Genomic DNA, 57403 nt, shown 5'->3' on the forward strand with positions numbered 1-57403 from the left:
CTACATTCACAATAGGAGATTTTTTAATGATCCACCAGATAAAAGTATCAATAAAATACAATTTTAGGAACATTTTGAAACAAAATTTTTCATGTCAGGTTTGATGCAAAGCTAGTGGGAAATACCTGCACTTTTGCAGGTTTTCTCCCTGCCAAGCCGCTTCCTGCCCAGTTATGCAGTTCCACGACCTCCATCGGGAGAGGTGCGCGTTGGGGCCGCAACTGGTTCCCCTAACACTAACAAAGTGCCGCGACTTTCGCAGTTTTCACCCCGGACCAGCCCGCCAAGCCGCCGCATGACCACCCGCCGTGCAGCACTGCAACCCGCGCCGGGCCACGGTGTTCATCGAATCTATACTTGAGCGTTACTTGGAAGACTCCTTCCGCCAGCAGTGAGAATTACCGAGTAAAATCGCTCCAGTAATCAACGGGCCGCTTCATGGCTGATCGAATTGGAATTGAGCAGTCCAAAAGGTTTTGAGCGTGTTGGCCCCATAGAGCCCGCCTTCTACTCCTTTGAACAGATTGGCGTTTTGCTACGTTAAATCGTTACTCGTAGTTGGATACTTCGATCAGATTAAGGTCTGGGTCGCGGAAATATATCGATCGGATGGTTCCCACGGCTCCTGTTCGAGTTACCGGACCTTCTTCGATCTTTACGTTGCACTGTCTCAGATGGGTTATGACATCTTGCAGCTGCGTTTCCGCTATAAAACATAAGTCGGCCGTTCCCGGCAGCGGCGTATTCGCCTTCGGCTCGAATTCTTTTCCCCGCTCATGCAGGTTGATCTTTTGCCTTCCAAAACGCAAAGCGTAGCGCAGGTCGCCAAATTGCACGACTTCCATTCCGAGCACCGTTTCATAGAACGCTGCCGTCTTTTGGATATCGCTTACTGTCAGCACCAAATGATCCAGCCGATCAATTTTCATAAAATATCCCCTTCCTTTTTCATTATCCGTGTTGGGACTGATACAGGCCGGCCGTAGACGTTTTTGAGAGCCTGGCCGCAAATATAAGTGCGATCAACAGAAATCCTATGATCATCCCCACGACCCCGCTCCACCCGAACAAGGTCCAAAATTGCCCGCCTGCTGTTCCTCCGATACTTGACCCCGCATAGTAAAAAAACAGGTAGAGCGACGAAGCCTGCGCTTTATTGCGGAAAGCAATGCGCCCCACCCAGCCGCTGGCGACGGAGTGGCTTCCGAAGAAGCCGAACGTCAAAATCGGCAGCCCTGCAATTTTAACCCACAGGTCGGCATCTAACGTTAGACAGGCTCCCGCCATCGTAATGAGCAAAGAGAGCATCAGCACTTTGGGGAGGCCGTACTTTTGCGCCAGCTTCGCCATCCATATTGAGCTTACCATACCTACGAGAAATACGATAAAAACCCACCCGACTAACGTCTGACTTAAGGAGTACGGCGGGGCTGCCAACACGTAGCCGATGTAGTTGTACAAGGCGACGTTGCTTCCGAGGATAAGAAAACCGATGCCGAACAAGCAAAGCATACCCGGATTTTTCAAATGATGGAGCAAAGAGGCGAACAGCTTGCCGATTTCCGGCGAGCGGGAATGAAAATTGCGAGAGTTCGGCAAACTCGCCCAAAAAATCAAACTGGCCGCAAGACTGATGAAGCTTATCGCGCCCATTGCAGCATGCCAGTTGAACAAGTCCGACAACGTGGCGGCAATGATTCTGCCGCAAACGGCTCCGAGGGAATTGCCGCTAATATAAAGCCCTATCGCCCCGCCGAGGCTTTTGGGCTCAATTTCTTCCCCCAGGTAAGCCATGGCGATGGATGGAAGCCCGCCCAAGGCGATTCCCTGAACGACTCGCACCACCAGCAAAACTTCAAAAGTAGTGCTGAAAGCGGTCAAAATGGACAAAGCGGAAGCGGCCATCATCGAGATCAGCATGATAGGCTTTCGGCCCCACACTTCCGACAAGGAACCGAAAAACAGCATGCTTACCGCCAGCGATATCGTCGTCACGGAAAGAGACAGACTGGCCATTGCAGGCGTAATGTGAAACTCCTTCGTAAATTCGGGCATCAACGGCTGCGTGCTGTAAAGAATAGCAAACGTATTGAACCCGGCTGCGAAAAATGCAAAATTGGATTTTCGAAAGGCGGACGTGCCTTTTTGAATGTAACTCATCTTGGATGAAGCCTCCCCGAACTCTTTCTATTCTTGGATTGCTGCCTCCCGAAATCCTTCGCTCCATGGATGAACTTATCGGTTCTGCTCTTGACTCCATACTATCATTGACTTTTTATGATGTATAATATATTATTTTCATTATTTTAATGCGTTTGGGTAATGAATTGGACAAATGATGATCCAGAGGTGAGCATGAATGGAGTGGCAGCAGCTCGAATATTTTCAAACCCTGGCACGTTTGCAGCATATGACGCGAGCGGCGGAAACGATGTCGATCTCCCAACCGGCCCTGAGCCGTTCCATTGCCCGACTGGAAAATGAACTCGGCGTCCCTCTTTTTGAACGTCAAGGGCGCTCCATTCGCTTAAACCGGTATGGTAGCCTGTTTCTAGCGCGTGTGAATCGTATTATGAAAGAATTTCAGGAAGGTAAGCAAGAGATCCAGGAACTCGTCGATCCACAACGTGGGGAGATCTCACTCGGCTTCCTCCATACACTCGGTACGAATCTTGTTCCGGATTTAATCGGCTCTTTCCGCACGCATCATCCTAATATCAACTTTCAACTGCGGCAAAACCACTCCTACTGGCTTCTTGAGCAGCTGAAACAAGGAGAATTGGATCTCTGCCTGCTTGCTTCTTTTGAGCCTAAATCGCCGATTCAGTGGATGCCTCTATGGAGCGAGGAACTTTTTGCCATCGTTCCCAAAGGGCACCCCTTATCGAATCGAGAGAGTATTGCATTAGGCGAAATCGCAGATGAGTCGTTCATCTCTTTGAAAAAGGGCTATGCGCTCCGAATCACCACCGATCAGTTGTTTATTCAAGCGGGAATAAGCCCCAAAATAACGTTCGAGGGAGAAGAAGTAGCCACTGTCGCAGGGCTTGTCGCTGCCGGACTGGGCGTCTCGCTCCTACCCGATCTCAAAGGCTTGGATCAAAGTAAAATAGCAAAAATTCGCGTAAACTGGCCCGAATGCAGGCGCATTATCGGAATGGCCTGGGTAGAGGGCATGTACGTATCCCCCGCAGTTCTGCGCTTCAAGCAGTTTGTGACGGACCATTTTATCGGAGCGAATGAATAGGAAAAAGAGGCCGTTGCAGCGTGCCTCTTTTTTATGTTTATCTCTAGTTCCCAAAGCTAGCTTTGCCGGATGAAGTCCGCGATGAGGCGCCCGACTTCGTTCGGCGCGTCTTCCAGGCAGTAATGGCCTACGCCCGCGAGCCGATGGACGGGAGCGTTCGGGAACAGCGCGGTGAAGAGCGGCAGGAAATGCTCGGCATGGAGCGTGCGGTCGGCCTCGCCCCAGATCGCGAGCGCCGGCTTCGCGCAGATGACGCGCACCGCTGCAGCGTCGGGCGTCTCAAATCGGTGCGCGCCGGTGGCGAAGCCCTTCGCCCAGCCGATCGCACCGAGACAGTCGGCAGGGCTGGCGAAACGCGAGCCGTAAGCCGCGAGCCAGGTGCCGGTGATCAGCGCGTTGTTTTCGAAGCCGTTCAGCTTGAGCGTGCTTAAAATGTTGAAGCCGAGCTGGCCCAGAACAGTCTCGAGGGTCCCTTCCTTTTCAGCCCTCATGATCCATTGAAACCAAGGCGAGATGCCGCCATTTGCGGTCATCCTGTCGACGAGGTCAGGCTGGCCGAACGGCGTTGGCCCGTTGGTCGAGATCAGACGGCGGATGCGGTTCGGATGACGCGACGCGAGACCCATGCCTACCGGCCCGCCAAAATCGTGCATGACGAGGGTGATGTCTCGCAAGTCGAGCGCCAGGACAAACCACTCGAGATTGTCGATATGATCCTGCAGCCAGTAGCTGCGGTCCTGCGGCGTCTCGCTTTTGCCGAAGCCCATATGGTCAGGGACGATGACGCGGTAATCCTTGCTCAGCACCGGGATAAGATGCCGAAAAAGATAGCCCCACGTCGGCTCGCCGTGAAGGCAGAGAATCGTCTCGCCTTCGCGCGGCCCTTCGTCGACATAGTGCATGGCGAAGCCGGGAGCGTCAGTGAAGTGCGGAGCGAACGGAAAGCTGCCGTCGAAATCGTTCAGCTTGTCATTGTCAATAGCCGGATTTTGAGTCATTGGGCATCTCCTTTAAATGTCGTTTTTTACCAAGCCGGGAACCCGTGGGCTCCCTTATGTCAACGCTTCAGGCGTCAGATGCCGGGTGAACGCCCAGAACAATAGGGCGAGAGCGCTGATTGCCGCACCCAGCAGACACACTCCGGTCCATCCGGCCCATGCATACACGACCGTCGAGACAATCGAACCGATGGCGCTGCCGATGGAATAGAAAATCATATAACCGGCGGTAAGCCGGCTATGGGCTTCCGGGCGCACGCTGTAGATCAAGCTCTGATTTGCGACGTGTACGGCCTGCAGCCCGAGGTCGAAGGCGATAACACCGACGGTCAACGCCCATAACGAATGCATCGTCAAACCGACCGGCAGCCAGGACGCCAGCATGATGAGCAGCCCGACGCCTGTGACCCATTGACTCAAACCGCGATCCGCCAGCTGCCCCGCCCGAGCCGCCCCTAATGCACCTGCTGCCCCCGCCAGGCCAAACAACCCGATCTCCGTATGCGAAAGCGAAAGCGGCGGTTCGCTGAGAGGAAATACCATCGGAGTCCATAATATCGAGGTCGAGGTAAAAATCAGCAGAGCGATCAAAGCGCGTATGCCCAGTATCGGCTCCTCAACGAACAACGTGAAAACCGAGCGCAATAACTGCGGATAAGAGGTTGAAACCTTCACCTTGTCGCGCGCCGGCAGCACTTGGAACAAAAGACCCGTTATGAGCAGCGTCAGCGCCGCAGAAATAAAATAAATCATACGCCAGCCGGCAAGGTCGGCCATTAAACCTGCCACGGTCCGCGCGAGCAAAATACCGATTACAATGCCGCTAGTCACAGTCCCGACTACACGGCCGCGTTCGGCTGGTAGAGCCAGCACTGCCGAGTACGCTACAAGCACCTGCGTCACGACTGCAAGCAAACCGACTGCGGCACTGCCCGCCAACAGCAGCGTGTTGTTGGGGGCGATGCCAACTACGGTCAGTGCCAGCACGGATAGCAGCGACTGAATGACGATCAACCTGCGACGATTCAACAAATCGCCAAGCGGAACAAGCAGCAGCAGACCTAGCGCATAACCGATCTGAGTTATGGTAACAACAATGCCAACGGTCGACTGGTTGATGCCGAATTCGCTCGCCATGGCGTCGAGCAGCGGCTGGGCGTAGTAGACGTTGGCAACGGCGAGCCCGCAGGCGACCGCAAACAGCAGCGCCACCGAGCGCGGCAACGATACGGCGGAGCCTGATTCGAACGCGGCGGTCTCTTCCCGTTTCGCTTCAAGCCCGATGCCGCTGGAATTTCCGTTCGCGCTCTCCACGCTATTTTCAAGCCTCTCCATATTTTCACACTCCTCAAGTCTCGGGTTGTTCGAGCGAACCCTGCATTTATTGTGACGAGTACCTTGTTTGCCCGTAATTTCTCGCTCATTATCGCATTTGCAGCATCTCCTTTGACGATTACGTACCGAACAATATAATATACCAATCAGTACAAAATTGTCATAACCAAATATAGCTCGCTCAAACGCATGATGTCAAGCATAAAGCACTGAAATTTGACATTATATCCTGTAAATAATAAGATCATAATATACTAAACGATACGAAAAGGGGATTTCATATGGTACGGCCCCGGGCATTTGACGAAGAAAAAGCTTTGCATGCAGCTATGGAAATATTTTGGGAAAAAGGGTACGAAGCTACCTCATTAAGCGATTTGACGTCCGGAATGGGCATTCAACGACCTAGCATTTACGCGGCATTCGGAGATAAAAAAGAACTTTTTGAAGCCGCGCTCCGCAAATACAATCAATCCCATGCTTCCTCCGTCCGCGCCCGATTTCAAAACAGTTCATCCGTAAAAGAAGCGTTTCGCTCCTTTTTTGAAGGCATTGTGGCGGAAGTATACGAGGAAGGCCCTAACCGGGGGTGTTTTTGCCTCAATGTCATGGTTGAACTTGCGCCGCATGACGCAAAATTTGAAGTGCTTACCCGGGAACATCAGATGTATCTTTCCGCAATTTTTCAAGAAGCCATTGAACAGGGCATACGAACCGGGGAGCTTGAGAAAGCTGCGAATGCAAAAACTTTGGCGCAAACAATGGTCATTTCAATGATCGGACTTACCGTATTGATGAAATCCCGACCCGAACGGTCATTTGCGGAAAATAGCGTAGCGACGATACTTACATTGCTCAAGTAAATCGGCAATGGAGAAACCCATATGCCAGAGCCGGTCGAACATCTGACTGGCTGCGCGAAAAAAACCTGCAAAAATACAGTTTTTGCTCAATGGATACGCTAGCCCACGGCATATTCCCGCACAATCGTGCAGGCTTTTCGCCGAAACGAACCATTTTTACAGAAAAACCTGCACTTTCCAGCTGCCCGGGCAAGTCACGAAACCCCGTGAGGGCTAGGGGAACGAGTGTGGCTAATTTGAGGGACAGCCGCTTTTTCCCGGTGCAGCCGTGGAACTGGACGAATGGGCAGAAAGCAGATTGCGAGGGAGAAAACCTGCGAAAGTGCAGGTTTTTCTTCTGCAATTGGCTTGTTTTGGCGAAAAGCCTGCAAAAGTGCAGGAATTTTCGCTGAAAGTGAACCTGAGCCCATGTCCCCGCTGAAAAGCCTGCACTTTTGCAGGAATTGTTCGTGGACAGCGATCAAGGACGCAAATTCATGTATTTTTGCAGGTTTTCTCCCTGCCAAGTCGCCTCGTTCCTCCCCACTCAACCCCGTACCCCATGCAGGAGAGACGCGGGTCAGGGAAGACAGCTTTGCCCCTCTGGTACCTCTAACCGGTCACTTCATCAACAGTCCCTAATCTCGCCTTAACCGTCACGGTTTCGGACAAGGGTTACCGCTTCTCGGCGGAGACGATAAGATCTCCTTGGGTCACGTCAACCGACTTTCCCCCGAATCCAGTCCTCCTAACTTCCGAAGCCATCGGTGGTATTGGACGTCCCCATCTCTTGCAGGGTCATCCGGCTTCGTCAGCCAACTTGGCGTGCCGCCTGTTCCGGGGTTTGCCTTCGCATCCTCTGCACCTCTCCTCACGGACAAAGCACTATGCGTCAGCTATGCACTTCCGCCACCTCGCGGTGTGCTGGAGACTTTCACTCTTTAGCCGGATGCGCTGCCAAGCGCACAAAAGGCTTTCCTCAAGGGTTTTCTCCCTTTTGGAAAGCCTCGTCCGAAACGATGAACGCTGCAACTGTTACACGCGCGAAGCGATGTCAGTTGTCAGCTTGATTACTTTCGCGTACTTGCCAGTCCTCCATTAACTTTGAAAATTCCGCGAACTCGTTAGTCCTCCATTAGCTTTAAAAATCGGCCGTCTTCCCGGTCTCAACCTTGCTCCTCAAAATGAGCAGTCCTTGACCGAGCAGCGCCGCAGTTGCAAGACAGCCTGCCAAATACGGAAGCTGGGAAGGCGTTAAGCCGATGAGCAGGATGCCCCCGCCAAGCGAAGCGCCGACAGAGCTGCCCAAATAATTGGCCGAGCTGTTCAGCGCAACGGCCGACGGCCCGTGCCGGGGCTGCAGCCGCAGCAGAACATGCTGTTGCGGAGCCTGCGATGCCCACCCGGTCATGCCCCACAGGAAGAAGGGGATGAAACCCAGCAGCAAGTGACCGATGCCGAACGGCAGACTGAACATGGCCAGAGCCATGATCGCCAAAATGCCGGCCATCAGCGCTCCCGGCTTTCGGGTACGGTCAATCAACGGGCCGATGAACAAGCTGCCGACGACGCCCCCGATTCCCCATGCCCAGAGATAAGCCGTAATGTTGCGAATGCCCGCCAGCTCCTGCAGAATAGCGGCTGCATAGGTGTATAATCCCAGGCTGGCCACGCTGGTCAAAAATGTAACGCCCACCGTGGCCGCCACCCGCCCGTCCGCCATCATTCCCAGCCGCTGGCGCAGGCTTGGAGGTGCGGCTGCAGGAAAATCCGGGAAGCGGAGCATGATTCCGGCGATAGCTGCGGCGCCGAACGCCGTAACGGCCCACAGCGTCCCCCGCCAGCCTGCCTGTTCGGCAATCATCAGCCCGATGGGCACGCCGATGACGGTGCCCATGCTCATGCCGCCCAGCGTCGCTCCGAGCGCCCTCCCCCGCTTCTCCGGCGCAACCAGGGAGGCCGCGGCTGCGGCGGCTAATGGAGAATACAGGCCTGCGCCGATGCCTGCTGCCGCCCGCGAGAGAAGCAGCAGCGCAAAGCTGGGAGCTAAAGCTGTCGCAGCATTGGACAGCGTGAACACGGCAAGCGCGATCAAAAGAATCCGCCGCACCGGTTTGCCCGCCAGCAAAGCCGCGAAAATGGGGGCGGCAAGCGCATAGCAGAGTGTGAAAATGCTGACAGCCTGCCCGAGCTGTGAGGCGCTGAGCCGGAAATCGGCTTCCATCAGCGGAAGCAGCCCGGCAAGCACATAGGCGTCAAGCCCGAGTGCGAACATGCCGAATGAAAGAAGCAGCACTTTTTGCATGTCTATTTTCCTCGCTGTTTTCAAGATAGGTGGACCGCCCGGCCTTCGCTTCAGCTTCAACTTCAGCTTCAGCTTTAGCCAAGGCGCTCCCAGTTGCTTTCGTCATAGTAAGATTCTCTTTCCGCTCCTACCACATACTGTACCGGCCCAAGCGTTCTTGAGCCGCGCTCGATCGTGTTCAGCAGCTTTTGCAAATTGAGCGCCGTCCGCAGATCGGCAAACGGTTGGGAAGGATTTGTACCGCTCTGTACAAAATGCGCGGCGTCCGCCGCCAACCGGCTGAGCTTGCGGATGGTATGGAGCTCCGGCTTGGTCTTTTCGCCCTCCGTCCGGATATCCAGGATGACCCTGTCCCCTGCCGGCGTCTTCTCCCATACCCGCAGCTGATCGAAATCCCATGCAGGCGTATCGTAGATCAGCGCCGCATACACGAGCCGGTTGTCGGGCGAGGCAAAAACAAAATCGATCTCCCGCTTGCGGATAACGTTCACGAAGCTGCTGTACCCCGTGACGACGGCCCCTTGAAGCTCGGCGGCAATCGAGGCGCTATCCAGCACTTCGTCGCCCGAGACGGAGAAATCCGAGCGAATCCCTTGGCTTTCTTTCAATTGAAGCTCCGCCTCCGGCGCGCATATCCATTGAACAAGATCAAGCGGGTGAATAATCTCGCTGATCACGCCGCTGGTCGGCCTGAGGTCATGAATCCGGTCTTTGCCCCAGTAAAAATTAGCCCGTATAAGCCGCAGCCGGCCCCTGCTCACATACTGCTTCAAGGCGATGGTGGCGTCGGAATAACGCTCTACCAGGTCCAGGCAGAAGCCCGACGCGCTTTTCAAACTCGATGCCAGCAAATCCAGATTGTCCTGCACGCCGGCAAACGGCTTCTCGCTGATGACAAAACCCGAATAACCGTTCAGCTGGCGGATCACCTCCCCGTGATTGCCGTCATTGACGCTGACCACGACAATCTGCGGTTGGAAGTCCTCAAGCGCCTTGGCAATGTGATGGTAATAGCGAACATCTTGACGGCGGTGCCTTCTGCTCACGTAGGCGACCTCTATTTTTTCTTTACCCGGCAGTTCCAGATGTTTGAAGGCATTGTAAAACCGCGTCCCCGCATACCCCAAGCCGATAATCAGCACTTTCATCATTCATCCCTCTTTCTTCACAGTTGTTTGTACAAAAGATCTTCGCCCGTTACCTCAAATCCCAGCCTTTCGTATAAATGTTTGGCAGCGTCCGTCGTTTGCAGGACGATTTTCCCGACTTCCCGCTCCCGGAACCACGCCAATACGTACTCCATCACCTGCTCCGCCACTCCCTGTCTGCGCCACTGAAGATCCACAACGACAGATTGAATCCAGCCGGAACGTCCGTTCAAAATGCCTTTCATAGGCGCTCTTTCGTCAATAATGCCGATGGCGCAAGCGACGATTTCGTCCTTCTCCCCCAGAGCCGCTGCGGCAACAAGCACATGGGGGTTATCCCGGATGTTTTTGCGCAGCCACTGGCGGTAACTGTTCTGCCATGCGGCCTCCTCTTCCGGAGATTGGGCCGCGTAATGCCCCTCTCCTCCGCTAAGAAGATGCTTTCTCAGCTCGATCAGCCGCTCGATATCCGATTCATCGGCTTTTCTGGGCACTGCCGGACTTTTCGTTTGCATGTTTCCCCGCCCCCTTAAAGCAGCTGCAAAGCCGGAGTCAGGATTTCAAAATGCTCGAAAACCTCGACGAGTCCGTCAGCAAGATTGCGAATTTGTTCATCCGTATGGTTAGGCGTAACGTTCACCCGAAACCGTTCTGTACCTGCGGGCACCGTCGGGGAATTGATAGGTTGGAGGTAAATTCCATGTTTGTCCAGCAAACGCTTCGCGGCAGCTTTGCATTTCTCCGCATCTCCGATCCGTACGGGCAAAATGTGCGTTTCGCTCGATTCCATAACCGGAATGCCCCGCAACGCGAGAGCTCTCCGCAGCTTCTGCGTTTTCTCGTGCAGGCTGCTTCTCTCCCGCTCCGACCGCTTCAGATGCTCCACGCTTGTCAGGCAGGCGGCGACGATGGCCGGCGGCAGTGAAGTCGTGAAAATAAAGCCGGAAGCGAAAGAGCGGACCGTATCGATCAAAATCGCCGAAGACGCGATAAAACCGCCGATAACGCCGATCGCTTTAGCCATGGTGCCCTGAATAAAATCGATCTGATCCGCCGCGCCAAGCTGGGCGGCGATACCGGCTCCCCGCGGACCGTACATGCCTATGGCATGCACCTCGTCGAGGAAAGTCAGCGCGTTGTATTGTTTGGCCAGAGCGGCGATTTCCCGTATAGGAGCCACATCGCCATCCATGGAGTATACCGATTCGAACACAATGATCTTCGCCCTCTCCCTCGGTACGGATGCCAGCAGTTCCTCAAGGTGCCGAACATCGTTGTGCCGGAAAACGAGCTTATCCGCCTTGGAAGCGCTGATTCCGTTAATGATGGAGGCGTGATTCAGCTGATCCGACAATATGAGGCAATCGGGAAAAATATGCGTCAGGCATTGAATGGTCGCATCGTTGGAGCCGTAGCCGGTCGGAAATACCAATGCGGCTTCTTTGCCGTGCCACTCGGCTAATGACGCCTCCAGCTCCGCATAGTAGTGGTGGGTTCCCCCGATATTTCTGGAGCCTCCCGAGCCCGCCCCATACAGTTCGATCGCCTCGTGCATAGCCTTCAGAACCTCCGGGTGCTGCGACATGCCCAAATAATCATTGCTGCACCATACAACTACGGAGCGGTCCTCCTGCCGGTTGACGTTGGCCAGCGGATACCGCGAACATAGACGGTTGATCGTCACAAACTCCCGGTAGTGACCTTTGCTTTTAAGTTGGTTAACCTTTTGTTCAGCGAGCTCAGCGTACATGTTCATCCCTCCACGGATTTTTCTTTTTTAGAGCAATTCTTAGTTGGATTAACCTGAATTTACCATCTTATATCCTATTTATCAAATAGGAATTATCTATTTTGGATCTTGCAAAATCTATCGTCTCTTCGGCAAAATCCGGCTTCTCGCCGCCAAACAGCCCCATACTTAAATAGCGTTCGCCCGCATCCGGCGCCAATGCCAAGACGCGCTTGCCTTGGCCAAGCTTCCGGGCGACCCGGAGCGCCGCCCATACGGCGGCCCCGGTGGAAGGGCCGGCAAGAATGCCTTCCTGCCGGGCAAGCTCCCGGGCCGTCTGCCAGGCATGATCGTCGGAGATGTGAATGATGCCGTCCACGATGTCCGTATTGAGCACCTCGGGGCGGTGCGGCGGGCTGATGCCGTAGATTTTGTGCTCGCCCGGTTTTTCGCCTTCAATGACTTTCGAGTTCTCCGATTCGACCAAATAGATTTGCACTCCGGGCAAAGCTTCCTTGAGCCTCCCGCCGACGCCCGTGATCGTCCCGCCGGTTCCCGAGGCAGCGACAAAGCTGTCCAGGATGCCGTCCGTTTGGTCCAAAATTTCTTCCGCCGTCGTCAGCCGGTGAATCGCCGGATTGGCCGGATTTTCGGCTTGATGGGCGACAAAGCTGTTCGGCGTTGCCCGGTGATGCTGTTCCACACGCTCTTTGACCGCATCGATGTCTTCGTCCGCCGGAAACGTAACGATTTCGGCGCCGAAAGCGCGGAGCAGGTCGAACCGTTCCCGATTGTATTTCTCCCCGATATAGATGATCGTCTTATAGCCGAGCACCGCTCCAATGGCGGCCAGGCCGATCCCCGTATTGCCGCTCGTCAGCTCGATAATCGTGCCGCCGGGCTGCAGGAGGCCGTCCTTCTCCGCCTGCCGGATGATCCCGTACGCCGTACGGTCCTTCACGCTGCCGCCGGGATTGAACCACTCCAGCTTCAAATAGAGCTCGGCATCGTCCGCGCCGGTCAGCTTGTTAATACGGACGATCGGCGTGCGGCCGATCAGGTCGAGAATACTGCCGCACAGCTTCTCCCTGTTTCCCATGCTTCATCCCTCATTTCTTTTGCTCCGGAACGACAATCGGACTGCCGTCGTCCGGCAGATGGCAGGATGGAAGCCCGTCCGCCGTTCCCGCTGCCTGGACAGCACCCGCCGCCGGCACTTTGGCGAATATCGCATGCGGGAGAACCCGATACGCGGCTCCCAACGCCGTTAAAGCAGCGGCGGCGATCAACATTTTACGGACTGTTCTCATATCCGCACCCCCTTCGCATTATTTCCCGTTAAAATCGGGAATCGCTTTGAAAATCAGACGATCCGCCAGCGCCTTCTCGTCCGTGGAAGCATCGAGCACGCCTTGTTCCTTCTGGGCATTGATAAAAAATTTGGCATTGTCGACAGCCGTATTCACGCTCGGTTTCCAGTAATAGTCTTTCAGCAGCTTTTCGTTCGTAGCCAGGTCGGCGCCGACCAGCTTGTTGTCGACTTCCAGCTGCGCGGCTTCCGTCTGATGCGTGCCCACCCATTCTGCGGCTTTCAGTATAGCGCGCGTATAGGCGGCGGCTTTCTCCGGGTCCTTCTTCGCCAGCTCGCCGCTGACGAAAGAATAGCAGCAATAGCCCGACTTGTACGGCTCATCGTGCGCATTGCTGAGGATGCGGACGTATTTGTTCTCGTCGATCGACTTCTGGGCGGCGGGGTCCCATACGATGAATGCGTCGATCTCTTTTTTCTCTGCGGCGGTCACGAGCTGATCGGACGGATAGACGCGCCACTCCACGTCTTTCTTCGGATCGATGCCCAGCTTTTTCAGCTCGATGGACAGCGTAATCATCGGACCGCCGCCGATCGCGTCGACGCCAATCTTTTTGCCCTTGAGGTCCTTCACCGCGGCGATGCCGGAATTCGCCGGCGCGACGGCCTGGATGCAGCCGGCGTGCAGTCCGCCAGTCAGCTTCACGTCCAGCCCTTGCTCGGCAGGCTTGAACCAGGAGAAATTCCCCTGCGTCGCATCCACTTTTCCTGTGGCGATGCCGTTTTTCAGCGTGTTGAAATCCATCTTCTGCATGACGGGCTCCAAGCCTTCCGCCTCGAAAAACCCTTTCTTCCAGGCGGCAAAGGTCGGCGCTTCGCAGGTGCTGCTGGAGTAAGCGACCGTAATTTTGCTGCCTGTCTTGAATCCGGCCTTCTTGACGCCGGAATCGGCCGCCGCTGCGCTCGCTTGCGGGGAATCCGCCGCCGGAGCCTGAGTCGGGCCCGAAGTTGGGCCTGCGCCGCAGGCCGTCAGCAGTTGGATCGCGATTGCGGCGGATGCCCCGCCGAAGATCGTTTTTTTGGCCGTCGTCAATTGTTTCATGCCCTGCCATCCCAACCTTTCCACGTTAAATTTGAACCTCGGATAAACGGCTTACTCCGCCCTGTTTGGGCCGAGAGCGCGTCTATCAACGCAAAAAAACCAAATCCTTATCCCCCTGAAGGAGAAAAGAATTCGGTTTCCAGCGAACCGGTCAACCAATTCCGAGTAAGCCAATCGCAATTAATACCAACATCTGGGATTTATTCTAGGCATTGTTCCGGCACCTGTCAATCATGAAATTTTCAAAAATGGAATTGACATATGGAGAACGCGGTGCTAAATTCATATTAATTTGGTGGGAATTATTGTCATTTGTGTTCACTGGTTGACTGGAGACACAGACCGTTTGCAGCGGTTTGTGTCTTTTATTTTACCCAAGGAGGTTACCAATCCCATGAAAACAGCAGGTAAACTGTATCTTGGCGGCGGCACTGCAGCCGTGCGCGCGTCCGCCCGAATTCCGACCTCATTGTCGCGGCAGGCGCTGCCGCTGCTCGTCATCACGGCTTCACTTCTTCTCCATACGCTCGTGCCGAACCGGCAGGTCGTCGCTTCCAACGCGGCCTATGCGGCGCTGCTCGGCCTGGCCGCCCTGTTCTACGCCGGGTGGCTGCTCCTTTCGACGCGCAGTCCCAAGGCGCGCGCGAAACTGCGTGAACACGCCCCCCTAGCTTCGCTCAGCTTCGCGCTCATCGCAGTGTGGGAGCTGCTGACGCAAAAATGGGCTCTGCTGCCCATGCCCTATTTCCCCTCGCAGGTCAAAGTACTAGACGCGCTGATCCATGAATTCGGCAGCTTGGCCGTCAGCACCGCTTACTCGGTTCGGCTGCTTGCGATCGGCTATGCGATCGGCACGCTGCTCGGCTTGACGACCGGCATCCTGATGGGCTGGTACCGGCAGTTCCGCTACTGGGCGAACCCTTTCATCCGCATTCTGGGCCCGATTCCGTCGACCGCCTGGATTCCGATCGTGCTGGTCGTGTTCCCGACGAGCTTCTCCGCCAGCGTCTTCCTGCTCGTGCTCGCTTCCTGGTTTCCCGTCACGGTTATGACCTGGACCGGCATTTCCGGCGTAAGCAAATCTTACTTCGAAGTCGCCAAAACGCTGGGCGCAAGCGAGCAGTACCTGATTCGCAAGGTGGCAATCCCCGCCGCATTGCCGCAAATTTTCATCGGCCTGTTTATGGGCACGGGCACCTCCTTCGTCACGCTCATCGTCGCGGAAATGCTCGGCGTGAAGGCCGGGCTCGGCTTCTACATCACGTGGGCGCAGGGATGGGGCGAATATTACAAAGTATATGCGGCGTTGTTCATTATGGCGCTGCTTTTTTCCGGCATCATTACTTTGCTGTTCAATGTGAAGGATAAAGTATTGATTTGGCAAAAGGGGCTGATCAAATGGTAGCGCGCGCCGAGCGAGGGAGCATCGCCGCCAGCAATGTGACCCGCGTTTTTGAAAATACGGACGGCTCCGGCCTGATCGCGCTAAGCGATGTGAATCTGGAGATTCGAGCGGGGGAATTCGTATCGCTGATCGGTCCGAGCGGCTGCGGCAAATCGACGCTCCTGCGGCTGATCGCCGGCCTCGACCGGCCGACGTCCGGACGGCTCGCGCTGGACGGCCAGGATATCGACGGACCGCATTACACGCGGGGCCTCGTGTTCCAGGAACCGACGCTTTTTCCGTGGAAAAACGTCCGGGACAATGTAGCAAGCGGCTTGGAAGCCCGCGGCGTGCTGAAGCAGTCGAGCCGTGAAGTCGACACATTCATCGAGCTTGTCGGGCTTAAGGGCTTCGAGAGCGTATACCCGCACATGCTCTCGGGCGGGATGGCGCAGCGGGCCGCGCTGGCCCGCGCGCTGGTCAACAATCCCAAGGTGCTGCTCCTGGACGAACCGCTCGGCGCTTTGGATGCGTTCACCCGCATGAATTTGCAGGATGAGCTTCTGCGCATTTGGCGCGAGCGGGGAACGACGATGGTGCTCGTCACCCATGACATCGACGAAGCCGTCTATTTGAGCGACCGCGTCATCGTCATGACACCGCGGCCGGCGGAAATCAAGGATATCATCGATATCCGCCTGCTGAAGCCCAGGGTGCGAAGCAGCCGGGAATTTTTCGAATACCGCTCGCGGATTCTCGAAATTTTGCATCTCGTTCCCGAGAAGGTCGGATGCGAACAAACCGAATAAGAAATGAGGATTTGTTATGAATGCTATCAAACTGCGTTCGCTGCTTTCGCTGCTTTTGCTGCCTGCCGGCTTCATCGTCCTGACGGCCTGCGGGTCGGCTTCTGCCGCCAATTCCGCCGCATCCGGGGCGGGCTCGCCCGGCCAGGAGCTCAAGCTCCAATTCGCGACGAGCCCGGCCGCGATCAAAACCGGAGCGCCCGTCAGTTTAAGCGCGACGCTGACCCGAGGCAACCGGGCGGTTCAGGACGCCGATGTCGTCCTGGAAATATGGAAAGCTGACCAGCCTGACGGCGACCATATTCAGCAGCAAACCAAGCACGATCCGGCCGGCGGGTATGTGCTGAAAGGTTCGTTCGTCGAAGCGGGCGTCTACTACGTGCTCGTGCATGCGACAACGGCCGAGGCCCACCAAATGATCTCGGCCAAGTTCGAAGTCCGGGACGGCAGCTAAACCGGCGGACGGAAACGGAGAGGATATGTGCCATGAAGAGATCGTCCCAATGGGCCATCGTTGCGGCTATGCTCATGTGCATGGCCTTCGTCTTTTACCGGCCCCCCGCCAAGCCGGCGGTCCTGCCGGGCGAGGGCGTCGAGGTCGGGCTGAAGGCGCCCGACTTTAATTTGGAGGATCTGGACTCCCGATCCTACAGTCTCGCTTCCTTTCGCGGGAAGCCGACGATCATCAACTTCTGGGCCTCCTGGTGCGGCCCCTGCGCCGACGAAGCGCCAAGCTTCGCGAAGCTGGATCAGGCGCATGGCTCGGAGATCCAAATCGTAGCGATCAATTTGACGACGCTCGATGCGCCGGATAAAGTGCGGCAATTCGTCCAAAAGTACGATTACCGCTTCCCCGTCCTGCTCGACACAACCGGCCAAACAGCGGCTGCTTACAAGATCCGGCCGATTCCGTCGACTTTCTTTCTCGACAAAAGCGGCGTCATTGCAGACAGCGCTCTGGGCACCATCGATCCGCAGACTTTGGAGCGGAAAGCGTTGGCTTTGCTAGCGGGGCCGTGAGCAGGCTTCGCCGAAAAAGACAATGGACAGGGCGGCCGCTCCCTGTCCATGATCTCTTTTAAGCGCGAGGCTCCTCGCCCTTTTCGATCCAATCGTCGCGCGTGGGGCCCAAAAGGTCCGGTACGCGCAGCCCCGCTTGACGCATCAGCACCGTCATTTGACCGCGATGATGGATTTCGTGGCGCAGCGTAAATCGCAAGGAAGCACCGTTCTGCCAGTCCTCCCCGAACATATTCACGGCCTGCACAAGCGTCTCGTCCGTCCATTGACTCCGTACGGCGCGCAGGAAAGCTCGGCTCATACGGCGATATTCGCCGACGATGGCGGCCGCCGATGTAGGTACTGCCTCATCGGCCAAGGGCTCGTCATAAGATAGCCCCAAGTAGGTCATGTAATTGTACGACAGCACGAGGTGCCAGGCGATGGAGCCAAGCGTCCGGTGCTTGTCCGTAACGGCCTGCGAGAGCGATTCATCCGTAAGCGCATCGAGCGCTTTTTCCGTTATTTGGGATTCCATTTCGAATTCCTTTACGAACTCGTCGATACTGGTAAACATTCGTGAACACTCCTCTATTCATTTTTCCACTCACATCGCCTAGTATATCAAATAAATACTGACAAATACGGTCAGCAATTCTGACCGCGCCAAAAAAAACCGCTCCTCGCGGGAGCGGCAGCTTATCATTCGTTCGTTCGAACCGATTGCGGTTGCGTGAAAACCCGCGACTTTGCGGCATGCTGAAGTACATTTGGCGATTTCTCCGCCATTGCCGCTTCATGGATCGTTTACTTTTTACATACAGGTATCCATATTTCGCTTTTAAAAGTCGGGGACGCGACATCTTTGTTTTCGTTCCACAAAATCTCCGGCCCGTTTGTTTGTTCATAGCCCGAGGACGGAAACCATTCGGAATAAATGCGGCCCCACACCTCCTGCAGCGTACCGGGAAACGGCCCCACCGCCGTGAATACAGCCCATGACGAGGCGGGAACTTCAAGGCATGACCAATGATCCGGACACTCCTTCGTTGACGCCACGCCGATGTAATGGTCCAGCTCTCCTTGTTCATCCATCCGCCCTTCGGAAAAGTTCACGGATGCGTTTAGCAGCCCGAATGGCGATACGTCAGACAGCTTCTTAAGATCGCTGATCGCCTCATCGTTTAAGCTTTTCCACATGGAAGCAATCTCCGGATTGACCCCCTGGAATATAATGGGGACCCTTTTCTTGATGCCGATGAGGCGAAAAGCCGCTTTTTCTTCCATCCGATAATTCATTTCTTCCCCTCCTTTGACAGATAGTTGAAAAGTCATCCGAGGATAAGCTTTCAAAGATTGGCCGGTCATTCTGGCCTCAGTCGGCGTAATGCCATGTACGCTTTGGAACGCTCTTGTAAAAGAGTCCGGCGAATTGTATCCGTATTTGACCGCAACGTCAATGATTCTCATGCGGCTATTGTTGAGCTCAAACGCTGCAAGCGTAAGGCGCCTGCGGCGAACGTACTCGGACAGCGTTACGCCTGCAAGCAGCGAAAACATTCTTTTAAAATGAAATTCCGAACAAAAAGCCAGCTTTGCCACTTCTTTGAAGTCAATCTCATGCGTAACATTTTCTTCGATATAGTTTAACGCCCGATTCATGTGCTCAAGCAAATTCATGCGCACCTCCTCCCTGTATATATAACATAGCAGAAGCGACACGGCACTATCCGACTTTTCGTGCACAATTGAGCAGGATTACATCACATTATTTCCTTGCATGCACCATGAACAGCGGTGAGGTCACGCTTTTGGAGACGGAAGTATAGCTGCCATAGCGGTTTTTGTCGTCATGGAGCCGTTTTTGGATATCCATATCCACTTCGATATATGTCATACCGAGTGAGAGCAAAACTTCCACATCCCACTGAGGACGATTTTTTTCGCAAATGTATAACGATTTGGCAATAACATTGCGTTCCTTCAGTTGTTCCTGGGTTTGCGTCGGATGGCATAAACGCTCCCCTTTTTCATCGGCTTGCTTGAAGGCTTGGCCATAGTTGGCGTCAAAATTCAAAATACTGCCGCCGGGCGCGAGTACGCGGTACATTTCGCGATATGCTTGATGAGGGTCATGCAGCGTCCACGTCACATTGCGGGTAATAATGAAATCGAAACTTGCGTCGGGAAAATCAAGATGATGGGCATCCATCTGCCGGAAGGTGATCCCGTTATAGCCCAGATTTATTGCATTTGTCTCGGCATTTCTCAGCATCGCGGTTGAGTAATCGATGCCGGTAACGTCGCAGCCCAGGTCAGTCATAATAAAAGCAAAAAATCCGGCGCCTGTGCCCAGGTCAAGAACTCTTACCGGACCGGAATGGGGGATGCGTTCCTGAATAACTTCCGTGTATTTATGGCGCAAATCGCTTTTAAAATCGTCAAGCCGCAGCCCGCTGAATTCGTCGGCACGCCCTGTCCAATAGCTGTCAATCCGTTCTTGCATCATTCGATGCCTCCTTTCAGGCTCCGGCTATACAGTTCCTTTTCTCTTTGCCTTCTATAGCAATCATTCGAACAGGGATATCGTATAGTTCCTCCATGTTTTTCTGTGTGATCACTGCGTCAGGCTCTCCATAATGAACAAAACTGCCATGCTTCATCACAGCCACATAATCGGCAGCTTCCAAAGCATGATCCGGGCAATGGGACGTCATCATGATTCCGACTCCCTTGTTTTTCAATGTTTTTATGACCTGCAGAAAACGAAACTGGTTGCCAAAATCCAGATGTGCGGTCGGTTCATCCAGCAGCAGTATTTGCGGTTGCTGGGTTAAAGCGGCGGCCATCATCACGAGTTGACGCTCGCCGCCTGAAATGTGGGTATACGGCTGCCCGGCCAAATGCTCGATCCCCAAAAAACTCAGATTGTCCATAGCAATCGTCATATCTCTTTTCCCCGGAGACGCCAAATAGCCAAAATGGGCCGTTCGTCCCATCATCACTACATCCAGTACGGAAAAGGGGAACGTCGGGGCATGCATCTGCGGAATGTAAGCCATACAAGAGGCCAATTGTTTGTTCGTGTAGCTTTGAACGGGCTTGTCATCGTAATACACTTGTCCTTTTATCGGTTTGTGCTGATTGACCAAGCATTTGAGCAGCGTGCTTTTGCCTGCGCCATTGGATCCAAGAATGCACAGCACGTTTGGCGAAGTGACTTCGAATGAAATGTCATGAAATATTTGCCGGCCGTCTTTGTATTGAAAGGCGATGTTGTCCGCCCTTATTTTCATTACCAGTTCACCTTCTCCCTGAGCATGAAGTAAGCGAACAAAGGCGTGCCTACCATTGCGGTTATAGCGCCCAAAGGCACTTCTACCGTTGTCAAGGCTCTGCACAAATCATCGATAAGCAGCAAATAAGAAGAGCCGAGGCAAATGCAGACGGGCAGCAGCTTTCTGAAATCAGGTCCGACCAGCATTCTTCCCAAGTGGGGAATGATCAGCCCGACCCAGCCTATTACACCTGCAATGCTGACAGCGGCGGCGGTTAACATACTGCAGCAGACAATGATCATGATTCGGTCTCGTCTGACGTCTACGCCGTAAGATTTCGCCTCTTCGTCGCCCAAACTTAATACATTCAGCCGCCAACGAAACAGCCAAATAACAACAATGCAAATAACAAACAAAGGCAGCGCTGCCAAAAGCATCGACGTGCTGACGGACGACAAGCTCCCCATCAGCCAAAATACAATCGCAGGAAGTTTGTCAAGGGGATCCGCTACAAATTTGATAAGCGAGACAAGCGCCGAAAATAAAGACCCGACAATAACCCCGCCTAAAACCAATGTAATGGCGGAGTTTCTGGCTCTAGAGCTCAGCAAAAATGTCAAGCCTACGGAAACGAGACTAAAGATCAACGCGAAAGCTTGCACGGCCCATGAACGATTCATCAAAAGGATGGCCAAAGCAGCGCCAAATCCGGCACCGTTGGAAACGCCAAGCGTGTATGGCGACGCTAACGGATTCCGGAAAATACCCTGGAAAACAGCGCCCGACACCGCTAGCCCGGCGCCGACGAGCATGGCGGCAATGACACGCGGAAGCCGTACTTCCAGAATGATATTTTCCGTTAAAGATGCCCAGGTTTTTTCCAGAGGGAACATTTTGCTCAAAAGAATTTGGCATACTTCCCCTGCCCCGACATCATATTTTCCCATCATCAGAGATAGAACGAAAATGACTGCCGGTAGAGCGACCAAGATCACCCCCATCAGCTTGGGCATCTTGTTTTTTTCAAACTTATAACGTTTTACCGCGTTGGACATGGCGCATGGTTCTTTCCTTTCTGCAACAAATTTCGCTATTCTTTATAATCGATGCCGTAAAAATGTTTGTAAAAATATTGCACCATCGCGCCCAGGTCCACGTCTTTAAAAGCTTCCGGATACAATGTTTTCGCCAGCCAGATTTCTCCCAAGGCCATCGATTCCGGTGCCGGATTCCCCCAAGGTTTCGTATAGCCCGGCGCAATGATCAGCTTGTTGTTCTTGACCGCACTGATTTCAGCCCATGCGCTGTTTTTTCTTATTTCGTCCAATACGAACAAATAGCGGCTTTGCACAAAGATGACATCGGGATTCCACTGCGCAATCTGCTCGACGCTCACCTGCTTATATCCTTTAATCGTTTCCGCAACGTTGCGGGCGCCGGCTTTGGCCATAGCAACGCCGACATATTTGCCCGTTCCGTACGTGTACATATTCTCGTTAGCCATGTACACTTTGATTCTGTCCTTCTCCGGGATTTCGCGGAGGTGTTTGGATACGATAGCCCGATTGCTTACGATATAATCCCACAATTCGGAAGCTTTCTCTTTCTTGTCCGTAATTTGGCCAATAAGGGTCATCGCTTGTTTGAGTCCTTCGGTATACGCCTCGTCCGGATTGACAAGATCGGGATGTATCGTCGAAGCCTGCTCTTTATCCGCCACATATAAGGTAATGCCTACGACAGGTATGCCGAGTTGTTCAAGCTGCGCGATCGTCTTTTTCGGCACCTGGTTGGAAATAAATACGACATCAGGCTTCAAATCAGCGACAGCTTCCACATTCAAATCCGAAATGGTTCCCGGCGTTTTCAAGTTCTTGATTCCCGGAAAAACATCCCCGACATAACTGCCGAGCAAGCTTTCCCAATCGCTCATCACCCCTACGAGCTTATCTTGAGCTTGCAGTTCAAGCATAATATCCAAAGTGTGATGCTGCAGAGCAACGATTCTTTTGACATGTTGAGGAATTTCTACAGTGCGGCCCAGTTGATCGACAATGGTATAAGTTTGACGGGCGGACTCGCCGGCTTGCGCCTCGGTCTGAGGTTCTTTGGCTGTATTCGCAGCGCTGCCGCAACCGCTCAGCGAGAGCATTAGCAGCAAAGCACATACGAATAAGGTTAAAAGGGATCTGTTGGTTTTCATCTATTTTCTCCTATCTTGTAGAATCGTGCTGATATGTATTTTATAATTAAATATATTTAGTTATAAATGATATAAATCATAGATCATTATATAAAACGAGATTTATTTAGTAAACAAAAAAAGAAAAAGGCCGCCATAAGCAGTCTTTTGATAAATTTCTGTATCCATTTTTTAATAAGCCTGATTCTCCCACGCTTTCGGCACATAAGCGCAATAAGGATCGCTTTCCAAATAATCACCCGTTGCCGCATAGGCTCTGGCTCTGGAGCCGCCGCAAAGCTCCTTGAATTCGCAAACTCCGCATTTGCCCTTTAACAACGACTTGTCGCGCAGCTGCTTCAAAACGGGAGAATTGCGATAAATGTCCGTCAGTGCCCGCTCACGGACATTCCCGCAGCTTACAGGCAGGAAACCGCTAGGATAAACATCGCCGATATGGCTGATGAAGACGAAGCCATCCCCGTCATTGACCCCTTTATGCGCACGACCGAGCACATCCGCACGTTTTACGCCTGCTTGGGCTTGATTTGCTCCCAAACGCCGCTGCTCTTGCAGGAATACTCTGCGGTAATGCGGCGCTTCCGTTGCTTTGACGCCGTATGGCATGCTTTGCTGAACCCGGCATAACCATTTCATGACGTCTTCGTGCTGCGCCGGGGAAATCATATCTTTTTCCATCCCGCGACCGGTCGGCACCAGAAAAAAAACGCTCCAAAGCACCGCTCCCATCTCTTTAACCTTCTCCGCAATCGCCTCAAGATCGTGGAGATTGTACTTCGAGACCGTCGTGTTCACCTGGATAGGAATTTGCAATTGCTGCAAATAATCGATGCCTCTCATCGTTAGATCGTAAGAACCTTTCGTTCCTCGAAAATGATCATGTATGTCTGCGCGCGACCCATCCAGACTGAAGGCCCAACGAGACAATCCAACCTCCTTGGCTGTTCGAATCGCTTCGCGCGTTACTTTTGGCGTTGCGCTAGGCGTCATGGAGACGGACAGCTTCTTCCGATCGATCGCATATCGGGCAAGTTCGAACAAATCGGGCCGCATTAGCGGATCTCCCCCGGTGAACACGAAAAGCGGATGGTCCATCTCCGCAATGCTGTCGATCAACCGTTTCCCTTCCTCAAACGTAAGCTGCCGGGCATCCGCCTTATACTGCGCTTCCGCCCGGCAATGCAAACATTTCAAGGCGCACGCCCGGGTTACCTCCCAAATGACGATAAACGGATTGTCGTTATAATCTCGTTCCTTGACTAAGAACGACATGTGGTCCCTCCTTTCGCGCTTTTCAAACATCACGGGTTTTATTTTAAATTTCCGGGCACCGATTTCAAAATTTTCCCGGACTTCAATGCTTGGGCCGATGTTATGGCAGGTCTAATAAGCTTCATCTCCTGATTCGCCTCCCTTGTATCGATCTGCCTGTTTCCACAGCAGGCTCAACACTCGCTTCATTTTCCTTTTCTCATGCGGACAAGGACGTTTTCCCGTGCGCATCCGATATAACGGGCAATGGTTGCCCTGGCAGGCAGGGCGAAAAAAACAAGAGCGGCATACCGCATCCTTGTCTTCGCCCGAGCTTGTCCATAGCGATAATTTGTCCATATCGAGCTCCATACGCCCATCCTTGGACAGCCTTCCGACTTGATTTATCTCGTCATCGAATGCGACGGAGCATTTATACAGCTGTCCGTCCGTCCCAATGACAAGCGAATTAGGCTTGGCGGCATAACATACGGACCCTGAAGGCATAAGTGCGTCTGCAATTGTCTCGCTAACGGTCAGCCCTTGTTCCAAGCCGTAATCCATCATTTCCCAGAGGTGCTTATCGGACGCCGTCCTGTCACAAACGGGAATCCGATCGTCCTGTGGTCCGCCCCAACGGCCAATCGGTCTGACCAGGAGCTGAAACCGGCTGTCGCCTCCAAACCATTCGGACAACCGCTTGAGAAATCCGGGTACTTCTTCCACGTTATCTGCGTCAAAGTTGACGCGAAGATCCATCGTAAACGAAGCGTCGAGGCTGCGCAGTTCCAGCAAATTTCCGATAATCGTTTCATACGTTTTCCCGCCGCCAAGCAGCCTTCTTCGCTGATCGTGAACCGCAGCAGTTCCATCCAATGTAACCATGTATCGGGTAATGTTCCGGTCCAGCAGCTGCCTCATTCGCTCCTTGGTCAAATAATACCCGTTGGTTGACATGTCCGCCGAGTAGCCGGCGCCGTTCCGCGAACAACTTTCCATGAAGCAATCGGATAGTTCATCGATCGTGCCGGGCACAAGCAGCGGTTCGCCTCCGAACCAGCTGACCGACAGATGATCAATCCGGGCCGCTGCCTCCCGGACGTAAGCCTTGAGACCATCAATCGTCTCCCGGCTCATCGCTCCCCGCGGGAAAGATTGATAGCAATACGTACAGCGAAAATTGCACGCCTCGGTCGGCATGATCACAAGGTGCATGGATGCCGCTTCCTTCTGGGCATCGTGAAGCTGCTGCGCTTGCCGCAGCTCATCCGTCATTGCCGGCACAAGAAAGCCGGCTTCGCGCAATTCGGCCGCTAATCCCGCCGATGCCGCTGTCGCTTCCCTTCCCTCAAGCAAGCGGCATGCTTCCGCTTCTTCCTCGGGCGGGACGGCCGCCATCGCTCCGGTATAGGTGTTGTAAAGCATCCTGCCTTTGCCATCGATTCGAACACTGCGAGTAAAACGGGAAGGAACCCAGTGATCCGACATTCCAGTTCACAACCTATCTGAATCTCTCATTTTAGCAATCAGGCTCATGCTCATTTTTACAAATACGGGTTGTCGTGCTTGGCCTTCAATTTCTGCCACCGCCGCTCCACTTCGCGCTCAAATTGGTCAAGCAGACCGCTGTTCTCCTCCTTGAGCAAATGCTTCGTTTTGCCCATATAACGCAGCCATTCCGAGATCGCCGCTTTTTTGCCTTTGGCCTCCGGATCGTAGGTGATCGTTGTAACGCCGCGCTCTACTTCGTACAGCGGGAAGAAGCAAGAGTCGACTGCCGCTTTGATAATGTTCTCACCGTAACGGTCGTCCGATTTCCAGTTCAGCGGGCAAGCGATCAGCAGCTTTCCGTAAACCATGCCTTCGTTTTGCGCATACCATTGCGCTTTGGCGGCCTTCATCACGAGATCCTGCGGATAAGCCTCAGTTCCCGTGAAAATATAAGGAATGTTCGTGGCCGCCATAATTTGCGGCGTATCCTTGTGATGGAACGGCTTGCCCTGCTGATTCTTGCCTACGCCTGACGTGCTCGTCATGTGCCCGATCGGCGTCGAATAAGACAGCTGCGCCCCCGTATTCATGTAACCCCCGTTGTCGTATTCCAAGACGATCATCTTATGATTGCGAAGCGCCGTACCGATCGCCGAGCCCATCCCGATATCCATGCCGCCGTCTCCGGTCACCATAACGAACGTAAAGTCATCGGGCAGCTCGATCTCCCCGCGCTGCTTCCGTTCCAAGAACGCTTCAACCGTTCCGGACAACGTCGCCGGTCCGTTCTGGAACAAATTGTGGATGAAGCTTTGCTTGTGGGAATTGTATGGATACCCGGTCGTCGTTATATAGGCGCAGCCGGTTTGGAACAGCGTGACGACATCTCCTTCGATGCCTTTAAAAAACAGCTCCAGCCCCGGGAAAATGCCGCAGCCTGGACAAGCGCCGTGCCCGGAGGCAATCCGCTTCGGCTTCCCGGTCAGTGCGCGCAATGGCGGAATACGCACTTTCAGCTTGCCGGTCTCTTCGTTTTCCGTTACTTGAATGAGGCCGGACTTGAACATGGAACCGTGCATCGGCTCAAGCACCGGCTCAAGCTTTTGCCCGGACCCCAATGCCGAATGGCCGTAATAGTCAAAAGGAACTTCCGCCGCTCCGCGTTCCATGGCTTCAATCGTCAACCGGAACAAATTTTCGGCATCGTCAGCGTAGAAATCTTTGCCCCCGACGCCGAAGATGCGGGAAAGAACGATCGTACGGTTGTCTTTATCGTCCTGCAGCGCCGATTTGACCTCATGGGTCAAATTCGCCCCATTCGCGCCGTACGAATCCGCCCGTTCGCCGATGAGCATCGCCTTCACCCCGCGAACAGCGTCCCGGATGTCTTCGGCCGGGAACGGCCGCAGCATATTCGGGCTGACGACCCCCGCTTTGATGCCTTGCGCGCGCAGCCGGTCGACGACATCCTTCGCCGATTCGGCAGCCGAATTGAGCAGGAACAATGCCACCTCGGCATCCTCCATCTTGTACAAATCCAATGTACCGTAGGATCGGCCGGACAGCTCCTCGTATTCATCCGCCACTTCCCGGAATACTTCTCCTGCTCGATGCATCGCTTCCGACTGCTGAAAGTGGTTATTGATCAAATCGTCCCCATTCATGTATGCACCGATGACGACCGGCTTGGCGGGATCGAGCACATGAGGAGATGCGGGCGCTGTCTCGCCGACGAACTGCTGTACCGTTCTGCGGTTGGCGAAAACCTGCACTTTGCGCTTTTGGTGCGAGGTGAAAAATCCGTCGTATGCCACGATGACGGGAAGTCTTACATCCGCATGCTCCGCAATGCGCAGCGCCATGATGTTCATGTCATAGACGGCCTGCGGCGTGCGCGCTGTCAGGATGACCCAGCCGGTATTGAGGCCGTAATACAAGTCGGAGTGATCTCCGCGAATGTCAAGCGGCCCGCTCACCGCGCGGGTTACCAGATTCATGACCATCGGGAACCGCGTCCCGGCCTGCACGGGCAGCTGCTCGATCATATACAAAAAGCCGTTCGCGCTCGTCGCGTTAAATACCCTCGCCCCCGCTGCGGCGGCGCCGTAGCAAATTCCTGCGGATCCATGCTCCCCGTCCGCCGGAATGAGCTTGATGTCGTGTTCACCACGCGCCTTCATCATATCCAAATATTGAGCGATCTCAGTCGACGGTGTAATCGGAAAGTAGCCCATGACATGATAGTTGATTTGGGCGGCGGCCATCGCCGCCATCTCATTGCCGGATTCGAATACCGTCCGTTGTTCGGCCGCAGTTGTTTGCAGTTGTACGTGCTGCTCATTTTCTTTGACTGACATTAAACTCGCCCTCCCGTCGCATAAGGAAAACGCTGAACTGCACGGTGAAGCTCCGCATAACCTGGTTCTTCCCGCAAATCGCCAAGCGCATCCGTCGGGCAAGCTTCAACGCATTTCAAACAGCCTTTGCAATATTGGTAGTCGATGCCCGTTAAGTACATCTGCGGGTTGCCTCTCTTATCCGGCCGTTTTTCCCATACAAAGCAAAAATCCGGACATACCGTGTCGCAAGCTGCGCAATGAATACAAACATCCTCGCGATACTCCGGCAAATAGCCTTGACGCGAGCCGCTTAAATTTTTGAGCACGCTGTTGGCGGCAACCGTTAAAATGCCTCCCGGCTCCTGTGTCAAATAGCCAAGGGCCGGTTCGGGGCGGCGGTAGACCGCTTCCCCTGAGCCTTCGGCATGCAGGCTTTCGAAGCGAACCTCGGCAAATCCGCGGTCAAACGTACGCAAATTCGGCTCTACCAGATGAGGCACCTTTTTCTCGAACGTTTTGCGGATAACGGTCCTCATCGACTCCGGATCGAGAAAATCGCAGATACGGAACAAGGCCCCAAGCATCGCCGTATTTACCTTCGTCTTCTCCTCCACAGCGATGCCAAGCGCATCCACGATCGCCAATGTTCCCGTTCGCAGCCCCAAATCCTTGGCAACCTGCGCGAAATCGCGCGCGGAATTGACGAGAACGACGCCATTCGGACGCAGCCCGCTTACGACGTCTATCATTTTATACAGCGTCTCGTGAAAAACGCCGATGACATGCGGACGCTCGATCGGGCTATGATCGCGAATTTCGACGTCCGGGTCGCAATAGCGGACAAAGCTTTTGACCGGCGAGCCTTTCTTTTCGGAACCGTATGATGAAAAGTTCGAGCCGTTCAAGCCATGGCCAATCACGCCGACTTCCGCCAGCATTTTACCCGCAAGGTTTGCGCCAAGCCCGCCAATCGACTCCAATCGAATCTCGTAAAAGCCAAGTTCGTTTTTTTGCGGCAATATCGACAATAACCTCTCCCTCATTTCTTCCATGATCTTAGCCGATGCTAACTTTATCATAGATGGATTGAAATTGTTGTGATGTTCGTCACGTCACCGATCCGATAAACACCGTTAAACCTGAGGAAGACAGGGGATGTTCTTGCACGCAGATCCGATTCAGATGTGAGAAACTCACTTAAAACAAGTATGCGGACAGCAGCAAAAATTGCAGGGCAGCCACGATTTCGATGATCCCCACCGACCATGGACGCAGCGATTTACCCGCAAAAGCGAAAGTTCGCGCTGCTGAAAACAAATAAGAAGCGGTCAGCAAAGGATATCCGACCGCCCACGGAACGATGAGCAATAACCCGTGGTATACGCGCGCATAGGCGAGCCAACGTTTATTCGTTCTTTCGCGAAATACTGACTTTACGAAAAAAACGCTGCCCGTAAAATGCAAAAAGCTGAACAAAACGACCGCCGCCATCGTTTGATCCCATCCTCCCCCGCCGAGCAGGTAAGCAGCTGCGCCTCCGATGGAAAAAATGAGGACGGCGCACAGGTCATTCACCATCGCTCTTTCCGATTTGCGCTTTGCATGCCATATATTAATCAGCAGCAGCACAGCAAGAGGAAAGCCAACATACAAAAGCGACGGCTCGCTAATTAACGGAGGAATCAAGCACACGAGTGCAGCCAATCCGTAGAAGACGCCCCATCTGACCCAGTAACCTCTGTCAGCGGTTCTTTTTACAGATTGAAGGAACGCATACGATGACAAATAAAGAAAAAGCCATGCCATAAATAACGGTACATGCATCCATTGCAGCATTCCTGCCATCATTCCGAACAAAAACGGTACGCTGACCATGGCCCAACCGCCATGCTCATGCGGAATCACGACACTCCGTTTCTTCATGGGAACACCGCTCCCCCACAGAAAAATTTTGTTTCTGCCTATTGTTCTTCGATTCGCGGGAACAAGATGTTGTTTTCCAAATGGATATGTTGAAAAAGATCCGATTCCAGCTCGCCTAATTTATGAAAAGTAATGGTGTACGTTCTGCATGCTCCCTCCGGCAAGGCATACCCGTTCGTGACCGCCCTCATCTCCTTTAAATAATTCCCGACAACGCTATGATCCGACTCCAGCTCATGCAAACCTTTTATGGCCTGTTGATGCAGTTCGGCTGTCGGATGGCTTGCATATTGCTTTAACAGAGGGAAGAGCACCTCTTCCTCCATAATCAAGTGCTGATCCAATTCAATCTTCATTTGGTGGAAAAGTTTATGCAATGCCGAAAGCTCGACATGAGTTCCGCCGTGAACGCGAAAAACTTTCGTGACAAATTCGCTCAGCAGCGGCATTTCTTTGCGCAAATAGGCATGATGATGATTGACGACGTAATCGATTAAATCTGCTATCGGCTCTTCCCGCCAATCCGTTTCACTCGCTTCATTCCTGCTTTTCATTTCCGCAAAGCTTTCATTCAACCGGTGCAAAATCTCATGCTCATCCAGTTTTTTTTGACGGATCGCGTCCAAGAGGCTGCGGTCTCCTCCACAGCAAAAATCGATCTGGACTTCCTTGAATAAATTGCTCGCCCCCGGGAAGTCGGAAACGATAGCGCCGATTTTTTCTTCTCCGTTAAAATGTTGTTCCATTTCGAATCATCCTCTCTGTCTTAACTTTTCCCTTACAGTATATGCCTAATGCCCTCTGTTCACTGTGATTCGGAACACACTTGACGGATGCTATGCACTTCACCCTGACGGGTGACGTGACATATTTTCGAGGTTCAGAACAGTTCCTCCAAACTGCGGTATTTCTTGAAGGCCGCCAGCAGCTTATTCACTTTTTGCGCGCGTTGTTCCAAGCTTCCGTTCAACATAAAATAAGCCATTTTCCTCGTTTGAAGATCTGCAACGATTTGTTTTTGAAACATATGCCGCTGCGTGTCGCCGGAACGATCCCAAGTATCGTCATACGGAATGTCCGTGTCGCATACAAATACGAGATCGTAGCGGGATGAGGCGTCTTGAGCCAACTGCCGCAGCCTCGGCGCTGCGTCGCGATGATAATAGCGGGAAAACATATACGTCGTAATCGCATTCGTATCTACGAACAAATACTCACGCGCATTCGGAAGCAGCGCATCTTCCCTCTCCACGTGGCCTTCGGCGATTTCGACCAACTGCTCTTTCGTTAGCCTTCTGTTCTCTTGATGCTGCGCCCAATATTCCCTTCCGTACTCGGGCATCCAGACCGTTTGATGCTGCCTGGCCATATGTTCGGCCAAAGTCGTTTTTCCTGTCGACGGAGCGCCCAGAAAAACGATTTTTGTGATCAAGTCGCTGTATACGACCGGGTCTACATACATTTTTTGCGCGAAAAGGTTTGCGCGCACCGCAGTGCCTGAGACGGGAACACGTTCCCTGCGCGGGTCGACCTGCCGATTGACTGCGCCCAGAGCGGCGCTCATATGCTCCCCGTACAATTCGCTCGAATAAAAATGAGTCACCCGTTTGCCGCCAAGCAGGCCCAGCACGTATTGTTCGTGCATACGTTTGATTTCCGGCGTATATCCGACAACCGTCGGACCGTCCCATGCTTCGATCACCGACACGGAAGGGTACAGCCTGCGAATCCAGTCGGCGCGGACAGGAAGCGGAACATTCGTCGTTTCGGGACAATCGTAAATGATGACGATGACTTCATCCGTTTCCTTAAGCGCTGTCTCAACGACGTATTGATGTCCGCGGTGAAAAGGAGCGAACTTCCCCAAAGTGAGTCCTACCGTACGTTTTGTCATGTTTGTTCACTCCTTTTCCATGAAATCCAGGTTGGCAGCCCGTCTGTTCTGCGCGTAACTGCGCCGGTTCCACTGTTTTTTCCACGATATCAATCCCATAACGGCGATGCCCAGAAATACGAGATACAAGCAGGCGACCGCATCCAAACCTTTGTAGAGATACATGGCGACCGATAAAATGTCTACCGCGATCCACACATACCAGTTCTCCAAAACTTTATACGATAGCAAATACTGCGCAATCACGCTTAAGGTGGCGATAAAAGCATCGGCATAAGGAATCGAGGCGTCGGTGTAGCTTTTTAAAAACGTTCCCCATGCCCAAGTCACGACAAGCAGGAATACGAGCAGAAAAGCCGCCAATCGCGGGTCGATCCTTTTGGTTGGCCGTACTTTGGCGGTTCCCCGCTTCGTCAGCCATATCAACCACCCGTAGACGCTCAACATAAAAAACAAAACCTGTAGCGTCATATCCGCGTAAAGCTTCACTTCCCAGAACATATAAAAGAAGCAAACGACGTTCACGAGGCCGATCGGCCAAGCCCAAATGTTTTCCCGGGCCGTCAGCCAAACGCATAGCAGACCCGTGATCGTTGCTGCAATTTCCAAAGCTGATGATGACGTCAGATATGCGACTGCCAGCATGGCTGCTATCAGCCCCAGCATCGTCCACGTTTGTTTTTTCATTGTTCATCCCTCCGTCAATATAGTATTTATAATATTATCAAAATGACAATATTAAATCCGAAAAAGAAACGCCTAGCTGTAAATCGACAGCTGAGGCTGAACGTCTGTAAACCGGTATAACTGCGCGGCCCTCTGAGAGTAGCGGTTGGACATTTTCAACTCGCCGCCGCGGTCCCGGACTTCTTCGATGATCCCTTTGCGGCTCTGGGTCGAAGTTATTTTGCGGATGAAATTTTTCTCCTCGAACTCCGGTACGACCGTTTGAATAACCTGATACAGCTCGCTGATCGTAAACTGCTCGGGCAGAAATTGTTTGGCGATCGTCGTGGTCAGCATTTTGTGGCGGATTTGATCCAAAGCGTCCCGCAAAATAACGTCGTGGTCAAACGCCAGATTCATCTGCAGCGCCTCGGATACGGGAAACAAACGCACATCCTTCGCATCGTCGGCAGCTCTGCGGTTTTCCAGCTCCGCCTCGTTCACAAGGGCACTAAAAGCGTGGGAAATGATCCATCCCCGCGGGTCTCTGCCCGGTGCGCTGTACACATTCAAATATTCGATATGAACACCGCCTACGTTCGTCTCTTCTTCAAGCTCGCGCCGCGCGCATTCATAAATCGATTCCGTTTCCTTCGAAAATCCCCCGGGCAAAGCCCACTGCCCTTCGAAAGGCCAACTTTTTCTGGCAATGAGCAGCACTTGCAGCTCCCTTAGCGGCAGTGATTTCTTGGCTGTTTTGCGCTCTGTGGAAGTGATCGTAAAAATCACGATATCGGCAGGCGCGCCGTCGGGTGTGCGATACTTGCCGGCGAAATAAATGGATTCGGTCTCGATGGATTCGGTCATCGCCATCACCTGCCTGTCAAATAATTTCATTTTGATATTATCATTATGATTATATAAAAACGATTTGTCAATACGTCATTTCCCCGTTTTTTCTATGACGATAAAACAAGTGCTGTCAGGCAGTGAAACCGGATTTCCGGCTTCATCGGTTATTCGGATTTTGCTTTCCAGCGCCTCGGTATATCCCTCCTGGAGATAATGCCGGCTCGTCAGCACATTTGCGCGCTCGCCAAGCGTTGTCCGGATAAAATCAAGGTACCCGGAAGGCGTGAAATAACCGAATTGTTCCTGGACTTCGTGAACGTAAGCTTCATCGCCCCATGTGAACGTGTACAAAAACTCCATGGCATCGTTAACAGGCATTAGCGCTTCAACGCCGCTCAGCTTTTCAAATTCGATCTGCCGGCCGGCAAAATCGCGCGCATACCGCTCCAGCCAAGACATCCCGTCTTCCTGCAGGAAGCGGATTTTCCTTTTCTCCGCCGCCGGCTCTGTCATAATGCCGTCGCGAATAATGATGCGCCCTCCGGCGGACAAAACGTCAAATGCGCTCCGGAGCGCCGCGGCGATCGTATCGTGATTGAATTTTTTCCCGTTGTAAGGGACGTAGGAATACAATTCGTGAAGAATCGACGAAAAAATAACCGTATCTATGCTCCCGGGCTCCACGTAGTCCTTCAGATTCAGAGCATCCCCCTGCATCACTTCCCAGCGGCGGCCTTCCACCTGCTTTCTTCGCTTCAGCGCTTCGATGACATTCGTGGAAATATCGATCCCGATTGGAGTTGTGTCCGGCAGCTGGCGCTCGATCAAATCGAGCAAAACGCCTCCGCCCGGGCCGATATCGATGACGCGCCGCCCGACCACGTAGTCCAAAATAATCTTTTTGTAATCTGCGGTTTGGTTCATCGTCGCCAAGTAATCTTCTTCATTGTGAAAACGGTCGTAAGCGTCTCTGCGCAGCTCGAACAAATCGAACAGCAGCAGCACGGCCTTTTCGTATAACGGCGACTTCTCCGCTTCCACACAAAACTCGATCAGCTTGTCAGCCGCGGCGGAGAACTCGAACCGAAAGAAAACCGTATCCGGGATATACACCTTTTTCTCGATCCGGTGCCGGAGATGGGGGCTGTTTGAAACGATGCTCCCTGCCGCAACTTGTTCCCAAGAAAGTTCCTCCAAATACTTTTCGATGATCCGCTTTTTGTAGATGTTGATCTTTTTTACGCCTTTATAGTCGTAGTACATCGCGTTCATGAATGTCTCGAAACTGATGTGCTTAACGGCCTGAAGATCCGCTGCCCGGGCGATCAGCGAAAATATTTTCAGAAACTGCTCCAGTGAAAAATCTTGCAGTGCGGGCTCCACATACCAGAACGTCCGGTGGTTGAACAAACTTTGCAGCGCCTGGAAATCGACCTTGGCCTCCAGCTTTTGCAGCTCGCCCTCAAAATCTTCTCCCCGCAGTATGGAGGAGGAACGCAGCTTGCTCAGCCTGTCCTTGAAATTGTTCGCTTCAACCTTCGCCCCGGCGGAGATGTGACGAATGAGCTCCTTAACCTCAGCTTCAACCTGCTCCCAAAGCTTGGCGGAGACCGCCCCGATGATACAATAATTGAGGGATTGCAGCAAATTCTCCAATTCGGCCGGCGTCACCAAACCTTCGCTCACCAAGTCCGCTAGCGGCCAATTTTCACTAGACGGAACTTCTCCCCGAAGCTGTTGACCGATAAGCCCGTGAGTCTCGATAAGCTTGTGAATCAGCTTTGTTTTAGCGCTCATCTTGTCATTTTGGTGTTTCAGATACAATTGCGCCGAACCGATATTATGAACAAAACAATTAATCCCTTCTTCCTGCCAGCGGATGCGGTCCCGCAATGTCCCGCCTTTGGCCGTCTCGGACCAAATCAACACTTCCTCCAGCAGTTCTTTCATCCAAAACGACACATGCAGCGAATCGAGCAGAAGCAGGCTTCTTTCCACATAATCCAAAACCGGATTCGCTTGCGACAGCTCCTGCAGTGAATGAATTCTTTCAAAATTGACGATACGCTCCTCAGCCGAAACAATGTATTGCAGCCAAGCATGGCGCTCCAAACCATCATATCGGGCCTGGCGGCAGCTTGAAATAGCAGCAAGCGATTCGAGCATGATTTTCCCTCCGTGTGTGAAATGATTGCTGTTCAATCACTGCTTCGGCTTTAGACGCCAGTTCTTGGGGTATCCAACCTTAGCACCCGTTCCCTTCCCCAGATTTACCCAGTTCTTATGTATGGGAGACTCCTGTCCGGCAAATTCTAGCTTGCTCCGGATATAATGTTTAAAAGAGGTTTTTTCAAAATAAGCCTGTCCGCCCATTACACCGATGAAATCATCGATATATGCATGCCGCTGCTCCTCCGTTTTCATCGTTTGCAAAATCAGCGATTCAAAACTATTTCCCTGCTCTTCGAATTGAAGACTTTCAATCGCGATTTTAACTTTTCCGTACCCGTATGGCTTTGCGCCGCCAATTAGCTCATAAGCATGTTGCAGCTTGTCTTTATGCTGGGCTATGTGCAGGTTATATGCGCTTGATTTTTGCAGTTCCTTCCAATCCAGGCTAAGGAGCAGCAGTCCCAGTTCTTCTTTCGTCACATTTTTGAAATAAATTTTGCCTTTCAGAACAACATTTTTGCTTTTGTCTTCATGGTATAGAATAACCTTTTTATGGCTCAACATATTTTCGTTCGCTTTGTTCTCTTTCTTTCTATCAGCATTAGCATTATCTCCCGGATTGGATACAACAGGGAACTCGAGCTTTTTGGGCAATACATGATAATACTTTCGGCCATTTAAAAAGGGCTGAGGAAACTGTGCATAGCTCTGCAATTTCTCCCCCATTTGCTGCAGGTACATGGCGCTTGCTGACGCAGATGGGGTGGGCAGCAGAAAAGCTGCTTCTGCAACGCTGGACTCATCCAGCTTGCCGATAATATCGACAGGACTAAATCGCAGCCTGGATTTGTAAGACTTTATGTCGCTTTGAGCATCATCCGCAGCAAAACCGAATAAAGCACTTGCATAATCGACCTTATCCGCTTCCTTTTTCGGAATGAGCTCGCTTAATTGATGTTTATATGGAATTTTAAAATACGGCGTACGGCCGATGTACTTTATTTGTGTTTGGTCAGCCCCCTGCTTCCCCTCCTCTGGCAACTGAAAAAAAACAATGAGTCCATGGTTTCCCTGTTCTTTTTTAAGCTTTTCGAAATTATCGTCATCGAATATATTATAAAAATCCTTTATCCGGTCCGCTCCAGGCACCCCAGGCGTACGAAATTTTTTCATGTAGTGGTTATATCCTTCGATTAAGGGCTGAGGCACCAAGTATTTTTTCGTTTTATCCTCGACAGGCTCCAACACAACATAATGACTGCGCTTCGAACGGGCATTCGTCGAGTTAAATATATAGCATTTTTCAGGAGTATGTTCTGAAGCCTTATTGTTGCTTAGAGCGAATGAAATGTGTTCAATACCGTTATTGGCATTGCGTTTGAAGTAGCCCATTTTCTGGTATGGGGTAAAATGGAGATTCTCCTTTAATTCCGTACTGTATTTTATATCCATTTCCGCCTTCAATTTCCACCTTTTGGCGGTTAGCTCACACAGCTCAGACAGCTTTGGGCTGCCCGATGATAGGGCTTTGAGTTCACCCAGCAACTGTTCATATTTCTTATGAAGAAGTTGTGCTCTATTATTCTTGCTCATCCCGCTTAAATTTCTAAAGCATTGATTAAAACTATATGTTTTAAAAATATTGGACATTTCCCCCTCTATGCCAGCTAAATCTTCTTTATATTGTTCGCGTAGCCATTTAATTTTGGCGGTTGCGGCTTCAATCTCCTGCTGGAGCTTATTGAATTCCGACTGTTTATTTTGATCATGCCAATTATATAAACGATTTCTGCTGCTCAGTCCCATCTTCACCAGCCTATGCTCTTTCACGGAAACGAAATATTTGCCTGGCTCAATTTCTTTAGCAGGAATGACAACATATTCATTATTAATTTTTCTTAAATAGCCTGCGCGAATCGAACGCTCTATGCCATCCTTCAACTTCAAAGCATTGCGGTAATTAACTTTTTGATTGCTCGCCAAGTCCCGGTACAGCATTTGGCCTTGATGGATAAACTCGGGATAGCTATTGCTTAAAATTTCGGCATTCGCCCTTATTTTCCCTCTAATCAGGCTGCCGCTTGCATAATGCCCTTCCCCCTGTTTCTCCCTCCATTCGATAGCCAAATCGGAACAGGGCGTAATTTGGTAAGTGATAACCCCGCTTAAATTTGATTGATCATTATGCTTTGGCACAGTTTCCAGCGTGTATGGGTACTCGCAAGCCTTGGCAAAAGGCACAAAATCATACGGCAATGTGATGTATTCGGGTTGATTACTATCGCCCCCACCTTTTCCAGCCCAACCGTTGCGCTTTTTATTTCTGTCCTCAGCCATTCGCATTCCCCTTCCGTTTCAATCTGTACAAAACTGTTTTATCCACATAGGCAAGATGATTCTCGTCATAATTGATATATTCTTTTACTTCAAGAGCTTCATAGACTTTCGTCCACTTCTCCTCCAGCTGATAAGAACGCGTAATGCCCGCGCCGTCGCGATGTTCCAGCGGGGCATAGGCGACCAATACACCCTGATCAAGCGAAGCAAACAATTCTTTTTGCGTATTAAAAAGATGCACTTCCAGAATGCGGTTCTGGTAAAAGGCTTCGAGCAAATCGTCATGCGACGGTTCGTTTACGCGGCCTATCAGCACACGGTCAAGCAAATGCGCTATAAAATCATAATTCTCAATATCCGCCTGTACGAGATCAAAAACTTTACGCATCGGCATCGCTGCACCACCTTTTAAACGATTCAAAGCATGACTCAAGCCAAGCCCGGCTTTCCCCCGACAGGATTTCATCGGTAGAAACTTCGCTGACAATACCGCCCACCTCAACGGCCACTTGTTCTGCGGCAAATTGCCCCAAACCAATGACCGTTCTGCCTCCCAGCGGAACGATTCCCGCTCCTATTCTGCGCAGCGCATAAACAAGCGGGAACATATACGGATTTTCGCTTGCGTCCTCTCGCTCGGTGTGCAATTGGAAGCGGATGCTGGCCGTTCCTTGTATTTCTTGTTGGCGCTTCAAGGCCGAATTGTAGGCGCCGCCGGTCAGCCGGTCGATCTTGATGTATACAGGTTCGCCCGAAACCCACTTGCCCTCATTATTATCGTATCTCTTAATTTGAACAGGGCTGGCATTGTTCAATTCCACGTCCGTGAAAACAAGCTTCCCGATTCGTCCCGTACTCCCGAACAGCTCATCGCATTTTCGTTCGACCGCTGCGCCATCGCTTGTTTTCCCAATCATTCGCCTGATCAGTTGTTCCACTTCACTTCTAACGACACCTTTCACACTCGTGGACGGTAGATAGTAAGCCCCGCTCCGGCTTTGCTGCAAGCCGGTCAATGGCATCTTTTCCAAATCTATAATCAGTTCCTGCGAATGTTTGATATCGAATGCCTGATACACACCGTACGGAAATGAGCCTGTCATTGAAAAAGTAAATACAGCACCCCTTTCCCGCTCTTCCAATTCCACGTCTTCCCAGTCAAAGGGTTCAGGCTCGCGCATGGACCGCTCAAAAATGAATTCATCAAGCGCCTCGGTGCAGTCAAAAGAAAAAACAGACCTTTTCAAATCCTTCAGCTCAAATTGCCCAAATCCGTTACTTTTCTTCCCGCCTAGCAGCAAATGATGTTCAGCCAAGCCTCGCGCCCAGGAAGAGATCCATTTCTCGAACTCCGGCACGGTTTGTTCTTCAAGATCGCATTCAACTTGAAAAGCAAGCTCCGTGCCTGCCGGCAAATATTCAAATGTATATTTGTGATGATGGGCTGCCGTCCCGTAGGCGCGGTCAATTGCAGTACCCTCTTTTTCGACTATAAGGCTTGCTGCCTCTACATGATTGCCTCCAGTTATTTTGCCATCGCTAATAAATATTTTGCTTTCCACGAATTCACCTTTGCCGTTTTCCCCAATTCCTCCCATATATGACCGAATGATGTCCTTGGACACCCCTATTTGGCTCAAATGCTCCCTTAACGCCCCTCCGATCGAATTTCCGGGTACAAAGGGCTGTCCTGCGGAATTTCGAATCAGTTTGTTCGGATCGCCTGGCTTCTCCAACTTACCTCCTCCAAAATACAGAGGCGTAGAAGCCTTAAGCGTAAAATAATAGATAACCGTTTGGTTCATTCGTTTATCCTCCTTTGCTGAATATCCAGACCGGTGCGAAGCAACTCAGCAATAAATTGCTTCTTGGGGTGAATGGACCGGGAATAAAAGAATTTACCATTTTTGCTATTCAGCATATTTTCGGCATAACGATCCAGAGGCTCTGCAGAACCAGCCTTTTTCTCCTGCAAATAGTTCAAAATTTCCGAAAAATTAAGTTTGGCAATCGAGCAAAGCTGATTGTCATTCTCATAATAGCGAACAGGCTGAACGGGGTTATGAATAGCGCCCCCGTTATTCAGGCTCTCCAGATATGCCTCCAATCTTTCTTTCATCCTCATGAGATGATTCTTCTTAAGGCCATTCGAAATTAGGATACTTTCTTCACTTGGCAGCTTTTCCGCACTATCGAATTGCGATTTGACACAAATCATTTGCAGCCAACGCCATCTGGCCTGCTCCAACCCTGATAAAATGATCGACATAGACGGGTTTGCCGATGCTTCTTCCAGCAGACGTTCCAACCCTGCATCCGTTACTGCCGAGTCGCCCTGCTGTTCCTTCTGCTGCTGCGTCTGGCCTTCTTTCAAAAGCAGCTTGTTCGGATAGCGGATATTCACGCCAATCCAACCATAGCCATCTTGTGTGCGTTGTCCGATCAAGCGACTTTCCAAAGCTTCCGCCATTTGCCTCAGTCTATCCTCATCGAGCTCCTCAGCCAAGGTGTACTGCAGAACAGACCCTGCTTTTAGCGTAGTTTCCTTCGGATACCTGGCCTGCCAAGTGGCATTGTAGCCTTCCGTTCGCCCTGTCTGAACGATCTGCACGCAGGTCTCGGGTTCAGATAAGACGGAATGTCCCGTAATTTCTTCAATGTACCTTGCCGGTATATGATTGATTGGTTGTCCGTACTCATCGCGCAGCAAACAATCGGACAAACAAGTGATCGCCAGCGTATTGCCTTGCTGCGAGTCTATTTCTCCCGATATACCCGCAAGACGCTTAGCTTCCTGATAGCTGACCAGCAGTTCACCTTTGGGCTTGATTTCGCATAACCCATATCCTGAGCCTTTAGATCCACCTACATATAATCGCACAATTTTTTTGAATACAGGCTCCAAAAGCGAACACAGTGAATTGTCAAACTTTATGATAGCGCGAAACGTTTGCCCCGCGGCAATCGCTTCGTATCTAAAAAGATTTTCCTTGCGAACTTCTTCGTTCCCTCGCTTTGCGCTATGATGCAGCCGATACTCTTTTGCTACCTTGATTCCTCTCAACCGGTCATTCTTAATCGCTACAAAACGGTATTCCAAAGCATTCTTGGCGGCATCATCGGTTCGGTTCGAGTAACCGTCCAGCAAATTAGTCATTTCAATTCTCGCTTCTTCAGTACCCCCCTTCATCTTGATCTCACGCCATTTATGTTTATCCACCCGCAAATGCGCCGGAGTCGGCATATACAAACGGCTATCTCGATATGGATAAGCGTTGTAACATTCCATCTTCAATAAAATAGCCGGTCCTGTTTCGTCGTTGAAAATTTTCAATCGATTTAGTAAACCGATTACGGCTCCCCTGATCGCCGAACCCGGGATATAGTCCTTGGAAGGCTCCGTATTGGCTTTGCTGCCGCCGGCGCCGATTTTTACGGGCTCCATATTGGTTATTTCAATAACTCTATAATGATACACGCAACTCACCTTCTTTATCGAAATGCTTGGGGATGTCCGGCTTCCGCCCATCTACCAGCAAATGTGCCTCCACTTCACCCCGGCCCCGATGAATGCCAGCGCCTATTCGGCGGAAAGAGCAGACGATACGCTGCAAATCCGCTATATACATACCAGGGTCAGAGTCGAAAGTGAGCGTAGAGTGGAACAAAAGGCCATCTTTCACAGTATGATAAGTCGTCATCATTTTATTTTTGACAACGCCCTCTTCCAGTTGGATTCCGGTACGAATCTGGGTCTGCGCTTCAATAAGATCGTGCGGGGAAATTTGATAGTATCCGTCCCGCTCGCTCTCCGCTTGCAAGGCGATAAAATACGTTCGAACCTGCTCATCCAGCTCAAGATGGCTGAGCCGCATGATGCCCGTTTCCTGTACTTGCTTATGCTGAAGGCAGGAAGCAGCGCCCTCTAACTCTTGATTATTGATACCGAATAGACGCACAATAGAGTGCAGGAAAGTTTGCGCCCTCTGCAGATCGAAACTCTTATATTGCTCCAACAACCAGAACGCCTGCCGTTTAAGCTGGCCTTTGAATGTTTTAGCGTGAAAATAAACAAGCCCATAACGGTCTGTCAATACTTTTGACTGAACCAGATTGCGCTCCTTTTCACCGCTGCTGTATATCGCTTCGCTGCAAATTTTCACTTCTATTTTGTAATTCCGTTCCGGCTGCATCCGTTTGTCCCTCCTGTTTGTTAATAAACGCCAAGGCATCCAATACATCATTTAAAACGTAGGTATAGGATACTGCGGAACCGCTCTCCTTTTTGATCGCCGCACTATCGCATTCAGCATATTCGGAGTATATACCTTCCACGAGTTTAATCAGGTCTTTGCCGCTTGCCTTATTCGTTTCAAAAAACAGCTTGTAGGATTCCCAGCCCCCGTACATATGTTTCTTGACTTTTTCCAATGTCGAGTTGCTGATTGTTTTTGCTCTAATTTGGTTGACCATCTCCATAAAGGAATCAAAGCTGTATATACCGTCTTGAACAGGAGCGCTCTGATCCACCCGCAAAGGCTTAATATGAAAAATCTCCCGATCGTCCTTATGCTTCACGTAATCTTCATATGTATGAGCAATCGTCGTCTGTCCTTGCACGATGTCCCAGTCTATAAAGGAAGCGTTGGCGGCACGCCCGCTCTCTACAGCATAGATCGATTCCTTGGCATGATGGCAGAGCGATTCGGCTACTTTTACGGCTTCAAAAAACGGATACGTGTATCTCACAATCGCCACTCCTGCGCAGGCGGTCAAGTGCTCTTCCTTAAAAATCTCACCGATTCCATCGTTCCGCCCGGTTTCACGGGCCGATATCTTTTGAATCTGTTTAATGATATTCGCTGCGGTGGAGAGCGCATACTCCGCCTCTATGATCAAGCAAATATCGTCCCCTGCCATGACAATTGGGGTCACGCATATTGGATCTCTTTGACCGGTTTCGAGATTATCGCTTTTCATTGTTCCGGCGCATGCCCGGAGAGCCTCTACTACGGCTTCCCAATAAATCTGTTCAATCTTCGCACTAAAATCCCTCAGCTGACCAAAACTCAAAATTCGGTTGACCATCTCCCCCATTTTGTTGCCATCAATGACGATAACACCGATATAGCTCTTTCCATCGTTTTCCTTCTTGTAATCCTGCAATTCTATCGTGTCTTCAATAGGGGTTCCCTCAAGTTCAGGCTTCAATTTATTGATCAAATGATTTCTGGACAGTTTATAATTCCTCCTGTCCATTTCTTCGATCCGCGCGGCTTGGCCTGTTTCATTGATCAACTCGATCCCATACGTCCAACGCCGGAATCTGGAGCGGCGCTTGTCCTTTATTTGATCCGCTCTTTGATGCAGCAGCTTGCGAATTCGTTTGTCCTTATCCTCGCTGTCCGTACATATCCCTGTAACTTCCGCTTCATCGACCAAACTGATGTACAATTCCAAGTCCGGATAAGCTGCTAACACAGCATAAGAATAACCTCTGACAAATACTTTGGCCTGTTCGGCTTTTTCAAACCGCACAATGCTGTTTCCCCCGCCTGAATATTCAAATTCAAACTGACCCGTATGATTGCCTTCCAAGTATCCTCTTAAAGATATTTCCAAATCAGCCAGATCCTCCAGATCCATTCTTTCAGTAACCGATTTGATAACAAACGAATTGTATAAATTATCTCTAAGCTTATTATGTTGAAAAATAAACTCCTGCTTCTGCGAGACATCGATGAAAGCATATGTAAACATGGAATCCGTTCTGCCCCTCTCTATTTCAAATGTTGGCCTAGTGCCGCCCGCTCCCTTGTTCCTGCCCATTTGCGATAATATTTCTGAACGCTTGGGCATAGGCGAGATGAGGGAATAACATCGGATTATTTAAAAGCATCAGCAATTGGTTCAGCTGCAGGTTCAGGGATAACAGCGGATTGCCGGGCACTTCCAAGTCCTCCAGTTTATTTAGCAGAAATCCATTGTCGTCTAAACTTAATTCCGGGCAATGCTCCCTTGATGGCCTCTCAAACTGTTTCGTCGACTGCTCTGACGGCTTCACAGTAAAGTTCTGCAAACACAGATTTTTATCGGCCTCATCTTTCGCTGCGCCGTTATTAAGCTGCCTTCCCCACCACCCAAGAGACTTGTTTGCATGCTTGATCACAACCTCAAAATGCTTATTTGCAGCCTCCCTATCCTGTTTCTCATGAACAATAAAGTCAAAAATATCTCCTAAGTCATCGGCCATTTTTTCCTGTGTTGCATCCTGCACCGTTTTTTTCATGCAAGCCAAAATTTTGATGGGCCGCGTACATTTCTGTGTCGTATTGCTAACCCCAATCGTATAACCCGTCGCCATTCTGGCGACACCCGTACTCCTTGTCTTCAAACGATCGATGCTTTCAGCCCATTTCCGCAACGGCTCCGGCTGTGGAGCAGCACTTTTGCACTCAATCACCATAACAACCGCTTCAATGGGAACAAACTTCAACGTGTTATACTGGAAAACGTAAGGCGTGTATTGCTCGTCGTAAACGGCGATATCCACTTCTCTGGATACGTTGTTATAGGAGTCAATGATCATAACCCCTTGTGCCAATGAAAACTTCTGGGGCAAAATGCCCCTGAAAAATTTCAGCCACATTTCCTCCCGATGGTTGCCCGTTAATCCCGGGTGGCAGGAAGCAATATCCATTTCCTCAACCATCATTTGATTCATATATTTATAATTGCTATGAATACGAAAAAAGACATCTTTGCCAATTTGATTGCTCATGCTTCGCCATCCTTTTTTAGTATTTTAGAACCATATAAACTGTTACATAAAGGGAAATATACCCAATAAAAAAGTAATTTCGACCTATAATTACAAAATTCCTTTATTCCTGTGTAATTTTCCCTTGGTTTCGCGATAAATCCACTCGTGCAACAAAATTGACAAAACTAAGTCTATACATGCATCACTGAAATTTAAAAAGGGGATTCTTATGAAAAAATTTGTTACTGGCTTATTTTTAGGCATCGGTATATCATCTTGCACAGCAGTTTTTGCATCACAAAGTATCCAAGCATATTTGTTTCCCAGCAAGATAACATTTCATGTGAACGGAGAACCTCATGTTTTGGATGTGAGCGGAGAAAATCAAGTAATAAATTACAATAACAAGACCTATATTCCATTGCGTTTGTTTGCTGAATCCTTGGGTGCAAAGGTTGATTATCAGGCACCATCATCTGCGGCGAATGGCGACAATCAAATAGATATCCAATTTATCGGAATTCTGGATGGGAAGAAGAGTGAGAATGCGTGGACTTTAACTCAGACGAACGGGTTCAAAGATGGAATCCTTGCAGAAGACGCGGGAGTATCATTTGGAAAAGCAGATATTGACTACAACGCTAAATCCATTAAACCCCTCATTCAATTCAAAAACTCCATGAAGAAAGCAATCCATATTCAACCACTTCAAATCGAATATGAGATCGTTAAAGTGGATGCGGGAGGTGATACCGTTTTGTTTGATTACAAAGTGCCCCCTTTACAAGGCAAGGTGCCGGCAAGTTCTTGGTTCACCGCCAATGTTCCCTCATGGGATTTTAAAGATAATCAAGGGAACATTGTTGAACCAGGAAAATATGCGCTTTTGATCAAAGTACCTGCTTCCCTTGATTACGCTATCGAAGGAGCAGGGGAAACGAAGACCATTTCTTATCTTTCGAAATTTAGTCGTTGGGAATATGATATTACGCAAGAAGTGCTCGATCAGTTAAATAAGAACTGAGTGTCTCTAAATTGTGATCGAATACATGCAGGTAGTCCAAACCTAGTGGTCGCGGGTTCGAATATCGACGGCGCAGCATCTGACTGCCTTTATCCGCGCTTGCGTACCCCGCCCATTTTAAACACAAAAATACCGCCAATAATAACGAGCACTCCGATCAACTTGTTGGCAGTAAAAGGGACTTTATCCAGACCGAACCATCCCAGCGTGTCCCACAACAGCGCAAATCCGAGCTGTGCTGCCAGTACGATTGAAATGGCATACGTAGGGCCGAGCCGTCTTATGGCCTGCACCAGGCAGGTTACAACCCCGACTCCGACCAAACCGCTGAACCAGTACCAGGGCTGCATATGCTGCAAAATAAACATGTGCCTCCCTTCAAAAATCAGACCCAGTGTCAGTGAAGCGACGAATCCCATGCCTAATACCAGCGCAGTGGTTGCCCACGATCCCGCGCGTTCATTTACCCTGCTGTTGAAAACATTTTGCAAACTGACCAGCGAACCTGCAATAAGCGCCAATGACAGTCCTAGCGTCATAACCGACTCTCCTTCGGGATTCATTTGTGACGAAACCAATGCTGCAAAATTATTCGTAAATATTTCGGTTTGCCAGCGCCCTCAGCCCATCTCTGTCTTTAACGAGGATAAATCCTTTGCTGCGTTCAACCAAACCTTCCGTACAAAACTGCCGGATGACCCGGTTCAGATGTCTGTAGCTGGTGCCGATTAAATTCGCCGCATCCGGCAAGCTCGCTGTACTTAGCTGCCCTTTAAATAACGTATCGGAGTCGTCAAATGAGACAGACAACAAATAACTTGCCAATCGCACCTCAACCGGATACATCAAATTGAAGCTTAACGAAACGGATTTCATGTAAAACTTCCGCGCAATAATTTTCAGCAAAAATTGCAGCAGAGGTGAGTGCTCTTTGCCGTATTTATTCAACCAGCGATGATGAACCCCGATCATGCAAACAGGCGATACAGCCTCGACCGTATTGAGAATATTTGCGCCTTGCACATATTCAACATCCCCGATCAGATCGAGCGGTTTTATAAAAGAAAGAATCAGCGTTTTGCCTTCCGCCGAGGTCGTAGAAATTTTAAGCTTTCCCTTAACAAGCACGTACAAAAATTGGGCGGATTCCCCTTGAGAGCAGATTAATTCCCCTTGGTCGTAGTAGTAAAGCGACAAATGCGGCGTAAATTGCTCATTAAATATCGATTCCAATTGATGCGCTCGCAAATAATGATCCAACTTCTCGCGATCATGGATTTCTTTCATTGTTCGGGTTCCCTCCGCTTTTTTACCTGCAGCATTCCGATATGCTTATACTATCAAAATTTTAATATAACCACACCGGCTATCATCAACCCGATGCCGATAAATTGCGGCAGCCTCATCTTCTGCTTCGCGACGCCGAACCATCCGTTAATATCGATAATAAAAGTCAGACCCAGTTGGGCAATCAGCAGAGCCGATACCGAAAGGGTGATGCCGATCTGATGAATAGCCGTGACGTTGGTGAAAATGATGACAGCCGCAAAAGCGCCGCCGCATAAATATAACGGCTTCACCTGCTTGAATCCTTGCCATTTGCCGTCGCGGACGAACAGCAAAATAAGCAGAGCCGTCACAAATCCCGTCAACTGGGTTATCGCCGCCGTTTGCCATGTGCCTATATCTTGGCTAATCCGGGCATTGGCTGCTCCTTGAAGGGTAAGAAACACCCCTCCTAATAACGCAAATAAACTCCCTTTCATGGCCTCTCCCCTCAATTTCTGTCTGTACTTAATTAAATGACAGATCAAGGCCATTGAGAAAGGACATATGTCCTCGCTTTGTTAACGCTTGCTTGTCAAGGCATCACAGGCACTTATCTTGAAAATCAAACGCACCGGAAAACGCCAGCCGGTTCCAATTTTTCATCCTCTGTAGCGTCGTGAAGCGCGTCTTGGGCGGCTAACGCGCAGAAAACGCACAAAATCCAGACTTTAGAGAAAGTGACGTCAGATGGGCGCCTCATTTGGGGCTTAACCTCTCTTTCTCAACGCGTGCCTCCTCCGGCGCGAGCTGCGCCGCCGTATATGAGGCGGCTTGGCAGGCAGGCCAAAGGGAAAAGCCTGCGAAAGTGCAGGTTTTTTCCTTTGAAATGGCTCATTTTGGCGAAAAGCCTGCAATTGTGCAGGAATTTTCGCTGAAAATGAATCCAAGCCCCTGTTCGCGGCGAAAAGCCTGCACAATTGCAGGAATTTGCCGTGGCCAGCGTATCCATCGAGCAAAAACTGCACTTTTGCAGGTTTTCTTCACGCAACCAGGCTGATTGGGCGCACCACGCACCGCTCCCAGCGCGCGGCGTTGCGCTGCACGACCGCCGGTCGGCCGACCTATCGGCTCTGGCGTGTGGCCCCCCTTATATAATCAAAGCCGCCCCGGGAGCAGGTTGAACTGCTTTTCGGGGCGGCCCATCGAGCGGTCGGGAAGAAGCTGCGTGTCCGCTGCTTCCCGGTTCTTTAACGTTCCGCTGCTCTCCACCGGCGACAATTCTCAATAATAAGTGCTCAAATCGATTTTTCGCCCGGTTTTTGCGCTTTCTATGGCGCCGAGCACCATGGCGATGCTCTTGACGTTGTCGCGGCAGTCGGTTTCTGCGCGTCTGCCTTCTTCGACGGCAGCGAACATTTCGTCGAGACAGCCGTGGTGGCCCAAGCGGCCGTCCCAGCGGAACGAAGCCTGCACCGTCTCCGTGTCGCGTATGAACTTGCCGGCTTGATCGCCTGCGCCCGGGATGACGACCTCGGCGTAAGGCGCGTTGCCGCCGTCCCAGATCGCGGTTCCCTTTTCCCCGGTTACCCGCCAGGACGATTCCCAGGAAGTGCTTGCGCCTTCCGCACACCACGAGCCTCGGTAGCAGAATACCGAGCCGTCCGACATCTCAAAAATACAGATTGCAGCCGCACTGCCCTCATACCATGAACCCGGCGGATTGAATTCGTGGCAGTATACGGAAACCGGGTCCGCCCCCGAGATGAAACGCGCTTGATCGAACGTATGGATGGCCATATCCAAAATAAGCGGACTTGCCATCTCATCGCGAAAACCGCCAAAGTGGGCGCCGATGAAAAAATCCGCACCGATATAACCGGGGCGGCCTATCGTCCCGTTCCCGATCAAGTCGCGCAATGCACGGATGTTCGCGTCATACCGCCGATTTTGCATGACGGCGAAAGACTTGCCCGTACGTTCGGCAATGCGGATCAATTCCAACGCATCGGACATTGTCGCCGCGAGCGGCTTCTCGCCGAATACGTGACTCCCCAACTGAAGAGCCGTGCTGCAAACGTTAAAATGGCTGGCCGGAATCGTCACATCGAACACGACGTTAGCGCCGGTTTCCGTGATTGCCTGTTTGAGATCGGTATAAATCCCGGCTGTGGTCAAGTCATAACGATCCGCCATGGCTTGCGCAAATTCCAGCTTAATATCGACAAATGCAACGATCTCCGCATCCTCGCGTTCAATCGCGTATTCAACCCAAGTACGGGCCATCCCTCCGCAGCCGACGACAGCTACCTTATATTTGCTCATTTGTCCTCAATCACTCCTATTTTAAGCTATAATGAAGGTGAATACCCCAATTATAGTCAGGTTTGTTCTGATTATCTCTATACAATCTTGTGTTTTTCTAGTCCGATCTTGCGAGAAAGGAGGCTCGGTTGTGACGCATCCTAACGAGCTTAAAGAGGATACCTGGCTGACCGTCGGCGACTATCCGCTGAACGTTTTCCGGAACATCATCCCGGCCGGCCCGAAGGGGCGCTGCGCCCTCTATCTGCATTGGCACGATCATTTTGAACTTATTTACCTCGTGCAGGGCCGGGCAGCCTTTCACATCGACAGCCAGCCGCACGAAATCGAACCCGGCGATTTGCTGATCGTTCCGTCTGGCGCGCTGCATGTCGGTTATGCGGTTTGTGAAGACGAGGTCGAGTACTTGGCGATCGTCTTCAACCGCTCGCTGCTCGCCGGCCTCTCCTTTGACCCGGCGCACGAGCGATATATGGCGCCATATTTGGAGGGACGGCTTCGCTTCCCGGTCAAGTTCGACGGCCGGAATGAAGCAAACGCCCCTTATCGCAAGCTGATTCTCCAACTGATCGAAGAATTCGAGCGCCGTTCTCCCGGGTATGAGTTAGTCATGAAATCGCAGTTATATTTGCTATTCACACTGCTGTCACGCGCCTTCTTGCCCGAAAAAGGGCTGGGAGGGGACGCCGCCGGCAGCAAGAGCATGGACCGGTTCAAGCATCTCATTCTTCACGTCGAGGAGCATTACGCGGACAAACTGTCCGTGAACGATGCAGCCCGATTCGTTAATCTGAACCCTTACCACTTCTGTAAAATGTTCAAAAATGCAACGGGGCGCACTTTTATCGACTACGTCAATCAGCAGCGCATGAATGAAGCGGAACGCCTTCTTTGCTCCGGCGACCTTTCAATCACTGAAGTCGCAGAAAGAGTCGGCTGCTGCAACCCTAACTATTTTACGAAAATGTACAAAAAGTACAAGGGCCGCACGCCCTCCCGAACACGCAAAATGGAGCTGAGCTACGATTCCTAATTTGGCAATGAGACACAGCATCTCCGGCATACTCCCATGGTAAATGAAAAAATAAGCCCCGGGATCTATCGATCCTGAGAGCTTATTTTTTTAGCCGCTATTCGCGCCTCAGTATTCGCCCCTTTGGTTTAGGAAGAAAGCTTGCGGATCGGGGAACCTTCGATGAACGCTTGAATATTTTGTACGGCCTCGCTGAAGTAGGTCCGGTAATTTCTTTGTGTTACGTACCCCAGATGCGGCACTGCAAGCAAGTTCGGTAAAGTCCGCAATATGTCATCTTCCGGCAATGGCTCGATTTCGAATACGTCGATACCCGCTCCCGCTATCCGCTTGTTTTGAAGCGCCGCAATAAGAGCCTCCCGATCTACGATTTGCGCACGCGACGTATTGATGAGGTAGGAAGTCGGGCGCATAAGCTGCAGCTCTTTGGTGCCGATTAAACCTTTGGTCCGCTCGCTGAGCACAAGATGAACGGAAACGAAATCGCTCATTTCAAGCAGTTCTTCTTTGGAACCGGCCAAATAAACGCCAGCAGCATCCGCTCTCTCTTGGGTCAAATTTTCGCTCCAAGCCGCTACTTTCATCCCGAAAGCCTGTCCGATATGCGCCATTTTGACGCCGATTTTGCCGAGTCCGAGAAGCCCCAGCGTACTTCCATGAAGGTCTGCGCCGACGGTTGTCTGCCAAGGTCCGTTATTTGTAAATGAACGGTTTTCGGGCACGATGCCGCGCGCCAAACCTAAAATCAAAGCCCAGGCCAACTCCGTCGGCGGCTCGGAATGGCCTGCCGTTCCGCAGACCGTAACTCCGTGGGCTGCAGCGGCGGCCAAATCGATAGAGGCGTTGCGCATCCCGGACGTAATCAGCAGCTTCAGACGATCCAAGCGTTCAAACAGCGACGCGCGAAACGGCGTGCGTTCCCGCATGATAACAACGATATCGCAATCGCATATCGCACGTGCAATGTTATCTTCACCTTCGATATGATCGTGAATCGGCACAACTTCCATCTTGTCGGCAATCGCCGACCAGTCAGCCATACGCATGGCGACATGCTGGTAATCGTCCAAAATTGCGCATTTCAATCTCATCATAAGCCGCCTCCCGTTTTGCAGGTTTTTCAGATAACTTATTCGCTTGAACGACCTGAATTCCCTTGTTCCATGAGACACCTGCGGCTATTTTCTGAGCAGCAAATAAGCGAAATACGGCACACCGATCAGCGACACCATGATGCCCGCGGGAATACCGTCGGGATCGACGAGATTGCGACCGACCGTGTCAGCGGTTAACAGCAGCCATCCGCCGAGCAGAATGGCGACAGGAATGAACAGCTGATTGCGCGGGCCGACCAGTGCCTTGGCAATGTGCGGGCCCATCAGCCCGATGAACGCGATGCCTCCCGTGACGGATACCGCAGAGGCGGCCGCGGCGACAGCGGTCAAAATGAGGACGATGCGCTCCCGTTCAAGCTTGAGACCGATGCCTATCGCCGACACTTCGCTCAAACCAAGAAGATTGAGCCGAAGCGACTTGAACAAGGTGAACGGTATAAGCAGGATCAGCCACGGAAGCAGAGCCCAAATGAACGGCCAGTCCGTCCCCCAAATATTGCCCGCAATCCATTTTGCGATGAAATCGACCTTCGAGCGTTCCGCCGAGGAAATGATCACGATCATGATCCCCGACAGAGCGAGGGAGAAACCGACCCCGACCAGCACGAGCCGGATTGGATCAAGTCCGCGCGTTCGGCTGTACGAGAACAGATAGATGAGGGCAGCCGTAACCAACGAGCCGATAAAGGCGGCCAGCGGCAGCACATAGACGAACGTCCCGACGTCGATCGGGAAAAACAGGAAGAAGACGGCAACCGCCACGCCTGCGCCGGAATTGATGCCGATGATGCCCGGGTCGGCCAGGTCGTTGCGGGTGACGCTTTGCAAAATGGAGCCGGACAACGCAAGCGCCATGCCCGCCAGCAGCGTGATCAAAATCCGCGGCAGCCGGACGGAAAACAGAACGAATTGTTCCTTGAAGGTGCCGTGGCCGAACAAAACAGGAATCAGCCTGTCAAATGACAGCGAGGAATATCCCACGCCCATGCTGACTATAGCGGACAGAACGATTAGCACTGAACCGGCGAGCAGAATCAGGCGTTGTTTTCGAATGAGAGCGGACAAAGTCATGACAGAGCTTTCCCCCCTCTACGCACGACGAACAGGAAGAACGGCAAGCCCAGCATAGCCACGATGGCCGCCAACGGCGTCTCGTAAGGCGGATGAATCGTGCGGCCCAGCGTATCCGCCAGCAGCATGAATGTGGCGCCGGCAAAAACCGAGAAAGGCAGGATGTACCGGTAATCCGTGCCAACTATTTTGCGGACGATGTGCGGAATCATCAGTCCTACGAAAGCCATGTTCCCGACGAGCGCAACCGCTGCGCCGGTAAGCACGACGACAAGGATGAACAGGATGGCTTTAATCCGCACCAGCTTTTGCCCCAGTCCGGTCGCTACCTCGTCGCTGAGGCTGAGAATGCTCACTTGGTTGGACAGAATCAGAGCTATCGCAATGCCGAGGAGGATCACCGGCGCAATCGCCTGAAGCTGTCCCCATGTCGTTCCGATCAGCCCCCCGGCAGTCCACATGGACACGTCTTTGGAAATTTTGAAAATGATGCTGACGCCCTCCGAGATCGCGTACAGAAATGAGGAAACGGCGGCGCCGGCCAGCACGATACGGATCGGGGACAGCCTGCCCCGGCGCATCGAGCCGAGGACGAGGACCAAAGCCGCTCCCAGAGCGGCGCCGAGGAAGCAGGCCACCATGATGCCGAAGTAATTCAGCCCCGGGATGAATGCAAAAGCGAGCGCCAGCGCCATGTTGGCGCCGGAAGTCAGGCCGAGCAGGCCCGGGTCGGCCAGCGGATTGCGGGTGACCCCCTGCATGATGGCGCCGGACACGGCAAAAGCGGCGCCGATCAGAATCGCGGCCAGCTCGCGGGGCAGCCGGATTTCGCGCAGGATGAGGATATTTTCGTCCTTCACGCCGGAGGTCAGGGCAAGCCACAGGTCGCGGAACGTCGTTTCCGCTGCGCCGAATATCATCGAAATGACGAAACATACAACGAGCGCCAACGCGCTGCCAAAGATTTTATAGAAAAAAGGTACGGAATGTCGTTTATTCTTCATCGGACTCTCATCTAACGGCCGAGAAAGCTTTTAATGAAAAATTGCAATTGGTATTCCATGCTGAGCGGATCGTTAAAGTAGAATGCTTTGGCATTGGCCTCGTAGACGCGTTGATTTTTGACTGCGGCAATGTTTTTGTATGTTTCGGTATTTTGGAACGAATTGTCCTCGTCCGCGTTTTTGCTGAAAATAACGTAATCGCCCATGTAATCTTTCAGCACTTCCGTCGATACGGCGAAGTAACCGTCTTTTTTCGTCGCTTCCTTGACTTTCTCGGGCATGCGGAGCCCGAATGCCTGATACAAAATTTCGGTGCCGCGGCCAAAATTATCGCCATAGACGTAGAGCTGCTTATTGAACGTCTCGATGACCGAGACCGTCGCATCTGCGCCGAGCTTCGCCTTGATCTCTTCCCCGGCTTGTTTGGTCCGCGCTTTGAAATCGTCGACCCAGGCTTGCGCTTCCTTTTCTTTGTTCAACAATTTGCCGATTTCCAGCTGTTGGGTCAAGTAATCGACTTTTCCGTAAGTATAAGTAACCGTGGGGGCGATTTTCTTGAACTTATCGATGTTTTTAATGTCCGAATGCCCGATAATGAGATCCGGCTCCAGCTCGATGATCTTCTCGACGCTTTCGTCCGTAACCGCCTGGACATTTTTCAGCTTCTCTTCGAAATTCGGGTTGGTCTTGGACATTTCGTCCGCTCCGACCAGAGGCACGCCGAGCGCCATAACGTTGCCCGTTAAAAACCGGGTAAGCACAACGACGCGCTTGGGATTGGACGGAACCTCCACCGGCCCGTTCTCCGATTGATACGTAAATTTGCCGGATTCCGATTTCGCGGAAGGCGCGGGGGACGGCGAACTTTTGCCGTTAGCGGCTTCGCCCGCTTGATTTCCACCGCAAGCACTCAATACTATCAGACCAAAAAGTGCAAGCGGAATAAAAAGCTTTTTCATAAAATGACTCTCTCCCTTTCCAAAAGCTATGCTGCGATTCGATTATGAAAATCATTCTCAATTACATACCCTATTATATGGATACGTTATGCGCCGAACCATGCCTTTTTGTTTGAAAATTAGCTTGGACTAATGGTTACCGGTAAATAAAGCTACAGCGCGTTGAACCTGCAATCGAATCGAGATCGGGTTGTAAGGCACCCATTCATCCAGGTCAAGCAGATGCACGCAGTTCCGCTGTACGGCGGGAAGGCTGTTCCACTCACGGGACTGGAATACCGTTTCGGAATGGGCCGTGGAACCTTTGTCATCGGGAAATACAACAACCAGCAAGCGAGCCCCTGCATAGTCTGCAAGCTCGGATAATTCGATGCAAACGGAATGAAATCGATCTCCGAACTTGTCCATGTTCTGCCCGATCTTTGCCGGAGGCCGCAGCCCAAGCGATTGATACATCACGTATCCGACATTGCGCGCTCCATATACGAGCAGTTCTTCCGGCTTAATAACGAAAATCGTTACGATTTCATTAGCGGCTGCGCTTTGCTGCACCAATGAACGGGCCTCCTGCTCTTCCTGTTCAAAATCGGCCAACCACCGCTCTGCCCGATCGCTTCTCTGAATAGCCTGGGCGATAAGACGCAGGTGCTCTTTCCATCCCATTTCCATCCATGAAACTTCCACGATAGGAGCTGCGGCCCGCAATTGTCCGGGATTCAGCCCGTATTCCTGCAAATGCTCTTTTGCCGCAATAATCAGCTCGATGTCGGTCTCGAGCAATACCGAATTCACCTGCTCGGCAGAGCAGTTCGTATTGACAAACATGATCGTTTGCGACGGCTGTACACCGTCAATATTCACATACTCGCTGCTTTCCGAAATGATGACGGCCGGTTCCAAGCCAAGCAGCTGCAGATGACTGGCGTAAGGCGCAAGCAATACGGCCACACGCTGGAATGTTCCGCGGTTGTAGCCGGAAGGCGCCGCTCCCGTCTGCTGCTTAAAACGGCGGCTGAGATAAAATTCATCCTTATAGCCCACCTTTAGCGCAATCTCCCTAAGCGTGCCCGAGCCGCCGATCAATAGCTCCTTTGCCCGGTGAACGCGCAGTCGGGACAAGTATTCGTTGGGAGAAAAGCCGGTAAGCTGCTTAAACAGGATGGAATAGTGAGATCGGCTTATGCCTGCCATTGCGGCCAACTGCTCGCGGGTAATTTTTTCGCTAAAATGGTTTTCCAAATAAGCGATGCTGCGCTTCATGGACGGCTGCTCACTGGCTGCGTACTTGGCCTCCTGCCGCTCCAGCAGATGAAGAATGATTTGGTGAAACATAATTTGATTGCGCACATGGCGGACTTCGCTAGCGGGTAACCGGTGGATATACAGCTCCTCCACATTAGCCACAATCTCAGGTTCATAAGGGAACAACTGAATATTGGAGCTTGCGACCACATCGCTTTTCCGCATCATTGCGCCTTCAGGCAGCGGCATCGCCTGCTCCCGGGTGCTGATTGTAAGCTTGTAAGCATGAAGCGGCTGTAAAACATTCGCAACGATAGTTGCATCGCTATGCGCCGGGAGCAGGATGACACTCCCTTCCATAAGCTCGTAAACTTGATCATCGAAGATCCGAAGGGTGCCCTTGCCGCCGGCAATCGCAATCAGCACCGTTAAACGCTCATGAATCCTGTACTCCGGCAATTTCGTGGTGCTGTACAGCGAATGGATGCTGTCAGCCGTATATAATGGAAAGTGGGACTCGGCCCACTCCGAGACAACGTTATTCACAACAAAAGCCTCCATTGCATAAAAATGAGGGAACGTCTTCCGTCCTCTGCATCGTGCCAAGCAGCTTGATCTTGGCGATGATGCAGCAGAGAACAATATCTATAATATAATGCAAAACGGTTTCAGGCTAGATACCGCTTTCGCACCCGGAAAAAACAAAAAAACAACCGGAAACCCGAGCGTCACGCGGTTGTTAATGGCTGAGCCAAGGGTGTATCGCCGGCTGCAGCGCCTTGAAAATATGAAGTTCGGCCTATTGGGGATTATCAGCCGACATTTAAACAATACTTCCATATGATTTCCTTTCAACAGATACGGATCTCCTTCCAAAAGAAAAACACTTTCCACCATCACATTGCCGTATCCGGCGCTGCTGTCAACCGTCTCCAACATCTCTCTCGCCCCTGCTGCCGCTGACGGATGCAAATCCGCCCGGCGGAGATATTGAATCGTGCTTTGGCCGATGCCGGCAATCAAGCATGCGCAGAATACGGGATTCGCCGCTTCCAATCATAAAAAGCAATAAACAAATTTACATTTCGCCGGTAACCCAAGCTTTCCAAAAGGAAAACCAACGGCTCGTATACGGCTCCGGCCATGCCAAAACTCCAATTCCCGGTTCCCGGAATAATGACATCGCTCATCGATCCAAAAAGCCCCGAACCAAAAAAAGCGCCGTTCGTTTCATAACGTCCCCCCCTTTTTTTTGAGCCGCAGTTCTTTTATACGCATGAGCCGAACATGCATCCTATTCAAAACGCAATCTTGGTCGCTACCTCGCTGCCCTCCGCCTCACGCCTCCTCTTCCACTACGCCAAGCGCCTTGTTCTTTTCCTTGAACTTGGCATTATGCGAGGAAACGTATGCCGCTTTCGGCGCTTCCGGTTCCAAGTACAGCTTGGCGCTGTTGACCGCCAACGCTGCATCGGTGAACGCTCCGGCAATCAGATTCAACTTGCTCGGGTGATTCGCCGAATCTCCCGCCACAAAAATGCCCGGCAAATTGGTCGCGAGCTTTTCGTTCACATTGATATTCCACTGCCCCATATCCATTCCCCAGTCGACAATCGAACCGAAATCACCGCGCAGCCCGTGATTTACGATTACGGCATCTACCTCCAGCCGCTCCGTTTGGTCTGTCAAGCTGCCGTCCGGATCTACGAGGGCGACCGTTACCGCTTCGATCGATTCCCCTGCGCCATGCAGTTGCATCACGGCATACGGCGTGCGGACATCGACCGACGATTCTTGCATTCGCTTCACATTTTTCTCATGTCCGCCAAAACGGTCGCGACGGTGCACCACGGTTACGCTTGCTGCAATAGGCTCCAGCTCGTTGGCCCAATCGACTGCGGAATCGCCGCCGCCGGAAATGAGCACCCGCTTGCTGCGGAAGCCTTCCAGTTCCTGCACGGTATAATGCAGATTGGTTACTTCATAGCGGT

Annotated in this window: 54 protein-coding genes and 1 pseudogene (1 of these 55 cut by a window edge); 9 read left to right on the forward strand and 46 right to left on the reverse strand. The window is 51.7% G+C overall.

What is annotated here, in order from left to right; genetic code table 11:
* Nucleotides 1-548: 548 nt before the first annotated feature.
* Both AC6RNO_RS19240 and AC6RNO_RS19245 read right to left on the reverse strand, forming a co-directional pair.
* Nucleotides 549-929: a VOC family protein gene (locus tag AC6RNO_RS19240; protein WP_497106406.1), complete on the reverse strand. Its 381-nt coding sequence runs from the start codon at nt 927-929 to the stop codon at nt 549-551.
* Between the two features lie 22 nt (nt 930-951).
* Entirely contained in the window at nt 952-2160 is a 1209-nt protein-coding gene (locus tag AC6RNO_RS19245) for an MFS transporter (protein ID WP_497106407.1), read from the reverse strand.
* A 199-nt stretch (nt 2161-2359) separates the two neighbouring features.
* Here AC6RNO_RS19245 and AC6RNO_RS19250 point away from each other — a divergent pair, with 199 nt between their 5' ends.
* Nucleotides 2360-3247 (forward strand): LysR family transcriptional regulator, encoded by an 888-nt coding sequence (locus AC6RNO_RS19250; protein WP_488436194.1) that lies wholly within the window; start codon nt 2360-2362, stop codon nt 3245-3247.
* Between the two features lie 56 nt (nt 3248-3303).
* On the opposite strand, the gene AC6RNO_RS19255 is transcribed toward AC6RNO_RS19250, so the two are convergent.
* Together AC6RNO_RS19255 and AC6RNO_RS19260 are read right to left on the reverse strand one after the other, a co-directional pair.
* Nucleotides 3304-4245: an alpha/beta fold hydrolase gene (locus AC6RNO_RS19255; RefSeq protein WP_488436195.1), complete on the reverse strand. Its 942-nt coding sequence runs from the start codon at nt 4243-4245 to the stop codon at nt 3304-3306.
* A gap of 54 nt (nt 4246-4299) precedes the next feature.
* Nucleotides 4300-5580, reverse strand: coding sequence for an MFS transporter (locus tag AC6RNO_RS19260; protein ID WP_497106408.1), 1281 nt, complete (start codon nt 5578-5580; stop codon nt 4300-4302).
* A 281-nt stretch (nt 5581-5861) separates the two neighbouring features.
* Between AC6RNO_RS19260 and AC6RNO_RS19265 the strand changes: the two genes are divergently transcribed.
* The gene (locus tag AC6RNO_RS19265) at nt 5862-6443 is read left to right on the forward strand and encodes a TetR family transcriptional regulator (protein WP_497106409.1); all 582 of its coding nucleotides are present in this window, start codon (nt 5862-5864) and stop codon (nt 6441-6443) included.
* A gap of 194 nt (nt 6444-6637) precedes the next feature.
* On the opposite strand, the gene AC6RNO_RS19270 is transcribed toward AC6RNO_RS19265, so the two are convergent.
* From AC6RNO_RS19270 to AC6RNO_RS19305, 8 genes are all read right to left on the reverse strand, one after another.
* Nucleotides 6638-6949, reverse strand: a complete 312-nt coding sequence (locus tag AC6RNO_RS19270) for a hypothetical protein (RefSeq protein WP_497106410.1) — start codon at nt 6947-6949, stop codon at nt 6638-6640.
* 614 nt (nt 6950-7563) lie between these two features.
* Nucleotides 7564-8727 carry an MFS transporter gene (locus AC6RNO_RS19275; protein ID WP_497106498.1) on the reverse strand — a complete coding sequence of 388 codons (1164 nt, stop codon included), beginning with the start codon at nt 8725-8727 and terminating at the stop codon, nt 7564-7566.
* A gap of 74 nt (nt 8728-8801) precedes the next feature.
* Nucleotides 8802-9878, reverse strand: a complete 1077-nt coding sequence (locus AC6RNO_RS19280; RefSeq protein WP_497106411.1) for a Gfo/Idh/MocA family oxidoreductase — start codon at nt 9876-9878, stop codon at nt 8802-8804.
* 14 nt (nt 9879-9892) lie between these two features.
* Nucleotides 9893-10390 carry a GNAT family N-acetyltransferase gene (locus tag AC6RNO_RS19285; RefSeq protein ID WP_497106412.1) on the reverse strand — a complete coding sequence of 166 codons (498 nt, stop codon included), beginning with the start codon at nt 10388-10390 and terminating at the stop codon, nt 9893-9895.
* A 14-nt stretch (nt 10391-10404) separates the two neighbouring features.
* Complete coding sequence (hemA, locus tag AC6RNO_RS19290) at nt 10405-11625, reverse strand: 5-aminolevulinate synthase (RefSeq protein ID WP_497106413.1); 1221 nt, start codon at nt 11623-11625, stop codon at nt 10405-10407.
* Between the two features lie 67 nt (nt 11626-11692).
* On the reverse strand, nt 11693-12703 hold the full coding sequence (cysK, locus tag AC6RNO_RS19295; RefSeq protein ID WP_497106414.1) for a cysteine synthase A: 1011 nt from the start codon (nt 12701-12703) through the stop codon (nt 11693-11695).
* A gap of 10 nt (nt 12704-12713) precedes the next feature.
* Nucleotides 12714-12914 carry a hypothetical protein gene (locus tag AC6RNO_RS19300; RefSeq protein WP_497106415.1) on the reverse strand — a complete coding sequence of 67 codons (201 nt, stop codon included), beginning with the start codon at nt 12912-12914 and terminating at the stop codon, nt 12714-12716.
* An 18-nt stretch (nt 12915-12932) separates the two neighbouring features.
* A complete protein-coding gene (locus AC6RNO_RS19305; protein WP_497106416.1) occupies nt 12933-14015 on the reverse strand; it encodes an ABC transporter substrate-binding protein in 1083 nt (360 codons plus the stop codon).
* A gap of 394 nt (nt 14016-14409) precedes the next feature.
* Between AC6RNO_RS19305 and AC6RNO_RS19310 the strand changes: the two genes are divergently transcribed.
* Genes AC6RNO_RS19310 through AC6RNO_RS19325 form a run of 4 tightly spaced genes read left to right on the forward strand, consistent with a single transcriptional unit; the run spans nt 14410 to nt 17225 of the window.
* The gene (locus AC6RNO_RS19310) at nt 14410-15420 is read left to right on the forward strand and encodes an ABC transporter permease subunit (RefSeq protein WP_497106417.1); all 1011 of its coding nucleotides are present in this window, start codon (nt 14410-14412) and stop codon (nt 15418-15420) included.
* Entirely contained in the window at nt 15414-16208 is a 795-nt protein-coding gene (locus tag AC6RNO_RS19315) for an ATP-binding cassette domain-containing protein (protein ID WP_497106418.1), read from the forward strand. The genes AC6RNO_RS19310 and AC6RNO_RS19315 overlap by 7 nt, the downstream gene beginning before the upstream one ends.
* Before the next feature lie 16 nt (nt 16209-16224).
* Complete coding sequence (locus AC6RNO_RS19320) at nt 16225-16659, forward strand: FixH family protein (protein WP_497106419.1); 435 nt, start codon at nt 16225-16227, stop codon at nt 16657-16659.
* A gap of 32 nt (nt 16660-16691) precedes the next feature.
* Complete coding sequence (locus tag AC6RNO_RS19325) at nt 16692-17225, forward strand: redoxin domain-containing protein (protein ID WP_497106420.1); 534 nt, start codon at nt 16692-16694, stop codon at nt 17223-17225.
* Nucleotides 17226-17283: 58 nt separating this feature from the next.
* Here the strand turns inward: AC6RNO_RS19325 and AC6RNO_RS19330 are convergent, their stop codons facing one another.
* From AC6RNO_RS19330 to AC6RNO_RS19440, 23 genes are all read right to left on the reverse strand, one after another.
* Entirely contained in the window at nt 17284-17781 is a 498-nt protein-coding gene (locus AC6RNO_RS19330) for a DinB family protein (protein ID WP_497106421.1), read from the reverse strand.
* Between the two features lie 230 nt (nt 17782-18011).
* Entirely contained in the window at nt 18012-18884 is an 873-nt protein-coding gene (locus AC6RNO_RS19335) for a GyrI-like domain-containing protein (protein WP_497106422.1), read from the reverse strand.
* A gap of 88 nt (nt 18885-18972) precedes the next feature.
* Nucleotides 18973-19713 (reverse strand): methyltransferase domain-containing protein, encoded by a 741-nt coding sequence (locus tag AC6RNO_RS19340; RefSeq protein ID WP_497106423.1) that lies wholly within the window; start codon nt 19711-19713, stop codon nt 18973-18975.
* A 13-nt stretch (nt 19714-19726) separates the two neighbouring features.
* Nucleotides 19727-20500 carry an ATP-binding cassette domain-containing protein gene (locus AC6RNO_RS19345; protein WP_497106424.1) on the reverse strand — a complete coding sequence of 258 codons (774 nt, stop codon included), beginning with the start codon at nt 20498-20500 and terminating at the stop codon, nt 19727-19729.
* Nucleotides 20500-21537 (reverse strand): iron chelate uptake ABC transporter family permease subunit, encoded by a 1038-nt coding sequence (locus AC6RNO_RS19350; protein WP_497106425.1) that lies wholly within the window; start codon nt 21535-21537, stop codon nt 20500-20502. Before AC6RNO_RS19350 ends, AC6RNO_RS19345 begins: the two co-directional genes overlap by 1 nt.
* Before the next feature lie 35 nt (nt 21538-21572).
* A complete protein-coding gene (locus AC6RNO_RS19355) occupies nt 21573-22685 on the reverse strand; it encodes an ABC transporter substrate-binding protein (protein ID WP_497106426.1) in 1113 nt (370 codons plus the stop codon).
* 171 nt (nt 22686-22856) lie between these two features.
* Nucleotides 22857-23957, reverse strand: a complete 1101-nt coding sequence (locus tag AC6RNO_RS19360; protein WP_474681882.1) for a TIGR04053 family radical SAM/SPASM domain-containing protein — start codon at nt 23955-23957, stop codon at nt 22857-22859.
* A 111-nt stretch (nt 23958-24068) separates the two neighbouring features.
* Nucleotides 24069-25424, reverse strand: a complete 1356-nt coding sequence (locus AC6RNO_RS19365; RefSeq protein WP_497106427.1) for a radical SAM protein — start codon at nt 25422-25424, stop codon at nt 24069-24071.
* 56 nt (nt 25425-25480) lie between these two features.
* Nucleotides 25481-27784 carry a thiamine pyrophosphate-dependent enzyme gene (locus AC6RNO_RS19370; protein ID WP_497106428.1) on the reverse strand — a complete coding sequence of 768 codons (2304 nt, stop codon included), beginning with the start codon at nt 27782-27784 and terminating at the stop codon, nt 25481-25483.
* Nucleotides 27784-28794: a 2-oxoacid:acceptor oxidoreductase family protein gene (locus AC6RNO_RS19375; protein ID WP_497106429.1), complete on the reverse strand. Its 1011-nt coding sequence runs from the start codon at nt 28792-28794 to the stop codon at nt 27784-27786. The genes AC6RNO_RS19370 and AC6RNO_RS19375 overlap by 1 nt, the downstream gene beginning before the upstream one ends.
* A 169-nt stretch (nt 28795-28963) precedes the next feature.
* Nucleotides 28964-29689 carry a YwiC-like family protein gene (locus AC6RNO_RS19380; protein WP_497106430.1) on the reverse strand — a complete coding sequence of 242 codons (726 nt, stop codon included), beginning with the start codon at nt 29687-29689 and terminating at the stop codon, nt 28964-28966.
* A gap of 38 nt (nt 29690-29727) precedes the next feature.
* The gene (ric, locus tag AC6RNO_RS19385; protein WP_474681887.1) at nt 29728-30435 is read right to left on the reverse strand and encodes an iron-sulfur cluster repair di-iron protein; all 708 of its coding nucleotides are present in this window, start codon (nt 30433-30435) and stop codon (nt 29728-29730) included.
* Between the two features lie 134 nt (nt 30436-30569).
* The gene (locus AC6RNO_RS19390; protein WP_497106431.1) at nt 30570-31583 is read right to left on the reverse strand and encodes an AAA family ATPase; all 1014 of its coding nucleotides are present in this window, start codon (nt 31581-31583) and stop codon (nt 30570-30572) included.
* A gap of 6 nt (nt 31584-31589) precedes the next feature.
* Nucleotides 31590-32270, reverse strand: coding sequence for a nicotinamide riboside transporter PnuC (gene pnuC / locus AC6RNO_RS19395; RefSeq protein ID WP_488436211.1), 681 nt, complete (start codon nt 32268-32270; stop codon nt 31590-31592).
* A 72-nt stretch (nt 32271-32342) separates the two neighbouring features.
* Complete coding sequence (locus AC6RNO_RS19400) at nt 32343-33146, reverse strand: NUDIX domain-containing protein (protein ID WP_497106432.1); 804 nt, start codon at nt 33144-33146, stop codon at nt 32343-32345.
* Nucleotides 33147-33191: 45 nt separating this feature from the next.
* Complete coding sequence (locus AC6RNO_RS19405; RefSeq protein ID WP_497106433.1) at nt 33192-35267, reverse strand: class I SAM-dependent methyltransferase; 2076 nt, start codon at nt 35265-35267, stop codon at nt 33192-33194.
* A gap of 36 nt (nt 35268-35303) precedes the next feature.
* Complete coding sequence (locus AC6RNO_RS19410; RefSeq protein ID WP_497106434.1) at nt 35304-37610, reverse strand: hypothetical protein; 2307 nt, start codon at nt 37608-37610, stop codon at nt 35304-35306.
* A complete protein-coding gene (locus AC6RNO_RS19415; protein ID WP_497106435.1) occupies nt 37603-38004 on the reverse strand; it encodes a hypothetical protein in 402 nt (133 codons plus the stop codon). Before AC6RNO_RS19415 ends, AC6RNO_RS19410 begins: the two co-directional genes overlap by 8 nt.
* Nucleotides 37991-39415, reverse strand: a complete 1425-nt coding sequence (locus tag AC6RNO_RS19420; protein WP_497106436.1) for an RAMP superfamily CRISPR-associated protein — start codon at nt 39413-39415, stop codon at nt 37991-37993. The genes AC6RNO_RS19415 and AC6RNO_RS19420 overlap by 14 nt, the downstream gene beginning before the upstream one ends.
* Nucleotides 39412-41139 carry an RAMP superfamily CRISPR-associated protein gene (locus AC6RNO_RS19425; protein WP_497106437.1) on the reverse strand — a complete coding sequence of 576 codons (1728 nt, stop codon included), beginning with the start codon at nt 41137-41139 and terminating at the stop codon, nt 39412-39414. Before AC6RNO_RS19425 ends, AC6RNO_RS19420 begins: the two co-directional genes overlap by 4 nt.
* Nucleotides 41075-41773, reverse strand: coding sequence for a hypothetical protein (locus tag AC6RNO_RS19430; protein WP_497106438.1), 699 nt, complete (start codon nt 41771-41773; stop codon nt 41075-41077). The genes AC6RNO_RS19425 and AC6RNO_RS19430 overlap by 65 nt, the downstream gene beginning before the upstream one ends.
* A complete protein-coding gene (locus AC6RNO_RS19435) occupies nt 41736-43370 on the reverse strand; it encodes a Cas10/Cmr2 second palm domain-containing protein (protein ID WP_497106439.1) in 1635 nt (544 codons plus the stop codon). Before AC6RNO_RS19435 ends, AC6RNO_RS19430 begins: the two co-directional genes overlap by 38 nt.
* 37 nt (nt 43371-43407) lie before the next feature.
* Nucleotides 43408-44391, reverse strand: coding sequence for a DUF6602 domain-containing protein (locus AC6RNO_RS19440; RefSeq protein WP_497106440.1), 984 nt, complete (start codon nt 44389-44391; stop codon nt 43408-43410).
* A 211-nt stretch (nt 44392-44602) separates the two neighbouring features.
* Between AC6RNO_RS19440 and AC6RNO_RS19445 the strand changes: the two genes are divergently transcribed.
* Nucleotides 44603-45397, forward strand: a complete 795-nt coding sequence (locus AC6RNO_RS19445) for a stalk domain-containing protein (protein ID WP_497106441.1) — start codon at nt 44603-44605, stop codon at nt 45395-45397.
* Nucleotides 45398-45486: 89 nt separating this feature from the next.
* Here AC6RNO_RS19445 and AC6RNO_RS19450 read toward each other — a convergent pair whose 3' ends face one another.
* The 3 genes from AC6RNO_RS19450 to AC6RNO_RS19460 are packed head-to-tail and all read right to left on the reverse strand — an operon-like array spanning nt 45487 to nt 47163.
* The gene (locus AC6RNO_RS19450) at nt 45487-45936 is read right to left on the reverse strand and encodes a DMT family transporter (protein WP_474681901.1); all 450 of its coding nucleotides are present in this window, start codon (nt 45934-45936) and stop codon (nt 45487-45489) included.
* Nucleotides 45937-45985: 49 nt separating this feature from the next.
* Nucleotides 45986-46684 carry a cyclic nucleotide-binding domain-containing protein gene (locus AC6RNO_RS19455; RefSeq protein ID WP_497106442.1) on the reverse strand — a complete coding sequence of 233 codons (699 nt, stop codon included), beginning with the start codon at nt 46682-46684 and terminating at the stop codon, nt 45986-45988.
* Nucleotides 46685-46737: 53 nt separating this feature from the next.
* Nucleotides 46738-47163: a DMT family transporter gene (locus AC6RNO_RS19460; RefSeq protein WP_474681903.1), complete on the reverse strand. Its 426-nt coding sequence runs from the start codon at nt 47161-47163 to the stop codon at nt 46738-46740.
* 263 nt (nt 47164-47426) lie between these two features.
* On the opposite strand from AC6RNO_RS19460, the gene AC6RNO_RS19465 reads away from it, so the two are divergent.
* Nucleotides 47427-47723: a hypothetical protein gene (locus tag AC6RNO_RS19465; RefSeq protein ID WP_497106443.1), complete on the forward strand. Its 297-nt coding sequence runs from the start codon at nt 47427-47429 to the stop codon at nt 47721-47723.
* Between the two features lie 224 nt (nt 47724-47947).
* Here the strand turns inward: AC6RNO_RS19465 and AC6RNO_RS19470 are convergent, their stop codons facing one another.
* A complete protein-coding gene (locus AC6RNO_RS19470; protein ID WP_474681905.1) occupies nt 47948-48988 on the reverse strand; it encodes a Gfo/Idh/MocA family protein in 1041 nt (346 codons plus the stop codon).
* 130 nt (nt 48989-49118) lie between these two features.
* Between AC6RNO_RS19470 and AC6RNO_RS19475 the strand changes: the two genes are divergently transcribed.
* The gene (locus AC6RNO_RS19475) at nt 49119-50021 is read left to right on the forward strand and encodes a helix-turn-helix domain-containing protein (RefSeq protein WP_497106444.1); all 903 of its coding nucleotides are present in this window, start codon (nt 49119-49121) and stop codon (nt 50019-50021) included.
* A gap of 128 nt (nt 50022-50149) precedes the next feature.
* Here the strand turns inward: AC6RNO_RS19475 and AC6RNO_RS19480 are convergent, their stop codons facing one another.
* From AC6RNO_RS19480 to AC6RNO_RS19510, 7 genes and pseudogenes are all read right to left on the reverse strand, one after another.
* Nucleotides 50150-51115, reverse strand: a complete 966-nt coding sequence (locus AC6RNO_RS19480) for an NAD(P)-dependent oxidoreductase (protein WP_497106445.1) — start codon at nt 51113-51115, stop codon at nt 50150-50152.
* An 84-nt stretch (nt 51116-51199) separates the two neighbouring features.
* Nucleotides 51200-52207, reverse strand: a complete 1008-nt coding sequence (locus AC6RNO_RS19485; protein ID WP_497106446.1) for an iron chelate uptake ABC transporter family permease subunit — start codon at nt 52205-52207, stop codon at nt 51200-51202.
* Entirely contained in the window at nt 52204-53211 is a 1008-nt protein-coding gene (locus tag AC6RNO_RS19490) for a FecCD family ABC transporter permease (protein ID WP_488436227.1), read from the reverse strand. Before AC6RNO_RS19490 ends, AC6RNO_RS19485 begins: the two co-directional genes overlap by 4 nt.
* An 11-nt stretch (nt 53212-53222) precedes the next feature.
* Entirely contained in the window at nt 53223-54170 is a 948-nt protein-coding gene (locus AC6RNO_RS19495; protein WP_488436228.1) for an iron-hydroxamate ABC transporter substrate-binding protein, read from the reverse strand.
* Nucleotides 54171-54299: 129 nt separating this feature from the next.
* A complete protein-coding gene (locus AC6RNO_RS19500; protein ID WP_497106447.1) occupies nt 54300-55958 on the reverse strand; it encodes a helix-turn-helix domain-containing protein in 1659 nt (552 codons plus the stop codon).
* A gap of 485 nt (nt 55959-56443) precedes the next feature.
* Nucleotides 56444-56602: pseudogene (locus AC6RNO_RS19505) on the reverse strand (acetyltransferase); the annotation flags it as partial.
* A gap of 148 nt (nt 56603-56750) precedes the next feature.
* Nucleotides 56751-57403 carry the 3' portion of an FAD-dependent oxidoreductase gene (locus tag AC6RNO_RS19510; RefSeq protein ID WP_497106448.1) on the reverse strand. 403 nt of this gene lie beyond the right edge of the window, so the window shows 653 of its 1056 coding nt (coding positions 404-1056); its start codon lies off the right edge, out of view; it ends in the stop codon at nt 56751-56753.

This window comes from Paenibacillus sp. sgz302190 (assembly GCF_059820445.1).

What these genes read in the sequence shown, in the direction of transcription:
- cysK (WP_497106414.1), bottom strand. Translation starts at nt 12,703, where the DNA reads ATGGGAAACAGGGAGAAGCTGTGCGGCAGTATTCTCGACCTGATCGGC.
- AC6RNO_RS19340 (WP_497106423.1), bottom strand. Translation starts at nt 19,713, where the DNA reads ATGATGCAAGAACGGATTGACAGCTATTGGACAGGGCGTGCCGACGAA.
- AC6RNO_RS19280 (WP_497106411.1), bottom strand. Translation starts at nt 9,878, where the DNA reads ATGATGAAAGTGCTGATTATCGGCTTGGGGTATGCGGGGACGCGGTTT.
- AC6RNO_RS19315 (WP_497106418.1), top strand. Translation starts at nt 15,414, where the DNA reads ATGGTAGCGCGCGCCGAGCGAGGGAGCATCGCCGCCAGCAATGTGACC.
- AC6RNO_RS19260 (WP_497106408.1), bottom strand. Translation starts at nt 5,580, where the DNA reads ATGGAGAGGCTTGAAAATAGCGTGGAGAGCGCGAACGGAAATTCCAGC.
- AC6RNO_RS19265 (WP_497106409.1), top strand. Translation starts at nt 5,862, where the DNA reads ATGGTACGGCCCCGGGCATTTGACGAAGAAAAAGCTTTGCATGCAGCT.
- AC6RNO_RS19245 (WP_497106407.1), bottom strand. Translation starts at nt 2,160, where the DNA reads ATGAGTTACATTCAAAAAGGCACGTCCGCCTTTCGAAAATCCAATTTT.
- AC6RNO_RS19305 (WP_497106416.1), bottom strand. Translation starts at nt 14,015, where the DNA reads ATGAAACAATTGACGACGGCCAAAAAAACGATCTTCGGCGGGGCATCC.
- ric (WP_474681887.1), bottom strand. Translation starts at nt 30,435, where the DNA reads ATGGAACAACATTTTAACGGAGAAGAAAAAATCGGCGCTATCGTTTCC.
- hemA (WP_497106413.1), bottom strand. Translation starts at nt 11,625, where the DNA reads ATGTACGCTGAGCTCGCTGAACAAAAGGTTAACCAACTTAAAAGCAAA.
- AC6RNO_RS19240 (WP_497106406.1), bottom strand. Translation starts at nt 929, where the DNA reads ATGAAAATTGATCGGCTGGATCATTTGGTGCTGACAGTAAGCGATATC.
- AC6RNO_RS19440 (WP_497106440.1), bottom strand. Translation starts at nt 44,391, where the DNA reads ATGAGCAATCAAATTGGCAAAGATGTCTTTTTTCGTATTCATAGCAAT.
- AC6RNO_RS19400 (WP_497106432.1), bottom strand. Translation starts at nt 33,146, where the DNA reads ATGAAATTATTTGACAGGCAGGTGATGGCGATGACCGAATCCATCGAG.
- AC6RNO_RS19285 (WP_497106412.1), bottom strand. Translation starts at nt 10,390, where the DNA reads ATGCAAACGAAAAGTCCGGCAGTGCCCAGAAAAGCCGATGAATCGGAT.
- AC6RNO_RS19330 (WP_497106421.1), bottom strand. Translation starts at nt 17,781, where the DNA reads ATGTTTACCAGTATCGACGAGTTCGTAAAGGAATTCGAAATGGAATCC.
- AC6RNO_RS19490 (WP_488436227.1), bottom strand. Translation starts at nt 53,211, where the DNA reads ATGAAGAATAAACGACATTCCGTACCTTTTTTCTATAAAATCTTTGGC.
- AC6RNO_RS19415 (WP_497106435.1), bottom strand. Translation starts at nt 38,004, where the DNA reads ATGCCGATGCGTAAAGTTTTTGATCTCGTACAGGCGGATATTGAGAAT.
- AC6RNO_RS19370 (WP_497106428.1), bottom strand. Translation starts at nt 27,784, where the DNA reads ATGTCAGTCAAAGAAAATGAGCAGCACGTACAACTGCAAACAACTGCG.
- AC6RNO_RS19455 (WP_497106442.1), bottom strand. Translation starts at nt 46,684, where the DNA reads ATGAAAGAAATCCATGATCGCGAGAAGTTGGATCATTATTTGCGAGCG.
- AC6RNO_RS19480 (WP_497106445.1), bottom strand. Translation starts at nt 51,115, where the DNA reads ATGATGAGATTGAAATGCGCAATTTTGGACGATTACCAGCATGTCGCC.
- AC6RNO_RS19350 (WP_497106425.1), bottom strand. Translation starts at nt 21,537, where the DNA reads ATGTCCAACGCGGTAAAACGTTATAAGTTTGAAAAAAACAAGATGCCC.
- AC6RNO_RS19425 (WP_497106437.1), bottom strand. Translation starts at nt 41,139, where the DNA reads ATGGGCGGAAGCCGGACATCCCCAAGCATTTCGATAAAGAAGGTGAGT.
- AC6RNO_RS19365 (WP_497106427.1), bottom strand. Translation starts at nt 25,424, where the DNA reads ATGTCGGATCACTGGGTTCCTTCCCGTTTTACTCGCAGTGTTCGAATC.
- AC6RNO_RS19250 (WP_488436194.1), top strand. Translation starts at nt 2,360, where the DNA reads ATGGAGTGGCAGCAGCTCGAATATTTTCAAACCCTGGCACGTTTGCAG.
- AC6RNO_RS19405 (WP_497106433.1), bottom strand. Translation starts at nt 35,267, where the DNA reads ATGCTCGAATCGCTTGCTGCTATTTCAAGCTGCCGCCAGGCCCGATAT.
- AC6RNO_RS19355 (WP_497106426.1), bottom strand. Translation starts at nt 22,685, where the DNA reads ATGAAAACCAACAGATCCCTTTTAACCTTATTCGTATGTGCTTTGCTG.
- AC6RNO_RS19460 (WP_474681903.1), bottom strand. Translation starts at nt 47,163, where the DNA reads ATGAAAGGGAGTTTATTTGCGTTATTAGGAGGGGTGTTTCTTACCCTT.
- AC6RNO_RS19310 (WP_497106417.1), top strand. Translation starts at nt 14,410, where the DNA reads ATGAAAACAGCAGGTAAACTGTATCTTGGCGGCGGCACTGCAGCCGTG.
- AC6RNO_RS19335 (WP_497106422.1), bottom strand. Translation starts at nt 18,884, where the DNA reads ATGAATTTGCTTGAGCACATGAATCGGGCGTTAAACTATATCGAAGAA.
- AC6RNO_RS19435 (WP_497106439.1), bottom strand. Translation starts at nt 43,370, where the DNA reads ATGTTTACATATGCTTTCATCGATGTCTCGCAGAAGCAGGAGTTTATT.
- AC6RNO_RS19275 (WP_497106498.1), bottom strand. Translation starts at nt 8,727, where the DNA reads ATGCAAAAAGTGCTGCTTCTTTCATTCGGCATGTTCGCACTCGGGCTT.
- AC6RNO_RS19445 (WP_497106441.1), top strand. Translation starts at nt 44,603, where the DNA reads ATGAAAAAATTTGTTACTGGCTTATTTTTAGGCATCGGTATATCATCT.
- AC6RNO_RS19300 (WP_497106415.1), bottom strand. Translation starts at nt 12,914, where the DNA reads ATGAGAACAGTCCGTAAAATGTTGATCGCCGCCGCTGCTTTAACGGCG.
- AC6RNO_RS19360 (WP_474681882.1), bottom strand. Translation starts at nt 23,957, where the DNA reads ATGTCGTTCTTAGTCAAGGAACGAGATTATAACGACAATCCGTTTATC.
- AC6RNO_RS19345 (WP_497106424.1), bottom strand. Translation starts at nt 20,500, where the DNA reads ATGAAAATAAGGGCGGACAACATCGCCTTTCAATACAAAGACGGCCGG.
- AC6RNO_RS19380 (WP_497106430.1), bottom strand. Translation starts at nt 29,689, where the DNA reads ATGAAGAAACGGAGTGTCGTGATTCCGCATGAGCATGGCGGTTGGGCC.
- AC6RNO_RS19495 (WP_488436228.1), bottom strand. Translation starts at nt 54,170, where the DNA reads ATGAAAAAGCTTTTTATTCCGCTTGCACTTTTTGGTCTGATAGTATTG.
- AC6RNO_RS19420 (WP_497106436.1), bottom strand. Translation starts at nt 39,415, where the DNA reads ATGAACCAAACGGTTATCTATTATTTTACGCTTAAGGCTTCTACGCCT.
- AC6RNO_RS19390 (WP_497106431.1), bottom strand. Translation starts at nt 31,583, where the DNA reads ATGACAAAACGTACGGTAGGACTCACTTTGGGGAAGTTCGCTCCTTTT.
- AC6RNO_RS19320 (WP_497106419.1), top strand. Translation starts at nt 16,225, where the DNA reads ATGAATGCTATCAAACTGCGTTCGCTGCTTTCGCTGCTTTTGCTGCCT.
- AC6RNO_RS19325 (WP_497106420.1), top strand. Translation starts at nt 16,692, where the DNA reads ATGAAGAGATCGTCCCAATGGGCCATCGTTGCGGCTATGCTCATGTGC.
- AC6RNO_RS19485 (WP_497106446.1), bottom strand. Translation starts at nt 52,207, where the DNA reads ATGACTTTGTCCGCTCTCATTCGAAAACAACGCCTGATTCTGCTCGCC.
- AC6RNO_RS19450 (WP_474681901.1), bottom strand. Translation starts at nt 45,936, where the DNA reads ATGACGCTAGGACTGTCATTGGCGCTTATTGCAGGTTCGCTGGTCAGT.
- pnuC (WP_488436211.1), bottom strand. Translation starts at nt 32,270, where the DNA reads ATGAAAAAACAAACGTGGACGATGCTGGGGCTGATAGCAGCCATGCTG.
- AC6RNO_RS19410 (WP_497106434.1), bottom strand. Translation starts at nt 37,610, where the DNA reads ATGGCTGAGGACAGAAATAAAAAGCGCAACGGTTGGGCTGGAAAAGGT.
- AC6RNO_RS19255 (WP_488436195.1), bottom strand. Translation starts at nt 4,245, where the DNA reads ATGACTCAAAATCCGGCTATTGACAATGACAAGCTGAACGATTTCGAC.
- AC6RNO_RS19470 (WP_474681905.1), bottom strand. Translation starts at nt 48,988, where the DNA reads ATGAGCAAATATAAGGTAGCTGTCGTCGGCTGCGGAGGGATGGCCCGT.